Source organism: Bacillus sp. JJ1773, assembly GCF_036962035.1.
GTDB lineage: Bacteria > Bacillota > Bacilli > Bacillales > Cytobacillaceae > Cytobacillus.
The window spans coordinates 86,444-134,359 of sequence record NZ_JBALNX010000033.1; the positions used below are offsets into that span (position 1 = coordinate 86,444).

At 39.8% G+C, this 47,916-nt stretch carries 43 protein-coding genes, 1 pseudogene and 2 riboswitches; of the genes and pseudogenes, 8 read left to right on the forward strand and 36 right to left on the reverse strand.

Annotated elements, in window-relative coordinates; genetic code table 11:
* Positions 1 to 145 precede the first annotated feature (145 nt).
* Complete coding sequence (hprK, locus tag V7127_RS09015) at positions 146 to 1,084, reverse strand: HPr(Ser) kinase/phosphatase (RefSeq protein WP_335485059.1); 939 nt, start codon at positions 1,082 to 1,084, stop codon at positions 146 to 148.
* A 315-nt stretch (positions 1,085 to 1,399) separates the two neighbouring features.
* Here hprK and V7127_RS09020 point away from each other — a divergent pair, with 315 nt between their 5' ends.
* Positions 1,400 to 1,657 (forward strand): hypothetical protein, encoded by a 258-nt coding sequence (locus V7127_RS09020; protein WP_335485062.1) that lies wholly within the window; start codon positions 1,400 to 1,402, stop codon positions 1,655 to 1,657.
* A 71-nt stretch (positions 1,658 to 1,728) separates the two neighbouring features.
* Here the strand turns inward: V7127_RS09020 and V7127_RS09025 are convergent, their stop codons facing one another.
* From V7127_RS09025 to V7127_RS09040, 4 genes are all read right to left on the reverse strand, one after another.
* The gene (locus V7127_RS09025) at positions 1,729 to 4,905 is read right to left on the reverse strand and encodes a DEAD/DEAH box helicase (protein ID WP_335485065.1); all 3,177 of its coding nucleotides are present in this window, start codon (positions 4,903 to 4,905) and stop codon (positions 1,729 to 1,731) included.
* A 179-nt stretch (positions 4,906 to 5,084) separates the two neighbouring features.
* Positions 5,085 to 5,930 carry a VOC family protein gene (locus V7127_RS09030; RefSeq protein ID WP_335485068.1) on the reverse strand — a complete coding sequence of 282 codons (846 nt, stop codon included), beginning with the start codon at positions 5,928 to 5,930 and terminating at the stop codon, positions 5,085 to 5,087.
* A gap of 225 nt (positions 5,931 to 6,155) precedes the next feature.
* Positions 6,156 to 8,453 (reverse strand): N,N-dimethylformamidase beta subunit family domain-containing protein, encoded by a 2,298-nt coding sequence (locus V7127_RS09035; protein ID WP_335485070.1) that lies wholly within the window; start codon positions 8,451 to 8,453, stop codon positions 6,156 to 6,158.
* Between the two features lie 27 nt (positions 8,454 to 8,480).
* A complete protein-coding gene (locus tag V7127_RS09040) occupies positions 8,481 to 8,834 on the reverse strand; it encodes a hypothetical protein (RefSeq protein WP_315666659.1) in 354 nt (117 codons plus the stop codon).
* A gap of 431 nt (positions 8,835 to 9,265) precedes the next feature.
* On the opposite strand from V7127_RS09040, the gene V7127_RS09045 reads away from it, so the two are divergent.
* Both V7127_RS09045 and V7127_RS09050 read left to right on the forward strand, forming a co-directional pair.
* Positions 9,266 to 12,154, forward strand: a complete 2,889-nt coding sequence (locus tag V7127_RS09045) for a transporter substrate-binding protein (protein WP_335485073.1) — start codon at positions 9,266 to 9,268, stop codon at positions 12,152 to 12,154.
* 231 nt (positions 12,155 to 12,385) lie between these two features.
* On the forward strand, positions 12,386 to 13,456 hold the full coding sequence (locus V7127_RS09050) for a sulfite oxidase (RefSeq protein WP_335485076.1): 1,071 nt from the start codon (positions 12,386 to 12,388) through the stop codon (positions 13,454 to 13,456).
* 88 nt (positions 13,457 to 13,544) lie between these two features.
* Here the strand turns inward: V7127_RS09050 and V7127_RS09055 are convergent, their stop codons facing one another.
* From V7127_RS09055 to V7127_RS09100, 10 genes are all read right to left on the reverse strand, one after another.
* On the reverse strand, positions 13,545 to 14,144 hold the full coding sequence (locus V7127_RS09055; RefSeq protein WP_335485079.1) for an SET domain-containing protein: 600 nt from the start codon (positions 14,142 to 14,144) through the stop codon (positions 13,545 to 13,547).
* A 183-nt stretch (positions 14,145 to 14,327) separates the two neighbouring features.
* Entirely contained in the window at positions 14,328 to 14,666 is a 339-nt protein-coding gene (locus V7127_RS09060) for a zinc ribbon domain-containing protein YjdM (protein ID WP_066296368.1), read from the reverse strand.
* Positions 14,667 to 15,018: 352 nt separating this feature from the next.
* Complete coding sequence (locus V7127_RS09065) at positions 15,019 to 16,215, reverse strand: phosphoglycerate dehydrogenase (protein ID WP_335485082.1); 1,197 nt, start codon at positions 16,213 to 16,215, stop codon at positions 15,019 to 15,021.
* Between the two features lie 116 nt (positions 16,216 to 16,331).
* Positions 16,332 to 16,412, reverse strand: a riboswitch (glycine riboswitch).
* 177 nt (positions 16,413 to 16,589) lie between these two features.
* Positions 16,590 to 16,669, reverse strand: a riboswitch (ZMP/ZTP riboswitch).
* A gap of 153 nt (positions 16,670 to 16,822) precedes the next feature.
* Positions 16,823 to 17,863: a GntG family PLP-dependent aldolase gene (locus V7127_RS09070; protein WP_335485085.1), complete on the reverse strand. Its 1,041-nt coding sequence runs from the start codon at positions 17,861 to 17,863 to the stop codon at positions 16,823 to 16,825.
* A gap of 94 nt (positions 17,864 to 17,957) precedes the next feature.
* The gene (prpB, locus tag V7127_RS09075; protein WP_335485087.1) at positions 17,958 to 18,863 is read right to left on the reverse strand and encodes a methylisocitrate lyase; all 906 of its coding nucleotides are present in this window, start codon (positions 18,861 to 18,863) and stop codon (positions 17,958 to 17,960) included.
* A 12-nt stretch (positions 18,864 to 18,875) separates the two neighbouring features.
* Positions 18,876 to 20,318, reverse strand: coding sequence for a bifunctional 2-methylcitrate dehydratase/aconitate hydratase (locus V7127_RS09080; protein WP_335485090.1), 1,443 nt, complete (start codon positions 20,316 to 20,318; stop codon positions 18,876 to 18,878).
* Between the two features lie 52 nt (positions 20,319 to 20,370).
* The gene (locus V7127_RS09085; RefSeq protein ID WP_335485093.1) at positions 20,371 to 21,882 is read right to left on the reverse strand and encodes a tripartite tricarboxylate transporter permease; all 1,512 of its coding nucleotides are present in this window, start codon (positions 21,880 to 21,882) and stop codon (positions 20,371 to 20,373) included.
* Between the two features lie 14 nt (positions 21,883 to 21,896).
* The gene (locus V7127_RS09090) at positions 21,897 to 22,388 is read right to left on the reverse strand and encodes a tripartite tricarboxylate transporter TctB family protein (protein WP_335485096.1); all 492 of its coding nucleotides are present in this window, start codon (positions 22,386 to 22,388) and stop codon (positions 21,897 to 21,899) included.
* Between the two features lie 19 nt (positions 22,389 to 22,407).
* On the reverse strand, positions 22,408 to 23,436 hold the full coding sequence (locus tag V7127_RS09095; protein ID WP_335485099.1) for a tripartite tricarboxylate transporter substrate binding protein: 1,029 nt from the start codon (positions 23,434 to 23,436) through the stop codon (positions 22,408 to 22,410).
* A gap of 141 nt (positions 23,437 to 23,577) precedes the next feature.
* Positions 23,578 to 24,504 (reverse strand): LysR family transcriptional regulator, encoded by a 927-nt coding sequence (locus tag V7127_RS09100; RefSeq protein ID WP_335485102.1) that lies wholly within the window; start codon positions 24,502 to 24,504, stop codon positions 23,578 to 23,580.
* Between the two features lie 119 nt (positions 24,505 to 24,623).
* Between V7127_RS09100 and V7127_RS09105 the strand changes: the two genes are divergently transcribed.
* Positions 24,624 to 25,817: a coenzyme F420-0:L-glutamate ligase gene (locus V7127_RS09105; RefSeq protein ID WP_335485188.1), complete on the forward strand. Its 1,194-nt coding sequence runs from the start codon at positions 24,624 to 24,626 to the stop codon at positions 25,815 to 25,817.
* An 89-nt stretch (positions 25,818 to 25,906) separates the two neighbouring features.
* On the opposite strand, the gene V7127_RS09110 is transcribed toward V7127_RS09105, so the two are convergent.
* Genes V7127_RS09110 through V7127_RS09130 form a run of 5 tightly spaced genes read right to left on the reverse strand, consistent with a single transcriptional unit; the run spans position 25,907 to position 28,597 of the window.
* On the reverse strand, positions 25,907 to 26,659 hold the full coding sequence (locus tag V7127_RS09110) for a 2-keto-4-pentenoate hydratase (protein WP_438823989.1): 753 nt from the start codon (positions 26,657 to 26,659) through the stop codon (positions 25,907 to 25,909).
* A gap of 48 nt (positions 26,660 to 26,707) precedes the next feature.
* The gene (locus tag V7127_RS09115; RefSeq protein WP_335485105.1) at positions 26,708 to 26,893 is read right to left on the reverse strand and encodes a 2-hydroxymuconate tautomerase; all 186 of its coding nucleotides are present in this window, start codon (positions 26,891 to 26,893) and stop codon (positions 26,708 to 26,710) included.
* A 32-nt stretch (positions 26,894 to 26,925) separates the two neighbouring features.
* Positions 26,926 to 27,093, reverse strand: coding sequence for a hypothetical protein (locus tag V7127_RS09120; RefSeq protein WP_335485108.1), 168 nt, complete (start codon positions 27,091 to 27,093; stop codon positions 26,926 to 26,928).
* Between the two features lie 52 nt (positions 27,094 to 27,145).
* A complete protein-coding gene (locus V7127_RS09125; RefSeq protein WP_335485111.1) occupies positions 27,146 to 27,925 on the reverse strand; it encodes a DODA-type extradiol aromatic ring-opening family dioxygenase in 780 nt (259 codons plus the stop codon).
* A 27-nt stretch (positions 27,926 to 27,952) separates the two neighbouring features.
* The gene (locus tag V7127_RS09130; protein WP_335485114.1) at positions 27,953 to 28,597 is read right to left on the reverse strand and encodes an alpha/beta hydrolase; all 645 of its coding nucleotides are present in this window, start codon (positions 28,595 to 28,597) and stop codon (positions 27,953 to 27,955) included.
* 279 nt (positions 28,598 to 28,876) lie between these two features.
* Between V7127_RS09130 and V7127_RS09135 the strand changes: the two genes are divergently transcribed.
* A complete protein-coding gene (locus tag V7127_RS09135) occupies positions 28,877 to 29,416 on the forward strand; it encodes a helix-turn-helix domain-containing protein (RefSeq protein ID WP_335347318.1) in 540 nt (179 codons plus the stop codon).
* A gap of 109 nt (positions 29,417 to 29,525) precedes the next feature.
* On the opposite strand, the gene V7127_RS09140 is transcribed toward V7127_RS09135, so the two are convergent.
* The 4 genes from V7127_RS09140 to V7127_RS09155 form a co-directional block, all read right to left on the reverse strand.
* Positions 29,526 to 29,906, reverse strand: coding sequence for a VOC family protein (locus V7127_RS09140; RefSeq protein ID WP_335485116.1), 381 nt, complete (start codon positions 29,904 to 29,906; stop codon positions 29,526 to 29,528).
* A gap of 56 nt (positions 29,907 to 29,962) precedes the next feature.
* Positions 29,963 to 30,859, reverse strand: a complete 897-nt coding sequence (locus tag V7127_RS09145) for a GNAT family N-acetyltransferase (RefSeq protein WP_335485119.1) — start codon at positions 30,857 to 30,859, stop codon at positions 29,963 to 29,965.
* 268 nt (positions 30,860 to 31,127) lie between these two features.
* Positions 31,128 to 31,790, reverse strand: coding sequence for a CoA transferase subunit B (locus V7127_RS09150; RefSeq protein ID WP_335485122.1), 663 nt, complete (start codon positions 31,788 to 31,790; stop codon positions 31,128 to 31,130).
* 21 nt (positions 31,791 to 31,811) lie between these two features.
* Positions 31,812 to 32,498, reverse strand: coding sequence for a CoA transferase subunit A (locus V7127_RS09155; RefSeq protein WP_335485124.1), 687 nt, complete (start codon positions 32,496 to 32,498; stop codon positions 31,812 to 31,814).
* Positions 32,499 to 32,754: 256 nt separating this feature from the next.
* On the opposite strand from V7127_RS09155, the gene V7127_RS09160 reads away from it, so the two are divergent.
* Positions 32,755 to 33,633, forward strand: a complete 879-nt coding sequence (locus V7127_RS09160) for a LysR family transcriptional regulator (RefSeq protein ID WP_335485126.1) — start codon at positions 32,755 to 32,757, stop codon at positions 33,631 to 33,633.
* A gap of 109 nt (positions 33,634 to 33,742) precedes the next feature.
* Here V7127_RS09160 and V7127_RS09165 read toward each other — a convergent pair whose 3' ends face one another.
* The 7 genes from V7127_RS09165 to V7127_RS09195 all read right to left on the reverse strand — a co-directional run bounded on the left by V7127_RS09165 (position 33,743) and on the right by V7127_RS09195 (position 40,480).
* Positions 33,743 to 34,738 carry an SPFH domain-containing protein gene (locus V7127_RS09165; protein ID WP_335485129.1) on the reverse strand — a complete coding sequence of 332 codons (996 nt, stop codon included), beginning with the start codon at positions 34,736 to 34,738 and terminating at the stop codon, positions 33,743 to 33,745.
* 188 nt (positions 34,739 to 34,926) lie between these two features.
* A complete protein-coding gene (locus tag V7127_RS09170; RefSeq protein ID WP_335353209.1) occupies positions 34,927 to 35,724 on the reverse strand; it encodes a TPM domain-containing protein in 798 nt (265 codons plus the stop codon).
* Positions 35,721 to 36,749 (reverse strand): TFIIB-type zinc ribbon-containing protein, encoded by a 1,029-nt coding sequence (locus V7127_RS09175; RefSeq protein WP_335347834.1) that lies wholly within the window; start codon positions 36,747 to 36,749, stop codon positions 35,721 to 35,723. The genes V7127_RS09170 and V7127_RS09175 overlap by 4 nt, the downstream gene beginning before the upstream one ends.
* Positions 36,750 to 37,131: 382 nt before the next feature.
* Positions 37,132 to 37,818 (reverse strand): PspA/IM30 family protein, encoded by a 687-nt coding sequence (locus V7127_RS09180; RefSeq protein ID WP_335485131.1) that lies wholly within the window; start codon positions 37,816 to 37,818, stop codon positions 37,132 to 37,134.
* Between the two features lie 380 nt (positions 37,819 to 38,198).
* A complete protein-coding gene (proC, locus tag V7127_RS09185) occupies positions 38,199 to 39,035 on the reverse strand; it encodes a pyrroline-5-carboxylate reductase (protein ID WP_335485134.1) in 837 nt (278 codons plus the stop codon).
* Between the two features lie 64 nt (positions 39,036 to 39,099).
* The gene (locus tag V7127_RS09190) at positions 39,100 to 40,041 is read right to left on the reverse strand and encodes a TRM11 family SAM-dependent methyltransferase (RefSeq protein ID WP_335485137.1); all 942 of its coding nucleotides are present in this window, start codon (positions 40,039 to 40,041) and stop codon (positions 39,100 to 39,102) included.
* 82 nt (positions 40,042 to 40,123) lie between these two features.
* Complete coding sequence (locus tag V7127_RS09195) at positions 40,124 to 40,480, reverse strand: nucleotide excision repair endonuclease (RefSeq protein WP_335485140.1); 357 nt, start codon at positions 40,478 to 40,480, stop codon at positions 40,124 to 40,126.
* A gap of 193 nt (positions 40,481 to 40,673) precedes the next feature.
* Here V7127_RS09195 and V7127_RS09200 point away from each other — a divergent pair, with 193 nt between their 5' ends.
* Positions 40,674 to 41,117: a GNAT family N-acetyltransferase gene (locus V7127_RS09200; RefSeq protein WP_335485142.1), complete on the forward strand. Its 444-nt coding sequence runs from the start codon at positions 40,674 to 40,676 to the stop codon at positions 41,115 to 41,117.
* An 83-nt stretch (positions 41,118 to 41,200) separates the two neighbouring features.
* Here the strand turns inward: V7127_RS09200 and V7127_RS09205 are convergent, their stop codons facing one another.
* Complete coding sequence (locus V7127_RS09205; RefSeq protein WP_335485145.1) at positions 41,201 to 42,160, reverse strand: endonuclease/exonuclease/phosphatase family protein; 960 nt, start codon at positions 42,158 to 42,160, stop codon at positions 41,201 to 41,203.
* Positions 42,161 to 42,318: 158 nt separating this feature from the next.
* Complete coding sequence (locus tag V7127_RS09210; protein ID WP_335485148.1) at positions 42,319 to 43,818, reverse strand: malate:quinone oxidoreductase; 1,500 nt, start codon at positions 43,816 to 43,818, stop codon at positions 42,319 to 42,321.
* A 527-nt stretch (positions 43,819 to 44,345) separates the two neighbouring features.
* On the opposite strand from V7127_RS09210, the gene V7127_RS09215 reads away from it, so the two are divergent.
* Positions 44,346 to 45,305, forward strand: coding sequence for a hypothetical protein (locus V7127_RS09215; RefSeq protein ID WP_335485150.1), 960 nt, complete (start codon positions 44,346 to 44,348; stop codon positions 45,303 to 45,305).
* Positions 45,306 to 45,598: 293 nt separating this feature from the next.
* Here V7127_RS09215 and V7127_RS09220 read toward each other — a convergent pair whose 3' ends face one another.
* The 3 genes and pseudogenes from V7127_RS09220 to V7127_RS09230 form a co-directional block, all read right to left on the reverse strand.
* Positions 45,599 to 46,114 carry a hypothetical protein gene (locus V7127_RS09220; RefSeq protein ID WP_335485153.1) on the reverse strand — a complete coding sequence of 172 codons (516 nt, stop codon included), beginning with the start codon at positions 46,112 to 46,114 and terminating at the stop codon, positions 45,599 to 45,601.
* Between the two features lie 25 nt (positions 46,115 to 46,139).
* Positions 46,140 to 46,625, reverse strand: a complete 486-nt coding sequence (locus tag V7127_RS09225; RefSeq protein ID WP_335485190.1) for a hypothetical protein — start codon at positions 46,623 to 46,625, stop codon at positions 46,140 to 46,142.
* Positions 46,626 to 46,979: 354 nt separating this feature from the next.
* Positions 46,980 to 47,916 (reverse strand): annotated as a pseudogene (locus V7127_RS09230) (hypothetical protein); the annotation flags it as partial.

The window sequence follows — 47,916 nt, forward strand, 5'->3', positions numbered from 1 at the left end:
GTGAGTGTTTTTATCGAAGAGATTTCGAAACGCGCGCCATGAGACTTCTATAGTGAACGCTTTGCACGGCCATTCATCTGAACATAATCCTAAAGACCCCCTACCCTATATCAAACAGGCAGAGGGTCTGCTATTCATTAAATACTTATTTCCAGCTTGACTCCGGCCCTTCTCCTTCAAGGCGCTTCATGAATTCTTCCGCTGCGCTGTAGCCTTGCTGCTTTAAGTACCAATTATTAGCGGCGGCTTCGATTAATCCAGCCACATCTCGGCCCGGTTGGAGCTGAATTTGTATATGAGGGATCTGAACACCCATGTATTCCGTAAACTTGGACTCAAGCTCAAGCTCGTTATTAAGATCATCCTTTTCCCACTTCGTTAATTCGATATCAAGAGCGATCCGGGTTTCCTCTTGGAAAGCCTTCCTTCCATACAGACGCACTACATTTAATAGTCCAATGCTGCGCAGAGCAAGGAATTCCTTATTCATTCCATTATGGGAGCCGAGAAGCGTTTGCGGGCTAAGTTTTTTCAGCACAACGATGTCATCGGCGATTAGTCGGTGTCCGCGTCCGATTAGCGTATGGGCGGTCTCGCTTTTTCCAACGCCTGATTTACCTCTCAGCAAAATGCCGATCCCCGAAACGTTCACACATACACCGTGAACAGCAGTCTCGGGTGCCAGGGTTTTAACCATAAAGGCATCAAGCTTTGCAATAAATTCGTAAGTGGATTCCTCTGTTTGCAGCAAAGGAATCTTCTCCTCGTTGCAAAATTGGGCCAAGTACTTCGGTTTTTCCTGATGGGAGGTCACGATAATACATGGGGGATTATATTTAACAATATTGCCAGCACGAAGCTTTCTCTGATCATCATCTAACGTCTTTAAATAATTTACTTCATGCTTCCCGAGAACCTGAACATTTTCCATCGGTAAAAATTCAAAGAAATCGATAAATTCTAAGCCAGGTCGAACTGTTTTCGGTTTTGTAATGATCCGGTCCAATTGACTCTCTCCAGCTAATATCTCTAATTTAAACTGCCGAACCAATTGTTCTATCGTAATGGAGTTTCCGCTCATCATACTCTCCCTCCCGTTTCTTAAATCTAATATTCTTTTAAAAATCATGTTTGTTGATTTTTGAAACTTGGTTCGGAAAAATTCTCTCCCTTTTTCCGACCATATGTACAAATTAATAAAAATTTAATAGCGCTTTCAAAAAAGGGTACTAAGCCCTATGTATGATGAAATTTCAATTGTAGGTCAATACCTATCCTGCATTTCCCTATAATACTAATTACAAATGAACGTTACAACACTATTATGCCAACTGTTATAAAATTGTTAAATATTCAGGCATTTACTTATTTACGTTTGAATAAGAAGGAAGTTTCAACTTTGATAAATACTCAGAAGGTAAATGAAGAAATCCATGAGGTTTCAGCTGTAACGGAGCAATTAAGTGCGGGATCAGAGGAAATGTTCGCATCCCTAGAGAGTATTGCCAATATTACAAAACAAACGGTTGAAGATACGATAGAAGTAGATCGTGCATCGAAAGAGGAAATAGAAAAAATAAATAATTTAGAGGAAACAACTCTTTTATTAAAGGGATTTGCGGAAAAGCTGGAAGAATCTATTTCTACATTTAAATAATTTCTTAAAGGAGAAGAGACAAAACGTATGTATTTGTCTCTCAATTTTTTTATAGCATTTCTATGTCGCCCTTAAACCCCCAATATCTCCCTAATATCTTCATCCGTAAGAGCAGACATCACACCCTCCTTGGATTCTATGACCTCTTCTATTAAATGGCGCTTTTTCTCCTGCAGTTCATTCACTTTTTCCTCGATGGTCCCGCGGGATATAAGCTTAATGACCTGCACCGTTTTCGTTTGCCCGATGCGATGAGCGCGGTCTGCAGCCTGCTCCTCGACAGCCGGATTCCACCAAAGATCATATAGAATAACCGTGTCAGCACCAGTCAGGTTGAGCCCTGTGCCGCCCGCTTTCAAGGAAATGAGGAAAAAGTGGCGCTCCCCTGCATTGAATTGATTGCATAAATCCACACGTTCTTCGGATGGAGTTTGACCATCCAAATAGAAGAAAGGCAGACCTTGTTTCACCAGTTCTCTGCCAATAAGCGAAAGCATTTTTGTAAATTGGGAGAAAATCAGCACCCTTCTTCCGGAAAGCCTTGCCTCTTCAATTAGCTGCATGAGCTGCAAAAATTTTGCTGAGCTTCCTTTATAGCCGTCTACGAACAAGGCTGGATGGCAGCAAATTTGTCTTAATCTTGTTAATCCTGCAAGAATCCGAATGCGATTTTTCCTGAGTGTGTTCTTGTCCAAATGTTTAAGCGTGTCATGACGAAGCTTCGCCAAATAGGCTGCATACAATTTCTTCTGATCCGGGAACAACTCTACTGATATCACCGCTTCATTTTTCTCAGGAAGCTCTGACAGAACATCCTCCTTCAGCCTGCGAAGCAAGAATGGACGAATTCTTCTGGATATCGTCTTTTTTGACAAGTGACTGTATTCCTGTAATCCCATAAATAATTCTGGAAAGACAACGTGAAAAATCGACCAAAGCTCCTCAATCGAATTTTCAATAGGCGTCCCGGTGAGGGCAAAACGGTGATTCGCCTGTATTCTTTTCACCGCTCTCGCTGTTTGCGTGATCGGATTTTTAAAGGCCTGTGCCTCATCGAAAAACACAGTATGGAAGGCCTGTTTCTCGTACCATTTGATATCTCGGCGCAGCAGGGGGTAAGAGGTAATAACGACATCCATTTCTATGCAAGCCCTTTGCAATTGCGTCCTCTCTGCTTTACTGCCATCCATCACCAAAGCTTCTATTTCCGGAGCAAACTTCATCAATTCGCTAAGCCAGTTATAGGTTAATGAGGATGGACATACGATCAGAACGGGCTTCCTCTTCTCACGGATATCCGAGAGCTCTGATAAAATAAACGCAATGCTCTGCAGTGTTTTCCCAAGTCCCATATCATCTGCAAGAATCCCTCCGAACCCATAGCCGGCAAGGGTTTTCATCCACTTAAAGCCTTGTTTTTGGTAATCCCGCAAAATAGGCTCTAACTTCTCTGGAACCTCGAAATGCTCAGGATTGCGAAGCTTTTCTAAAAACTGCTTAAACGATTCCTCCAATGTAAAGGCTTGGCTCCCCTCTGCCGAATCTAGCAGCCGAAGCCCCTGAACAATCGGGACATTCAACCCGCTTTCTAAATCTTCATCTTGGGCAGGAACAGCACGCAGGAAACGTTGTATTTCTTCAAACTCCCGTGTTTCCAATGAAAGCAACGATCCGTTTCGCAAACGATAATACCTTCTTTTTTCCTCCAAAGCTTGTAAAATATCCCGGATTTGCTGTTCAGGTATGCCGTCCATTTCAAATTTAAACTCCAGCCAATTGGTGCGTTCCTTCTTGACCCTCACCCTAATTTGCGGACGGGCGTTTTCTCTGAAAATCCGATTTCTTACCGCTGTTGTGGCATAAATCTGCATAAGCTTCTCCAGCTTTGGAACGGTGTAGCATAAAAACTCGAACTCTAGCTCTTCGTTTTGCAAAAAATAACCGCCATCTGTTTTACCAAAGGAGCTATCCTCCATCAGCTGAAGGATCGCCACTTCCTTTTCTTCGTCCCTTATGAGCATGATGCTCACAGGCGGTTCCCGTCCCTCTAGCGGGTTAATGACGATATTTTCATAATGAAACTCAAGCCCGGCAAGCAGACGATTTTTTACGCGATCCAAATAAAGCTTAGCGATTAATGGAGCCCTCACAAGCCGATTAGCAATGGCATCTGATATACGAACATTTCCGACTTTTTTCAAGCCCGGAATCACTTTTTCCAAAAAAAAATCAACCTGATTGCTCGAAATCGGAATTTCATTCGTTCCTGCCGTTTCGAGCATTTGTTTCAATTCCATTAGACGCCTGCAGTCTTCTTCTTTCAGCTGAATGATTCGCCCATCATATAAGACTGCCCTGTATAAATCCATCACCATCAAACGGTCCATTCCGCTTATACGCAACTGATATCCTTTTCTTTCACTTTCTTCAAAGTCAAACTGTAACGGAAGCCCCTCTTCTGACAACCATAGACCTTCAAACGTATTTCCGGCATACATTAGCTTAACGAGTGGAGCCTTAATAAGGAGAGGAAGAAGCCGTCCCCAAGAAGAAGACGGGATCATCACCATGTGGTCGCTTTTTGCACCGTCCGATTGATTTGACAGAGAGGCCTTTTCATCTTGCCTTACTTGAAGGAGCTCCTGAATCACATCATCTGTTTCCTTTTGAAAGCAATGAATCTGTGGATCATACGTAAATAGGGTTGAAAGCTCGCAGAAATGACCTGCCCCCATTCTATCCAGAAATCGCCGAATATCCTGGACATGAACAGGACCTACTTTTATTTCGACCCCCATCATCCATGAACCCTTGCCCGTATCCACCGGCTTACAGATGAGTTCAGCAGGAAGAACTTGTCTATTTTCAAAATGAAGCTGCTCGCCGCTTGACCGAACGGGCTGATCGTTGAAAAGCCGAAGCAGCCCCTCCGTCAGCAAATCATTCTGCATCGGCTCTGCCCCTTGACGCTGCCGATCGTACATAGCTAGCAAAACAGCCGCAATATGCTGGCAATCATTTTTAACAGAAGCAAGCTTTGGACAGCTACATGCGGTCTTTAGGCCGCCACTTTCATTCATTTCAATCGTCACATTGAAGTCTTCCGTACCTGTAACTGTAGCTTCACAGCAATTATGACTGTATTTATTTATCTTTACCTTTCCCGCACGATAAAAAGAGTCTCCTCTTTTGAAGGAGACAGCACCGCACATGTCTTTGATCATTTTTTTAGTTAAATGCAGTTCCACATGTACCGCTCCTTTCCGAGGATACGTTCTATATATTCCTTAATCATACTCTGCAAATAGGAGAAAAGGCAAAAATGGAGGGGATTTCTTCAAAAACGAAGAAACAATATTCCTTTCAAAAAAATGAAAAGCAAGCCTAAGATGGTTGTGTTCCCAATCTCTAGGCTTGCTTTATCTACTTAGACAACCAATCGTATCCGATTCCCAGCTGGGTCACTTGTCACATAATAATCCTCTTCCTCTTTAAACGATGCGCCTATCCCCTTCAACTGTGCAACCACGTTGTCTCTAGCTGTCTCATTCGGAAAAACAAGTGTGTACCATTTCAAACCTACACTATTTTCCGGAGGGGTTGGTGCCCCGACTCCCTGCCAAGTATTGATGGCAATATGATGATGGTAGCCTCCGGTTGATAGAAAGACAGCTTGCGGGTAGTAGCTAACAGTCTGGAAACCAAGGCCCTTCGTATAAAATTCCTCAGCCTGATGGAGATCGGCTACATGCAGGTGAATATGCCCCATAAGAGTATCAGCAGGCAAACCAGTCCACTCCGCATTACTTTCAGCCAAAATTCCTTCCCCATCCAGCTGTTCCGTTGCCATATCCACTAACCCATTCTTCCAATTCCATTCATCAGACGGGCGGTCCCGATATACTTCGATTCCATTTCCATCTGGATCATTGAGATACAAAGCTTCACTCACATAATGATCGGCTGCTCCAAATCGGTAGCCAGTCTGAAGCAAATGCCGTAAAAAGACGGATAAATCAGCCCTGGTTGGAAGCAGAATGGCATAATGATATAAACCTGACGTACGGCCTGTTTTCGGGACGACATCTGCAGGCTGCTCAAGCGTGACTAATGGAGTTTTCCCATCAGTTGTTAGGACAGCTTTATGACTAGTTTCTTCTAATATTTTGAAGCCCATTAAATTTTGATAAAAATGGATTGAGGCTTGTAAGTCTTTTACTTTTAAATTCACTTCTCCAACATAAATATTTGGTTTCTTATGGAAGCTGTTCATCCTCATTACCCCTTTATAAACGTTTTTTTTATTATATGCCTAATACATATAAACTAACGTATTGATAATTATTTTTAATTAGAGATATTTTAATTTAAAACATTAGTAAAGTAAAGGAGGATTCTATACAACAAAAAGGTAAGCTCCTCTAGTTTTTGACCGGAGCTTACCTGTATTTCCCTATTAAACTATTAATCAAACAATAACTCTTTCTTATTAAAACAATTATTTTACAGTTTCAGCCTTCTTGCTCAAATCCGGAAATGGAATCGGTTCATCTGATAAGAAACGTTTCAAAACATTCTCTGTTAGACGAGAAATATTATTATCGTAATTATTGTGTGATAGGCTTCCGCAATAAGCAATGGAGCTTGTTGAGAATACCGCACCACCATTTGGAGTCGGGTAGTAAACCATATCAGCTCTTACTCTTGGATTCTCTTCCCCGCCCAGGCCTGGAATATTAAAGTACAATTCTTCTGCTACCGGAACATAGACATTTGTGTGGCCTACAGATGAAGCCACAATGACGGCATGTGAAGGAGTTCCAAGCTCCTCATCATAAATATCTAATTCTAATCCAGCTGCTCCTCCACCTACTAGACCAAAGTCACCGATTTTTTCGTCTTTTCCAATTCCCTCAAAAATCCATTCTACTCCTGGTTCAAAGCTATCCTCTGATCTGAGATAATAAGAGGATACTTCAAAGCCCTCCGCCATATATCCTACGCCGCAAACCTTTTGAGGCGCCCTGCCGCGGTGCTTCCAAATACTGCCCTGTTCGCCCGTAATACTTAAATGAATTTCGCCCGGTTTAGATTTCCAGCCTTGGTTTCCATAATTCTTTCGAACTTCCATGAGGTTTGGATTTTTCGGATCAAAGGTAACAACCCAATAGAATCCATTTGAGCCCATATACATGAAACGGCCCCCATTAGCTTGGTAATCCTCTACAGCATCCAGCATTTGGCCCGAGTAGTACTCTGGGTGAGAGCCTGTAATGGCCACTTGATAATGGCTTAACAGCTCATATCCTTCAAAATGCAAGTCTTGATCCGTAATGACATCAAAGTCAAAGCCTTTTTCAGTCAGCCAGTCGATTAAGTGTAAATCCGCATTAAATTGCCATAGGGAAGGAGATAGATTATGACGGTATTTTGGTCTCATATTCAAAATTGGCCGCAAGCTTGATGAGAAGCAAACCCCAGAGCCATCATTATGATGATCATATGTGGATAGACCAAATTCCGCATGCTCCCCTAAATACATATCCTCCTGCTGTACGACTGGAGCCCTTCCAAACATAAGCTGGGCAAGCGGGATATCCTGGAAGCGGTTGTTGGCGTATGCTAAATAGCTGGCAGTAGGAATAATAAGAGCTGCTTTCGCAGTAGGCTTTCCCTTCTTCGGTCTAACAAAGAATACAATGTAATCCTCATCATCTCCTGCATACACATGGGCAGCATATACACCGCTTTTTAACGAGTCAGGTACTGTCCATTCAAAGTCAACATCCCATTTCGCATCAGTCATATCATCATCATGGAATTGAATAGCTCCATATTGTTCTGGAGCATGGGTAAAGTTTTGCTCCTCAGATGTCCAGTTATATCCAGTCATCGCGCGAGTAGGGTGATTAACTGCTTCACCATGGATTTGATTTGGCCCCTTATCATATATCTTTTCAAGCTCCTTGATGCCCTTCTTCGTAATCCCCTCTGCAAAGTCCCATGCAGCTACAACGCGATTTCCAGAAGGATTTTCAATCCATGCAGACATTTCTTCTTTCGTTAAAGCTGCATTCGCTATACGCGGACGGTCAATTTTTCCATTGAATCGCCAAATAACCTTTTGTTTACCGTCTGCCTTTTGGAAAATACTAGCGATAATGAATTCAGCATCATTGGAAGTATGGGGCTTCACTACAGTCTCTACTTCATTACTAGCATTCATATCATCAATGCCGAATGGAAGTGAAAATCTCCCATTTGTTTTCGTAATAACAGCTTCTTGGAAAACAGTTATTTTTCCCGTTTCTGCATCAAAGGATCCCCCAACAAAAAACCATGTGCCTTGTATAAGTGGCTTGTTTGTGCTAACCTTCTCAACTTTCCCGTTTTGATCACCAATCCATAAAGCCAGACAGCCTTTTTCGTCAATAAAAAGGCCATAGCCTGAATTTTGATCAGGGGACCATTTTGTTAGAATTCCTTGCACGCCTAAATCAGGTGTTGTTGGAAAAATCATTGCTTGCAACGAAAAACTGCTAACGCTTTCAAAATGAGACTGAGAATCGAATTTGATATAGGACCCCATATGTATGGCCTGCTTTCTGCCATCATACTCCTTATTCACATCTGCATCTACACTATAAATCTTTAGTCCTGGCCCTTCAGGGTTGGAATCTCCATGGACAAGATGGACAATTTCTGTTTTATATTTTTTTTGGTCACTGTTTACCATAAATTTAATATTTTGACCAGGCTGAACACTTAATCGATCTGTATAACCGTTAATTGCCAATAGAATCCTCTCCCTTTTTGGTAGTTATTAATCTACTAATCCATGTTTTTTGAGTCTTTTAAGGAATAATGCATGCTCCGCCTTCTCACGTGTGTCAAAGCATTGATCTTCAAAAACTTTATAAGGAACTCCGCGCTTCCCTGGATGCTCCCCTAAACACCATTCTTGATGTGGCTTTGTACAAACAATAAGATCTTTTCCTTCGATAATTTCGTGATTTCTTCTTAGGAAATTGAGAACCATGCTCAGATTATAGCTATGTCTGCCAACAGGCTGCTTTCTATGCTCTTCAATTAACTCCTCTGTAATAAGGGGCTTAATGTTATTCTCAAGGATGTATTTATCTGTACTTAAATAAGCTTTCTTTGCTTGTGCATTCAAAATAAACCCTCCTTAATTTTCAACATGTAATGTTTCTGACCTACCAAAGTAGCTGAATAAATTTTAGAATAGTCAGTCAATTAACTTTGGATTTTGGGTGACATTTGTAATAAACCCAAACAATCAGTCACTTCCTTTCTTTGTTTTGCACCCTTCACTATTTGTAATGCAACATCCATACCAAGTTTCATAGATAAAAGACTTAAAGGTTTTTTTAATGAAATGAAGAATATAATACATTGATGTTGTTAACCTTTTGATAGTCAACTTTTCTTCCTTTTATAAAAATTACATTTTTCATTAATAAAATTTTCTCACAAACAAAATGTTAAGCATTTGTACACTCAAATCTGTAAAGAGTATGTTCAACTGTCAAATTAGTGTACTGAACAAAAAATGAACAATTTTATAAAAGAAAGGAGCCAATATCAATGGAAAAACAGGAGTTGAAAGTGGGAATTCTCTTTTCATTAACAGGGACAACCAGTATTACCGAACGGGGACAGTATCAAGCATGCTTATTAGCGATTAAACATATTAATGAAAGCGGCGGTATTAATGGAAAAACACTTATCCCGATCGTTGAGGATGCAGCTTCCGATCCTGATATAACTCGCCAGAAGGCTGAAAAGCTTATCGTTACCGATCAAGTAACGGCCATTGTTGGCTGCTACACCGCTGCATGCAGGAAAAGTGTTATTCCCGTTTTGGAAATGCATAATAATTTATTATTCTATCCGACCATAAATGAAGGCGGAGAAATGCATCCCAACATCTTTTATTCCAATTCAACTCCTAATCAACAGCTGCTGGAATTCATCCCTTGGCTCATCCGCCATGTCGGAAAGACCTTTTACCTTCTAGGCTCAGACTATATTTATCCTAGGGAGATAAACCGATTCGTACGCCAGCTAGTTGAATATCACGGAGGATCTGTGTTTGGAGAACAATACGTTGCACTAGGAAACCAAGTTTTTGATAAGCATTTCAGTGAAATCCGACAGATGAATCCAGATATTATCTTTTCGACCTTGGTTGGCGACAGTACTATTAGCTATTACCAGCAGCATGAAAAACTCGAGTTTCAGCAGGCCATTGCTAGTAATGTGACAGCAGAAACCGAAATTAAAGCGATTGATCCTAAAGGAAAAACTGAACTTTATTCCAGTTTTTCATATTTCAGCACTATTGATCGTGCCGAAAATAGAAAATTCATAATGGAATTCCAGCGAATTTATGGGACTGATATTATTAGTTCTGTTATGGAAAGTGCCTATAATAGCATGATCCTGCTTTCAGAAGCACTCAAAAGAGTAGATACCTTCTCAGCTGATGCCATTCGACGGGCCTTGTCTGGTCTATCCATTGAAGCCCCACAAGGGAAAATTATGGTTGATCCGATCAATCAGCATGTATGGCTAAATTCTCGGATTGGAAAGGTTACTGAATCCGGTCAATTTCATATTTTATGGGAGTCAGATAATCCAATTAAACCGATTCCCTTAATGGAAGATGCCCTGCCATCACACCGTAAGGACATTATCCCTGTCAAAAAGAATGAACAATTCCAGACTAAAAATAATCAATGCGAGCCCCTTCTTTCTGAACTCAAAAAGAATCTTTCAAAGCTGCCCTTCCCGTTTGCCTATTTTAATGAAGAAGGTGTGCTGATAGAAATCATTAATGGTGGCTTTCCCGCAGCAACCTCCCCACTATTAAATTTGCGACCGGGAGATACGGTAAATAGCACTCTATTGAAAAACAGTGGAATTGCTGCTGCTTTCAGAGTGAAAACTTCCGCATATGAAGTTACAAATGAAAGGGATATGAAATCAAACAATACATATGTTGTTGCAGGGTTCACTATTATTGGATCATTTGATGAACTTAAAGGTGTATTGGGCGTTTATATGCCAAAGACTTCATCTGAATCAACTGAACAGCTGCTGGAAAGCATTAGGTGTATCATCCATCTAAGTTCTAAGCTAGTTGAAAGTCAAGAGAAACAGTATATTCTAAATAACGCCCTTGGTGAAATTACAGACCAGCAGCCGGGAGGCTTGTTTATCATAAAGGAAGGGCAAATTCATTTTCAAAACAATAAGGCAGCAGAACTATGGAGAAATAAACAAAGCCTAGTACAAACTGTTTTACAGGAGATTTCTTTGAATAGGGCGGATAGAGAAAAGGGCGAGGAGAGTATTTTAAGGCGTAAGGATAGCGAAGAAAGCTACGAGATTAAAGTACAAAAGAAAAATTCGTTGATTTTTATTCATTTTAAATCCCTTCCTCGCCATCCGTATCGGTTTTCCTTTAATGAAAGAAAGAACTTAACCACCTATGATCTAGTCGGCTCTAGTGATTTATTTTTAAAAACAATTGAATTGGCACGCTCTGCTTCGAAAATACAAGCCAATACTCTTTTACTAGGGGAAAGCGGGACTGGCAAAGAGATGTTTGCCCGTGCTATCCATAATGAAAGTGCACGGAGGAATAAGCCATTTGTAGCGATAAATTGCGGTGCAATTTCAAAAGAACTGATTAATTCTGAACTGTTTGGGTATGTAGAAGGGGCTTTTACAGGTGCCAAAAAGGGCGGCAGCCCAGGCAAATTTGAGGTTGCTAATGGCGGGACTCTTTTTCTTGATGAAATTGGTGAAATGCCTCTTGAGCTGCAAACAGCCTTATTAAGGGTTTTGCAAGAAAAAGAAGTCGTTCGCGTTGGCGGTCACAAGCCTATTCCATTAGACGTTCGAATAATTGCCGCAACGAATAAGGATCTTTTTCAGGAAATTGCCTTCAATGGCTCATTTCGTAGTGACCTGTATTACCGGCTAAATGTTTTTACTATCGAATTAATACCTCTTCGCAAAAGGCCTGAAGATATCGCCCATTTCAGTTATCATTATTTAGAAGATTTCAATGCCCTAACCGGTAATAAGAAGGAATTTTCAAATGAAGCCATGATGCTAATGAAAAAATACAATTGGCCCGGAAATATAAGAGAGCTTTGCAACGTTATTGAAAGGGCCTATTACTTAGCAGGGAACTCATCCATTATTGAACAAGAGCATCTTCCTCAAGAAATAGCTGAAAATGTCCAAGCATTTAAGCAGGAAGACACTTATACCCTCCATAATATAAAGAGCATTACGGATATAAAGGAAAAAAACTATGAACACGAACGCCAATTTTACATTCAAACATTAATGAAACACAAGGGAAATATCACAAGAACAGCCAAACACCTTAGCATCTCCCGTACAACCCTGTACCAGAGACTTAAAGAATTCCAAATTGAAATTAGAAAAGTTAAATAGATGTATAGAGAAGCATACATCCCTGATGTTGGAGGGTGTATGCTTCATATTTTTTATAAACCCGCGGATCCTTCTAATAAATCAAAGTTTATTTCAAAGATAGATGTTATATCCATTACAGCCTGTTTGAAAAATAAGCATAAATTGAGTTTTCTATTCACGTTAACTATGCCTACTTAGGATGAATTCAACATAATCATTATTAATCACCATTCTTACCAGGAGGGAATTATGCAAAATCAGCCATATCCTGTTGTAAAGCCCTTTTTAAAAACACATAGCTTAGTTCCTGAAAATCAGGAATCACCGATTCATTTCATTAAAAATGACATCGTGCCAGCCAAATTTTTTTATAGACGGAACCACTTTTCTTATCCGACATTATCTTATTCAAGCTATTGGCTCCCTATTAATGGACTCGTATCAACTCCCTCACTGCTTTCTATGCAAAACATTCTGCAGCTTCCAGCAAAAACAGTAAAGATTGCACTCGAATGTGCAGGAGACAAGCGAAGCCTTTTCGAACCTAAAGTATTTGGGGAACAATGGGAAAAGGGAGGAATAAGCCAAGGTTATTGGAAGGGGGTTCCTTTGCGTGTCTTGCTTGAACAGACTGGCATTAGAGAAGGGGCTAAGGAAGTAGTCATAGAAGGCTATGATTATGGAAAAAGAACCGATTCCGATCAGATTCATACGTATACACGAAGCCTGCCTCTCGAAAAAGCACTGCACCCTGATACTTTAATTGCCTATGAATATAATCATCAGCCCATTCCGTTTAAGCATGGTTACCCATTGCGATTAATTGTGCCTCAATGGTATGGCATGGCTTCTGTCAAATGGATAAAGCAAATATCGATTATTGATTCTCATTTTTCCGGTCCTTTCCAATCGATAGACTATGTGTTTTATCCTCATAAGGAAAATGACAAGGATGCTTTTCCGGTCACAACGCTTCATGTCAATTCAACGATTCAGCAGCCTTTGGATATGAAAATTTTAAATACAGGTAAGCATTTAATAAAAGGAATAGCTTGGACGGGTGAAGGCACTGTTTCAAAAGTTGAGATTAGTTTGGATAATGGGCAAACGTGGACAAATGCGAAAATGGAAAATCGGGATCCTGTTGGTTATGGCTGGGTGGCGTGGTCATACCAGTGGAAGGCAGCTGCGAAAGGTGAATACGTGATTATGTCAAAAGCAACCGATTCTTACCACCGAGTTCAGCCATCGATACCTTTCTGGAATAGAAAAGGCTATGGGTACAATGCGGTTGATAAAGTTAAGGTTAAGGTAGAATAACAGCTTTTTTTTGCTATTAAAAATATACATGCTGAAAGAGCAAGGAATTTACCTCCTGCTCTTTTTAGCTTTCATCATTAATAATCCATTACCTATGTTTATTTCGGTCATAATAGATGCATTGGATTGAATCCAATAGAATTTGCTCTGAGGATGCAATTTTTACTTTTTCCATAAATTGTGGTTGAATGAGATGAATGAGTGGCTGTTTAACCTCATAGAGATTTCGTAAAGCTTCCATTACTTTTTGATCCCATTCCTCTGAGTAATAAAGAAGATCATCAGGGTAAACTTCTTTTCTTTCTGTTCCATCCTCTGGTATACATTCAAAGGGTTCATCTATATTTAAAGTTCCATAATCATCTGTTAATTGCTCCCCAGGATAAATGTCCCGGACTGCCACTTCAAATTCATAAGCTGTTCCTAAACAATTAGCATGAAAACTATGGTTCACATATCTGCCTAAATCCCAACAAAGAATATATTTTCCTTCTTGATTACGATAGGAGTATTTCTTTAGGAGCTCCCTTCTGTATTGATCTAGATTTTCAACATCGTTTGGCTCCAGTATTTGATCCAGCCCATCCAAAGCCCACGTAATTGTACCCTTTGGAATGAATTCAGTTGCAAATACCCCAAAACCTATCTGATCATTAATAAAGCGTAATTCCGTATGTGGGTGAATCATATCGAGTATTCCCCTTTGCATAGTTGGTTTTATCCATAATCTATGCACAGGAATCCAGCTTGTTGCAAAAGAAAAAGCTGTTTCTGCCTCATTTTAAGCAGAACAGCTTTTATCTTTCTTCAACGATTCAGCAGCCCTTATATAAGAACATCTTACACATACGATGTTAGTAACCTGTCTTTCTTATACCTTTTTAACAAATTCAGATTTTAATTTCATGGCTCCAAATCCTTCAATTTTGCAATCAATATCATGGTCGCCATCCACAAGACGGATTCCTTTAACCTTCGTTCCAACCTTGATAACAGATGAACTTCCTTTCACCTTAAGGTCTTTAATGACTGTAACCGTATCCCCATCGTTTAGGATATTTCCATTTGCATCTTTATAAACCTTTACGTCATCATTTTGTGCCTCCGATTCCAGATTCCATTCATGGGCACATTCCGGACAAATAAACAGATTTCCATCTTCATATGTATATTCTGAATTACATTTTGGACAATTAGGCAATTTCGACACTGGCTATTTCCCCCTTCATTATTAGTCTAAATACTCTCTTGGTTTCATCGCCTACAAGTATATTGGATAATCAGTAAAGTTTCCACTAAACTTCATAAATGCTGGTCTTAGTATGTTATTATCACCGACCTTAAATACCATGAACCCTTCATGACTACCGTTTTCCATCTTAAACTACTAAAACAAGCCTCATGAACCCTTCATGGCTTCCGTCATCTTAACCTGCTAAAACAAGCCTCATGAACCCTTCATGGATTTCCGTTTTCCATCTTAACCTGCTAAAACGAGCTTCATGAACTCTTTCTGGCAAAAAAAGACCAGCCCCCACCTTAAGAGGGCTAGTCTTTGTCAATTAAATCATCCGAACGGTCACAATTCCATCGATTTGGCTAATGATCTCTTCCAAACTCAACATAATTTCATTATCTACATTATTATCAATATCAATAATGGTATAAGCATAATCGCCACGGCTTCTATTCACCATGTCGGCGATGTTTAAATGATAGTTGGATATAGCAGATGTAATCTTTCCGACCATGTTTGGAATGTTTTGATGAAAAGCTGTCACACGCTGCTTTCCTGTATAAGGAAGAGCAGCATTTGGGAAATTCACTGAGTTTCTAACATTCCCTGTCTCTAGAAACTCCTTTAGCTGGCGGGATGCCATAATCGCGCAATTCTCCTCGGATTCAACTGTAGAAGCACCAAGATGAGGGGTTGGAATCACGTTTTTCATTTTCATTACATTTTCATTTGGGAAATCTGTCATATACTTTCCTACTTTTCCGCTTTCAAGGGCAGCTGCCATATCCTTTTCATTCACTAATTCACCTCGAGAAAAGTTCAAAATATAAACATCGTCCTTCATTAAGCTAAAGGTCGCTTCGTTGAACATTTCTCTTGTATCTTCCGTTAATGGAACATGGACGGTAATATAATCGGATTCAGCAAAAAGCTGTTCAATGGTCATCGCCCGCTGTACTTTGCGGGATAACTTCCAGGCAATATCAACAGAGATAAATGGGTCAAACCCAATGACATCCATGTCTAACTCAATCGCATCATTCGCCACAAGTGCGCCGATCGCTCCCAACCCAATGACGCCTAGAGTTTTCCCCTTAATTTCCTTCCCAACAAATTGCTTCTTGCCCGCTTCCACAAGCTTTGGAATTTGTTCTCCTTCGCCTGCTAACGTCTTAACCCAGCTCACACCGGCAAAAAGATTACGAGATGCAGCCATTAATGAAGTCAGCACCAATTCTTTCACCGCGTTGGCATTAGCACCTGGGGTATTAAATACAACAATCCCTTGCTCCGTGCACTTATCGACTGGAATGTTATTCACGCCCGCTCCTGCTCGCGCAATAGCCTTTAATTGTTTGCCGAATTCCATTGAATGCATATTAAAGCTGCGAACAACAATTGCATCAGGGTTCTCACTATCATTGTCAATTGTATAATGATTATTAAAAACTTTTAGTCCGCTTTCTGCGATGTTATTTAATGTTTTGATTGTCTTTGCTTTATTTACCACTGTTGTGCTCATCTTCACTTCTCCTCTTTATCGTATATTTATAACCTTGGAATCTAATAAAATAAAAAAGAGACTGGTGTTCTCCAATCTCTTCAGACATCAAAAAATAACAAATACCACAATACATTCGTTATTCTTCTGTCCTTTTGCCTGAGATTTTGAACCCTTCGGCGCTGCAGTCAACCTGCAGTCTCTCCAGAAGCTGCTCCTGCTATAGTGTGACCCATAACAATCATAGCTTTCTTCCTATTCACTTTTTAAAAATCTTCAAATATTGGGAAAAATCTGTATCTCTACAATAATAGAAATTAAAAGCTTTATCAACCATTAATTTTCTGAGCCATCCCTCCTGTATATACACAAAGAGGTAAGGGAAAAAACTCCCTTACCTCTGCCCAGGCGAACGGCTAATCGATACTATGTGCTCCCCCACGGTTATCCGTTTTCGCCAGTTACACATAGCCTTTGAAATTGATACTATCTTATCAGATTCTTCTGAAACATTCAACTACTAATTATGTGGGTCAGAGGGACAGGTTCATGGTCCCGCCTTCGTTATTGATTGGAAGTAGTTTGTCCTCGCGTTCCTTAATTGGCACGGTTCCTGTCCCATTGTCCCTTACAATTCATTACAGTACCCATTAAAAATCTCTGCCGCTTTTTCTATATCATCTTTACTTATACCGCGGTATGTTGTCATTCTAACATATTTGTCTGACATGCTTTTAACCTTTAACCCACGCTCCATAAGATCCGATTCAAATTTTCCTGCTGAATATCCACTAGGCGAAACATCAACGACTACAATATTCGTTTGAACCATTCCGAGGTTTAATTTAATATTTTTATTCTCCGCAATTTTGCTTGCGAGTAAATAGGCATGTTCATGATCCTCTTTTAACCTTTGGGATTCCTCCGTTATCCCAAGAATTCCTGCGGCTGCAACAATACCAGATTGTCGCATGCCTCCTCCAAGCAGCTTTCTCGTTGTTCTTGCCTGCTGTATAAATTCTTTACTTCCACAAAGCAGGGAACCGATCGGCGCGCTTAATCCTTTGGAAACACAAAACATAATGGAATCAACCGGGGCTACTAGCTCTTTAACTGATAGATTATAATAGGCAGCTGCATTAAATATTCTCGCTCCATCTAAATGAACAGGAATCTTGCATTCTTTTGCCAGTTTACAGATCACTTCTGTCTCCTGAGCAGACATACACGTACCGCCTTTGAAATTGTTTGAATTCTCCAAGCATAAAAGCTTTGTCTCTCCTTGTAAAAAAATAGATTTGAGGTTTTCTATTTTTGGAATCCCAAACTCATCTGTTTCATAAGAGACTGGTTGTAAACCAAAGTAGTTCTTCATGAAAGGTGATCTTTCACTTTTGTATATATGGCTGTTCTCCTCTATTGCTACAATATCCCCTCTGATACAGTGAGTCATCATAGCGATTATGTTTCCGATTGAGCCACTGTTACAAAACATGGCGTCTTCTTTCCCTGTTATGTTTGCTGCTAAGTCTTCAAGGGTATTGACGGTCGGGTCTTCTCCTTTTCCGTCTTGATTGCTTCTTCCGTCATCGCCTACTATCGCTTCATACATTGCCCTTCTCATTGCCCCGGTAGGCTTTGTTAACGTATCACTCCGTAAATCAATCAATATGACTTACCCACTTTCAAAGGGACAAGAGGTCAGGTTTATTGTCCCGCCTTCGTTTGAATTGGGGCACAGCTCCCGTCCAAATGTCCCTCATTCATGTTTCCGTTAATACAGTTTTTGCAATTTTTGAGTCTAGTTTTTCGAATTCATAGTAACTGATTGTTTCATAAAGTTCTTTTCTTGTTTGCATTTTATTTAGGTAATTCTTTTGTGTACCATTGTTGCGAATTTCAGTAAAAACATCTTCTATTGCTTTTGCAGCAGTTCGAAGTGATGTGACTGGGTAAATAACCATGCTGTAACCAAATGATTCAAATTCGTTAGCATGAAAATAAGGCGTTTTTCCGAATTCTGTCATGTTGGCTAACAGCGGCGCCTTTATTCCATTCTTCACCTGCAGAAACTCCTCTTCATTCGTGAGTGCTTCTGGAAAAATAGCATCCGCTCCAGCTTCTACATACTTATTTGCCCGTTCAATTGCCTGATCGATTCCTTCAACAGCGACTGCGTCCGTTCTTGCAACAACAAGTAATGAAGGAGCTACTTCTTTAATAACCTTGATCTTTTGCATCATGTCTTCAACACTAATTAACTTTTTTCCATTAAGATGACCGCATTTCTTTGGCAGGTCCTGATCTTCTATTTGGACGGCAGCCACCTTTACGTCCACCATTTCTCTTGCTGTTCTTGCTGTATTGAGAATCCCGCCAAAACCTGTGTCGATATCTACGAGTACCGGTAAATTTGCAGCACGAATGAGGTCCTTAGCACGTGCAGCCATTTCTTCTGAAGTAACAATACCTAAATCTGGAAGCCCGCGACTAGCTGTATAGGCAGCACCTGATAAATACAGTGCCTCGAATCCAGCTTTTTTTGCAACAAGAGCGGTCATTCCATCATGCACGCCTGGTATCTGTAAAATAGTAGAATGTAACATTTTTTCACGAAACAGTTTGGCCAACTCTTCTTGACTTAGTTCTTTATCAACAATCCAAGGCATATGGATTCCCCCCTAGATTACTAGTTTCGCCATGAAATCATTGACGTTTGTTTTACATAATTCATTGTGGTCTGTACATAATTGAAAGATTTCACCTACTTGGTTTTGAGGGAAGCGCGTTTCTAAATTACTGCTGAATTTTTTAAATAATAATGGTATTCCCTCATCTCTGCGGAAGCGGTGCCCAATTGGATATTCCCTGATAATCTTTTCAGTTGACGTACCATCCTTGAAAAATATTTGAATCGCATTGGCGATTGATCGCTTATTTGGATCTAGATAATCCTCACTGTACAGTTTACTTTCAATAACCTCCATTTTTTCACGGAGGCGATCAATTCTCGGATCCTGTGAAGCTTCCTCTTCATAGTGATCTGAATTTATTGTTCCAAATAGGAGTCCAATTGCCGCTATATATTGCAGACAATGATCTCTGTCTGCAGGATTATGAAGCGGACCTGTTTTATCAATAATTCTTATCGCTGACTCATGTGACGTTATAACGATTTTATCAATTTCATCTAAACGATTCACGATTTGCGGGTGTAGTTCAACCGCGCATTCCGCAGCTGTTTGACCATGAAATTCTGCAGGAAACGAAATCTTAAATAAGATGTTTTCAATCACATAAGTGTCTAACGGTCTACTTAACGTAAGTTCCTTTCCAGCAAAAAGGACATCTTGAAATCCCCAATTCGGAGCCGTTAATGCTGTTCGATAGCCCATTTCACCTTTCATAGCCATCATCGCCAGCCGAACACCGCGGCTTGTTGCATCTCCTGCTGCCCAAGACTTCCGTGAGCCTGTATTCGGAAAATGACGGTATGTTCTCAAGCTAGAATTATCAATCCATGCATTCGATAAGGCATTGATTATTTGTTCTTTTGTTCCCCCAAGCATAGCTGTTACCACAGCGGTTGTTGCAATCTTAACAAATAGAACATGATCTAGACCTTGACGATTCAAGCTATTTGTTAAGGCTAGTACTCCTTGAATTTCATGCGCTTTGACAATTGCTTCAAGTACACTGTCCATTGTGAGTGGGTCACTTCCTTCAGAAATCCGTTTCCGGCTTACATAATCAGCAACAGCAAGTATGCCACCTAAGTTATCGGAAGGATGTCCCCATTCGGCTGCTAGCCATGTATCATTATAATCAAGCCAACGAATTGCACAGCCAATATTAAAAGCTGCTTGTACCGGATCTAATTCAAATTGTGTCCCTGGTACTCTGCTTCCATTTGGTACGACCGTTCCAGGGACAATTGGGCCAAGATGTTTTGTGCATTCCGGGTATCTCATTGCCAAAAATCCGCAGCCTAACGTATCCATGAGTACATATCTTGCTGTTTCAAATGCAGCCTCACTTGTTATTTGTTTATTTAAGACATATTCTGCAATGGTTTCTAATACTTCATCTACTTGAAGAGCTTTTGTTGATTCTAACTTTTGCATGAAACTAATCACCCTTTCTTCCTTATCAATACTAGTTAGGTGTTATATAGAGTTATAGCTGTTGGTCCATTGAATCATCAGCTCTTTTTTTCTTTTTCCTATTCCTAAAGATCGGTACAATAAAGGAAAGGAATGCAATGACTAGTAATGTGCAAGCAATTGGCCTTTCTGCAAAAATCAGTAAGCTCCCGTTTGATATAGTCAAAGATTGACGTAAAGACTGTTCCATCATTCCGCCTAATATAAAGGCTAATAGCATAGGGGCTGCTGGAAATTTCAAGCTTGCCATAAAGAACCCGATAATTCCAAATAACACCAACAAATATAAATCAAATGTACTATAGCTTATTCCAAAAACACCGATTAAACAAAATACGATGACGAGTGAAATCAGTAGCGGGCGTGGTATTTTTAATATTTTCGATATATATGGTATTAATGGAAGGTTCAATATTAGCAGAATAATATTCCCGATATACATACTCGCAATCACTCCCCAAAACACATCGGGGTGATCATTCATTAGTAATGGGCCCGGTTGGACCCCTAACACAATTAATGCCCCTAACATAACCGCTGTTGTTCCTGAACCTGGGATTCCTAAGCTTAATAAAGGAACAAAGGCACCACTAGAAGCTCCATTATTTGCAGCCTCTGGTCCGGCTAAACCGGCAATCGAACCTTTTCCAAACTCCTCTGGTTTTTTCGATAACTTCTTCTCCGAAATGTATGCTAAAAAGGAAGCAATAGTTCCGCCTGCACCAGGAAGAACGCCAATCAAAAAGCCTAAAACGGATTGCCTACCCATTGGTCCAGCCATTTCCTTGTAATCTTGTTTTGTTAAATGTAAGCTTCCTAGTTTATTGCTGAAGATACTTTTTTCTTTCCGTTCCAATATTAATGAGCTAACCTCTGCTAATGCAAACAAACCAAGGGCTATAACTAGAAAGTCAATTCCTTCTAATAAATTTGTAATGCCAAAGGTATATCTCACAGTGCCTGTTTGTCCATCTATTCCTATCGTGGAAATCATAAACCCAATTGTGGCTGATATTAAAGCTTTTACTGTTGAACCTTCTGAGAAACTTGATACAGTCATTAAACCCATTAACATCAGTGCAAAATATTCAGCAGGACCAAATGATATGGCAAGATTTGCAAGAACCGGTGCAAAAAGTGTTAAAAGAACAACACTTACTGTACCTCCTACAAAGGAAGCGATTGCGGCAATGGCCAATGCCTTACCCGCTTTCCCCTGTTTTGCCATTGGATATCCATCGAAGGTAGTTGGAACAGACATTGATTCTCCAGGTGCATTCAGTAAGATAGAAGAAGCTGCACCACCGTAAGCAGCGCCATAATAAACTCCTGCCATTAACAATAAGGCCATTGCAGGATCCATTCCATACGTAATCGGGATCATAACAGCAATGGCTGTTATTGGACCTAACCCAGGAATCATCCCAATAAGTGTTCCGATTACTGCACCAATAAATACAAATAAGAGGCCATTCAGGCTTAACGCTACTTTAAAGCCAGTTATGATTCCTTCAAAAATATCCAATGTAACCCTCCTCCCTAAAAAGGTAAAATGCCTTTTGGTAAACTAATTTGTAAGAATGAATTAAATAAAAGATAGATAAAAAGAGGGATTGATAGAGATACAATGACATTTGAAAGCCACTTTTTATATCCAAGAAATCGAGAATTAAGGAAAAGAAATAAGGAAGTTGTAATGATAAACCCTAGTATTTCAAGAAAGAAAATATAGAGCAGTACAAAACCAAGAACAGTTAAAATAACCTTCCCTTCCCCTTTTGGAATTTTTCTGCCTTCGTCTTTTTGTTCATCTTTATTGAAATAAAGTAAGATTGATAAAAACAAAAGAATAAATCCAAGTGTAATCGGAACTGCATCGGAGTCTACCGGAACATAAGGAAAAGCTGGTAAACGAAAGCTTAACACTAAATAGCCAATGGATATCAATGCTAAAAAAACGGATAGTTTTTTATTTAATGTATTTAACACGCTTGCACCACCTTTTGGAAAGGAGCCAATGAATTGATCCATTGGCTCCCTATTGCATTCCTTATTTTCCTATGCCTAATTCATCTAATAGCTCTTTCATGGCTACTTTTTCTTTTGTCAAAAATTCAACATATTCTTTGTTGTTCATATACATTTCAGACCATCCATATTGCTCGCGTATTTTCGCCCAGCCTGCAGAATCACTTAACTCCTTAAATTTCTTCTCATAATAGTCTAGTGCCGCTTGATCCATCTCCGGCGGCCCAAAGAAACCTCTCCAGTTAATGAACGTAGCATCAATTCCTTGCTCTTTTACTGTTGGGAAGTCTTTTAATACTTCACCAGATAGACGTTCTTCTGAGGTCACACCTAATACCTTAATTTTCCCTGCCTTTACTTGCTCTACCGTTTCAGCTACACCTGTTGAAAAAACTTGTACACTGCCATTTAACAATTGAGTAAGTGCACCACCATCTTGATCTGATACATATTTTATTTTCTTAATGTCTACTCCAGCAGCCTTTGCTACTTTAATGAATTGAATGTGGTCCATGCTTCCTGGAGAAGATGCTCCAACAATCGAAATGCTAGATGGATCCTTTTTCATGTCCTCAAATAATTCATTTAAATTATTCCATTTTGCATCTGCCTTAACGGCAATCGCTGCATAATCTGCAATCAGGTTAGAAATTGGTGTGAAATCCTCGAAATCAAACTCAGATTGTCCGTTAAGCGGAACTAAAAGCATAGGCGGCGAAGTAACGAACAAGTTATATGGGCTATCCTTTTTGCTATGAATGTACGCCCAAGCAATTGCTCCTCCACCTCCAGGTTTGTTTACTACTCCTAAGCTTTGCTCGATAATCTTCTCTTCTTCAAAGACTTTTGCTGCCATACGCGCAGTTGTATCCCAACCGCCTCCAGGACCAGCAGGTGCAACGATTTCAATTGCCTTTTCTGGTTCCCACGTTTTCTCTGGCTTTTCTTCATTCGGTTTTTCTTCCTCTGGCTTTTTTGTAGCAGAATCACTTGAACATGCAGCTACAAATAGTAGTAGAAGTATGGACATAATTGAAAGAATCTTTCTCATGAATCCCCCTCCAAATTTTTTATTCCTTAATGAGAAAATCAAACCTTACTCCTAATCATATGTAGCCATTTTCAAAATAATTAAATAGATTTTGTAATATTTAGTTTATTTTGTTTGCGAGCAACCAAAAAAATACACCTCTTATTTTTTAGAGGTGTTTAAAGAATATGGTATTTTCTTTCCGTCTTTTTTATTTTCAATAATATCCACAAATTTAGTAGAAGCTGGCGATAGCGGAACACTTTTTAGAAAACAGACACCTATATCGCGTTTTGGTATTTCCTCTATAAGCTGGATTTCATACAATAATCCTTTATTTAAATAACTTAGTGAAAATTCCTTCGTGACACAGGCAATCCCTAAATTTATTTTTGCAAATTCCAAAAGCAGATCATGTGAGCCTAATTCGAATTCAGGGGATATTTGTATTCCTTTGGATAGTAAATAATCCTCAACATAGTTTCTGGAATTTGAATTATCTAGAAAAATTAAAGGCAGCTTGACTAATTTCTGGATACTAACGGCTTCAGATAATAGGCCCTTATATTTTTCTCCGCATACAAAGATATCGTGGACTTCAAGGCATGGCCTTAACTCTAACGCAGGGTCATCAATCGGGAAATTACAAACAGCCACATCGACCTCTCCCGATTTCAGCAAAGAGCAAATTTCTAATGTCGTCCCATTCACAATCTTAAATTTAATATTAGGATAATTATTGTGAAAAGCCTCTAAATATGGAAGTAAGAAATATCTGGAGATCGTGTCCCCAACACCAATCTTTAATTCTCCCGTAGTTAAATTCTTAAATTCTAGTATTTTTTCCTCTCCTACATCTATTAAATTAATGGCTGAATGAATATATTCAAATAATAGTTTGCCCTCATCAGTGAAGGTAACCCCTTTAGGAGTCCGATTGAAAAGGCGTGTATCCAATTCTTTTTCTAATTGCATGATGCTTTGACTAACGGCAGGCTGTGTCATGTAAAGCTCTTTCGCCGCCTTAGAAAAACTTTTGCAATTTCCAACTTTACAAAAAACCTTATATAAATCTAATTTACTTACCACATAACCACTCCTTATATCCACTATTAGATATATTAATTTTACTTATACCATTAAAGAGGTGTATAGTACAAGTGGATATTATGGAAATTAAGCCTAACAGTCATAAGGGAGCGATTATATTGGAAAGAGTAGTTGGAACTGTTGTTAGAGGCCTTCGTTGCCCCATCATCAATCAAGGGGACAATATTGAAGAAATTGTTGTAGATAGTGTGCTAAAGGCTGCAGAAGTTGAAGGCTTTAGCATTCAAGATAAAGATATTGTAACAGTAACAGAATCCATTGTTGCCCGTGCACAAGGAAACTATGCGACAGTCGATCATATTGCTCAAGATGTTCGTTCAAAATTTGGTGATGAAACAATTGGGGTCATTTTCCCTATCTTAAGCCGCAATCGCTTTGCGATCTGTCTTCGCGGTATTGCAAAGGGGGCAGCAAAGAAAATTGTATTAATGCTCAGCTATCCGTCTGATGAAGTAGGAAATCATCTAGTAGATATCGATTTACTTGATGAAAAGGGTGTGAATCCTTGGACAGATGTCTTAACTGAGAACCAATTCCGTGACCTTTTTGGCTATAACAAACATACTTTTACCGGTGTTGATTATATTGATTACTATAAATCATTAGTAGAAGAATACGGTGTTGAATGTGAAGTCATCTTCTCTAATAACCCAAAAACCATTTTAGAATATACAAAGAATGTTCTTACTTGTGATATCCATACAAGATTTAGAACAAAGAGAATCTTAAAAGCCAATGGCGGCGAAAAAATTTATAGTCTTGATAATATCTTATCAACTTCTATTGATGGAAGCGGCTGTAATGAAGATTACGGTCTCCTTGGATCTAATAAAGCAACAGAAGACAGCGTGAAGCTATTCCCGCGCAATTGCCAGCCGATCGTTGATCATATTCAGCAAATGCTTAAAGAAAAGACTGGAAAAGTCGTTGAAGTGATGGTATACGGAGACGGCGCCTTTAAGGATCCTGTCGGAAAAATTTGGGAGCTTGCGGATCCAGTTGTATCACCTGCTTACACATCCGGTCTTGATGGAACTCCTAATGAAATAAAGCTGAAATATCTTGCTGATAACAACTTTGCTGATTTAAAAGGGGAAGAGCTGAAAAAGGCGATCTCCGAATTTATTACTAATAAAGAATCTGACCTTGTAGGATCAATGGAATCACAAGGAACGACTCCTAGAAAATTAACTGACCTGATTGGCTCTCTATCCGATTTAACTTCAGGAAGCGGAGATAAAGGAACACCGATTATCTTTATCCAGGGATATTTTGATAACTATTCTAAATAAGACTAATTAAAATAAAACTAGATGCCAAGCAGTTTACGGCATCTAGTTTTTTCCATTAATTTTGGCTAAAGCCTGGCCTTTAATCATGATTAACGAATATAAAGTGATATTTCACCCATTCCCTCAAATTTTGAAGTCACATGATCGCCTTTCGTTAACAAGATCGCCTCTGTGATTCCTCCAGTGAAGATGATAGAGCCTTTCGGGATTTTGCCCTTTCCTTGGCAAAATAGCATATTGGCTAATATCGCAACAGAGTTGGCGGGATTGCCTAAAACGTCCGCACTTGTCCCGCTAGCTTTTATCTCCCCATTTATAGATAGTGTTACCCCAATCTTTTCAAGATCGAATTGTTTAGGATTGAAAACTTTATTTCCCATAACAACCCTAGAGGCAGATGTATTATCTGCAACTACATCAGGCAGCTTAAACTTAAAATTTTCATACCGGCTATCAATGATCTCAAAAGCAGGCTGAATTCCCTTCGTTTTGGCCATCACTTCCGCCCCTGTAACCCCCGGCCCTTCAATATCTTCACCAAGTATAAAAGCAATTTCCGCCTCCACTTTCGGATGAATGAATTCCTCTATAAAGATTTCCCCCTTTTCATGTACCCTCATATAGTCAAACACAGCCCCATAGATCGGCTGGTCTATATTCATTTGCTTCATCTTTGCTTCACTGGTTATACCCATTTTATAAGCAAAAAAGGTACTTCCCTGATTCTTCTTTATTTGAATTAGCTCGTCTTGAACAAGATAGCCCATAGATAAATTAAATTCAGGGAGTTGAGAGGTAATACAGGGAATTGCATAATTGCCTTCTTCAGCTTTTACTAGCATTTCAGCCAGCTGTTTGTAATTAATCAAAAGAATCCTCCTATCCCAATTCTACATCTCGCTTTTTAATTGATCTCCGACTGCATAATAATTTTTAGGAACTTCGTTTACGTAAACACGAATGGTTGATAAAGGGGCACCAAGTGATTCATGAACCGTATGGGCTACATCGCGAATGCATTGTTCAACTGCTTCTGGTTCTCTTCCCTCGAGCAGGGTAATTTGAATAATCGGCATCTGGCTTCCTCCTTCTATTAAAAAAGACGGTATTACCTCCATTTGAAGTAACGCCGTCCATTATTAAGCGGCTTTGCTATTTTGACTATTATTTTCTGACCTATTAACATCAATTGATCAAGTGCAAACATTTTACTGCCGTTGATTGCAAGGAACACAGCCATCGCTAAGAAAGCTAAATCTAATTCATAACCTGCCATTTGGCCATCAATTTATCTATCGCATCATGCTGACTTTTTTCGTAAATATATCTCAGCCAAATTGCCAAACACTATGACTAAGATTTCCATATCGGTAGCTGCGGTGTAATAGTTTTGCTGTTTGCTGATCATCTGCCGCACCCATTGCGTAGAAGATCGGCACAAAATGCTCGTTGCCATATGGCGGAACTGCTAAACTAGCGGCAGGTGCTAATGACTGATACTTGTAAAGTGATGCTAGGTCCCAATTTTTCAAATGACTTGCCAGCCACTCGTCAAAATTTAATGCCCAATCATCTACTTCTCCATTATCTGCCCAATTCAGCGCTCTTAGATTATGAACCGTTCCCCCACTGCCGATGATTAAAACATCCTTCTTCCTTAACTCCGCTAAGGATTTCCCAATCTTATACTGCTCCTCTGGTGAAAGCCGCGGATTAACGGACATCGAGATGACAGGAATGTCGGCATTTGGGTACAGTAACCTCAGAACTACCCATGCTCCGTGATCTAAACCGCGCTTGGCATCAACTTCATAAGAGATCCCCTGTTTCTCAAATAACTCTTGAATTTCCTTCGCAATCTCCTGATCTCCCTTTGCCGGATATTGAATGCGAAACAATTCTTCAGAAAATCCGCCAAAATCATAGATTGTGCTATATTGATCGACATTGCTCACATTTTGAGCACTTGACTCCCAATGAGCTGAAAATAAAATAATCGCCTTTGGTCTTGGCCATGTGCTGCCTAATTCATTTAAAAACTGCGTATATTCATTTGTCTCAATGGCTATTAATGGCGCTCCATGAGCAATAAAATATGATGGAAGCATAATATCATCTCCTTTGTGAGTAATCTGTTATTTCTTTAATGAATCCTGCAGCCACTTCATGTAATCCTGAAAGTTTTGCAAAGATACGGTATGTCCTTCTTGATACGTTTTAAACGTGACACTTGCACCTAATGCTTGAAAATACTCTTTATTTGCGACTCCCCACTCATATGGCAGTACTTGATCCATTTCTCCATGAGAAATAAAAAGGGACATATTATGCACTGGTTTTACGTCATATTCCTCTTTGATGAATCCGGGAATATATCCGCTTAAGGCAATAATCCCCTTAATTCTCTCCCCTAATGTCAAACCGAGTGTCATCGAAAGGATTGCTCCCTGGCTAAAGCCCATTAAGTAAAGCTGGCTTGAATCTAAAGGATACTGATCAGACGCATACTCAATAAAACTTGTCAGGTTAGTAATCGCTTGATCAAATACCTCTCTATGCGGTCTTCCATAGCCTTGAATCGTAAAGAAAGCAAATCCAGGCGGATGCTCCAAATGACCCCGAATACTAAAAATAAAAAACTCCTCTTCTAACCCATTTACCAATGACAGCATGTTTTGCTCGTTGCTTCCGATTCCATGCATCACAAAAAGGGCAGGATAAGTTTTATTAGGAGCAACCTCTTTCGGTCGACGAAGCTCATAAACCATCGGTGAATTCATTTTTCATCATCCATTCTATTTATTTTTATTTGCTAGTAGCTTTCCTCTATTGATCAGACCTAATCAACAATTTGTTTTAAATCGCTATTGTTTCTAAATAGATAAATTAGATTCATATAAGAATACTAAAAGTTAAAAAAATAATAATAAGCAAACTTTTGTATTCCCATATGAATATTAATTGTCTATAAGATAACAATACCTATAGTAGATTGTCAATATTTTTTTTGCTAAGATAGAATTATGTTTTTTATTAGGAAACATTAGAGGGTGGTTCATTTGGAAATTGGATCAAAGATACGTGCCATACGTAATAGAAAAAAAATTACCATAGCTCAAATGTGTGAGGGCACTGGACTATCTAAAGGATTTATTAGCAACGTGGAAAATAATAATACATCTCCATCCATAAGCACTTTGCAAACTATTGCAGGCTTTCTTGGGGTACCTTTACCTTACTTATTACTAGAAAAACAGCAGCATATGAGAGTAGTAAGGAAAAATGAAAGAATGTACTCTACTTATAACAATCTGAAAATAGAGCATGTGACATCCAAAGGCGGTCTAAGAATGATGCTGGTGGAATTTCCCCCTGGAGCTTCGATGGGGGAAGCAAATGCCCATGAAGGGGAGGAAAGTCATTTAGTACTGGAGGGTAAGGTTCTTGCCGAGCAGGGCGAGGACTCCATCATCGCAGAAGAGGGAGACTCCTTCAGTTGGAATGCCAGCTGCCCACATTTTGTGAAAAATATTGGAGATGGAAAAGCAGTTGTACTAATATCGATCTATTCAGATTCTGAGCTCAATGATTTTTTCTAGTTACTGCGGCCAGTTTCTATTCTTAATAAAAAAAGTGACCATATATGAAAGAACTGCACCCCCAATTTTAGACACGATATCTAAAATTGGAGGTGCAGTTCAATAGCGGTCACTTTTTTTCCATGATGGCAAAGTAATTTTTCTCATCATCAGTAAAGTTAAATACTCTGCCTGAAGGCATGTTTACAATTTCTCCTACCGTGACATGTTTATCAGAAAGATCTTTATACAATTGATCCAGGTTTTCCGTGAAGAACATTAACGATGGAGTGCCAAGATTTAATTCCGGCTGCATTTTGGCTATTAACTCCTTATTGTGAAGAACAATACTTGTTTCCGCTCCCTGTGACGGAGCAATTTCAATCCATCTCAATCCCTGGCCATTATCTTGATCAGAAACTACGATAAATCCGACCTTTTCTGTCCAAAATTTCACTGATTCCTCTTGATTATTAACGTATAACATAATTTGACCGACTTGTGTAACCATCTACATATCATCCCTTCAGTTTATAATGGAACTTGGTCCCAATTGTATTATGTTATTTATAACAAATTATACTTATAACATGCAACCGCATGAACCTGTTCAAATCCCTCTTGAACATATAAAGCTTTTGCCCGTTCATTTTCAGCATTGACGCATAGGACCGTCCTATTATAGGATTTCTTTTTAGCAAAATCCAGCGCCGCTCTTAAAAGACTTCTGCCAAGTCCTTGTCCTTGATAATCTGGCAGGATGGCAAGTGGTCCAATATTCATAATCGGAGAATCTTCATACTCATCCTTAGATCCCCTGGCAACACCTATAGGTTTTTCCCCATGATACAATATTTTCATTCCATCTTCTAAGTAATCACTGGCTGAAATCATTTTTGTAACCATTTCTGGTGTGACGGGCGTTTCACTCCCCTGAAGTTTAGCAAACCCCGCATTTCGGACTTCACACCACACTTCTTCATCAATGCCCGGTCTAAACGATTTTATTTCATAATTGATTGGCAAAGCGAAAGGGGGAATCTCTAAATCTCCTCTGACAAGCAAGTAAGAATATCTTTCTACTGTAAAATCTAATCCAGCTATAGACTTCATTAATGGCTCATTTTCCAAAGGGATAAATACAAAGACTTGATCTAATCCTTCTGTATGTTTTTTAATCGCCTGCATGAGCAAACTGTAACATTCACTATCCGCTATTTCCGAATGGAAAATTCTAAATCGAGCCTTCCTTCCTCTTCTATAATAATCATCTATAATAAGAGAAGCAGCCGCTACTATCTCACCTGTTTGATCTGAAATGATGTAAGTAGGATTTTCATCATTTACTTCAAAACTTGCTAAATCTTCATCATATAGATATGAATCATCAATCTCCATTTTATGTTTCTTACAATAAGAAATGAAATCTCCCATTCTCCCGCTATTTAAGTATTCTAATTTCATTGTTCTCCCCCTTATCTCAAAAACCTTTCTCTAACAAGTATAATTAATTTATCTAAAAATTAGAATGAGGGAAAAAAGATATGGCAGCTTTAAACGAGGATCTCAATGTTGATTTCATTCCTTATCTTGCAAGTGATAGGGGGTAATTCCGTTATTTTGCTTCCTACAGGTTGCGCGAAGCTCTATTTATGGAAAAAAACAAGACATTCCCGGCAGCTCAAAAACTGAAAGGTGAAAGGGTTTTTCCCTTTCACCTTTTTACAAATCATTAAAATGCATCAAGCTTCACATCATCAGCTATTTCAAGCTTTGGCTCTGTTACGGCGATAATATCATCAATCGTATAGCCCTTTGCTACTTCTACTAATTTCAAGCCATTTTCAGTTACATCAATCACAGCACGATCCGTAATAATACGGTTTACAACGCCCATACCTGTTAACGGTAAGGAACACTCATTTAAAATCTTTGGTTGCCCATCTTTATTCACATGATCCATAATGACGATAATTTTTTTGGCACCATGCACGAGATCCATTGCGCCGCCCATCCCTTTAATCATTTTCCCAGGGATCATCCAGTTGGCAAGGTCACCCTTCACAGAAACCTCCATTCCGCCAAGAATGGCAATATCAATGTGGCCTCCGCGAATCATCGCAAATGATTCTGCGCTAGTGAAGTATGAAGCTCCTTTAATGGCCGTAACGGTTTCTTTTCCGGCATTGATTAAATCAGGATCAACCTGATCTTTCGTTGGATAAGGCCCAATGCCTAGCAGCCCATTTTCCGATTGTAAAACGACCTGCTTCCCTTCTGGGATATAATTGGCAACCATTGTTGGAATTCCAATTCCTAAATTCACGTAGAAACCGCTTTCAATTTCTTTTTCAGCACGTCTCGCAATTTTTTCCCTCGTTGATGTTTTGGACATAATCTTCACTCCTTTCTTCTATTATTGAACTGTTAGTCTCTCAATCTTTTTCTCTTGATTCCCAACAATTAATGTTTGAACATAAATACTAGGTGTGTGAATTTGATCGGGATCCAGTTCCCCAACTTCAACTAATTTCTCCACTTCAGCGATTGTTACTTTTCCAGCAGCAGCAATCATCGGATTGAAATTTCTTGCCGTTTTGTTATACACGAGATTGCCCATTTTATCCCCGATGGAAGCCCGAACTAAGGAAAAGTCTGCTGTCATCCCTCTTTCAAGCAGGTAAGCTTTCCCGTCAAATTCGCGGACCTCTTTTCCTTCTGCAATCGGTGTTCCTACCCCGGCCGGAGTATAGAAAGCTGGTATTCCTGCTCCGCCTGCTCGAATCCGTTCAGCCAGTGTTCCTTGTGGGACAAGCTCTACCTCAATTTCACCGGAAAGCACCTGCCGTTCGAATTCCTTGTTCTCCCCGACGTATGAACCAACCATCTTTTTGATCTGTTTATTTTTCAAAAGTAAACCAAGACCCCAATCATCAACGCCGCAGTTATTGGAGATAACTGTAAGATCCTTTACTCCTGTTTGCACTAATGCCAGAATTAAATTCTCTGGAATCCCTACTAATCCAAAGCCCCCAACCATTATGGTTGCACCATCTTTAATGTCCTTTACAGCTTCAGTAAATGATGTAAGAATGGTTTTCATTGCTTCACATCCCCTTTAAGTTTTTCAATAATGGCTATTGCTCCTTGACCGGGCTAATCCGAGACGAACCTTACCTATCTTCGCTAGGTTTCTAGCCGCGCCAGCACCAATGCCAAAAGGCAATTAACTCACTGTTAACTATTTTGAAAATTCACAAATTACCTATATAATTAATACTTTACAGCCATCATTTCTATAAGTAAAATGAATAAATCGAATATAAATTATGAACAATCGGAATAAATAGGAGGCAACTATGGAACTGCAAGACTTAAAGTCTTTTATTGAAGTAGCTGTGCATAAAAGCTTTACGAAAGCGGCTGCCCATTCTTACTTAACACAGCCTTCCTTAAGTAAAGCAGTCAAAAAATTAGAGGAAGAGCTGCAAGTTACACTATTTGATCGTTCAACTAGACATTTACACCTCACCGATGCAGGAAAAATTGTTTTTCAACACGGTCAAAAGGTTCTCGCTACCTTAAACGAATTAAATGTCCATTTAGATGAACTACGGGAGATTACTTCAGGTGAAATTAAAATCGGCATTCCTCCGCTAATTGGGACCTTATTTTTCCCCAAAATCGCCAGCGATTTTAACAAGCAATATCCAAAGGTCTCGCTTGAATTAATCGAACACGGCGCCAAGCTTATTGGATCATTAATTGAAAATGGAGAAATAGATCTTGGAATTGTTGTATTGCCAGCCAATGAGGAAAAATTTAACATTTACCCCTTCATACAAGATGAATTTGTCTTGTATATCCAGGAGGATCATAAGCTTGCGAGCAGAAAATCAGTAGCCTTACATGAATTAAAGGATGAAAGGTTTATCATTTTTTCAGAAGACTTTACCTTACATGACTATGTAAAAGATGCATGCAAAAAAGCAGGGTTTACCCCCGCTATTTCCTACCAAAGCTCACAATGGGATCTCATTATCGAACTTGTCTCATCGAATCTTGGGATTACACTCTTGCCTAAATCGATATTTAACAAACAATCTAATCAGAATGTCAAAATTATCCCTCTCGAAAACTCCACCCTTTTGTGGAAGCTTGGAATTATTACAAAAAAAGGAGCCTACCATTCATTTGCATTGAAAGAGTTTCTAAAAATGATAGTCAAAGAAAAGTAAATGACCTCTTAATTGCCCAATTCTAACCTAGTAAAAAAAGGAAGGGACAGGGAGGATCCCTTCCCAAAGTGGCTGTTAAAATGTCTGATGCTAAGACGCTCCGGCTACGTTAAACAAGTTTATGCCCACAGTTCGAGCAGAAATTGCCTTCACCTGTTTTTGTCCCACAATTAGGGCAGAAATTAGGTCTTTTTTGCTCGCCAGCATTCGGTTGTGAAGGTGATTGTGCATTTTGAGAGGTGGCAGGCTGACCTTGACTCTGCTGATTCATTTGATTCAGCATTTTGCCCGCGATATTCATCCCCATCATCATCCCAGCCACATCGGATGCGGCTCCCCCTCCGCTCATTTTTCCTGAAGCCATGCCATCCGTAATGGAAATCTGCTGGTACCGATCAACATTACCGACCATTCCATGTGAAGCATTCTTCGTAATCATATCTTGAATCTCTTTTGGATAGCTGAAGCTCATGACATTAAATCCTGTGATCGTGATGCCGCTTTTGATCATCTGCATATCTAAATCTTCCTGAATCCCTTTAGAAATTTCAAAGGAGTTAGATTGGAGATTGTACATATCCTTCCCTTCCCTTGAAATCCATTTCATCAGGAGCTGATCAAGGATCGAAGTAATCCGTATTTTGACATCCTCTACGACATATTGCTCGCGAACTCCAGCTATTTGGTCAATTAAGGCTACATAATCATTTACTTTAAAATGAAATGTACCGTTCGCACGAATCGGCATGCCGCCCGGTAGTCCTAGCGTTGGGATATTAATCGCATTTTTCGTTCCCCACTTTTCAATAAACTCCTTCGTGTTCACAAACAGCACTTCGACACGCATGCCACTATTAAACCCAAACCTGAACCCCTTTAATGTCGATAAAAAGGGAATAATTTGCGATTCGATATCATACTCCCCTTCATCACGAAATACCCCTTCGATTTTCCCATTATTAAAGAAGATCGCATCCTGACCAGGGCGAATAATCAATTTGCTCCCCTTTTTAATCTCCCGATTGCTCCATTTATAAAAAATCATATCATCTCTAAATTCTTGCCATTCCACTACATTTGCAAATTGGTTTCTAAAAAAAGACATCGATTATTTGCTCCCTTCTATCAAATACGCCTTGGCGTATTTGCGCTCAGATTTTATCGAGCTGGCTCGATAAAATCTGAGCATCCGCCGGAGGCTTTAACTTTATTCAGCCGGATTTACCCTTCTAAATGAATAGTTAAAGTTACTTGCATTCATCCTTCCAAGTATAGAAAACCTACTGAATAAAGTTAAAACTTGCCTCTGCTTCCGCTATGCGAGTGACCTCCTCTGCTGATTCCGCCACCGCCTCCACCGCCGCTTGAATTGGAGGATGGCTTCTTATGCTTCGTCACGGTTTTTCTCACAAAATGATCGTATTGGTTAAGCACTCCAGATTGGGCACTATCCATATAGGTCCTGGCATTTACTGTGACCCTGCCGCCAGAGCGATAGCCCATAATCGTCACAATGATGCCGGCTGTCAATAAGGCTGCCGCTAATTGAAACCACCATTTAAAAAGCAGGTTTTCCGGATTCACACCTGGCTCATATCCCATGTAATGATGGGCCGTGTAAATAAACGCAGAAAAGGCTTGATAATATTGACCTTCCGATAATTCTGGGGTAATTTTATTTCGAATCATATCAAGCCGCCCGCTATCCAAATACTGCTCCGCCTTTTTAAATCCAGCTAAATACACATCTCTTTCTTGCATATCAATCGTTAATATCGCCGTATTTCCATGCGGCTGGTCATAGCCTGGAGCCTGCTCATCATAGAAATCCTCTACATAGGGAACGATGTCCTTCCCTTCCGTACCATTTGCCGTAATGACCAGAAACGCCGTATTTCTTTCCTCTCCCAGCTCCCTAGCTAAAGATTCTAATTCAGCCACTTCGTCATCCGTTAGCAGCTGAGCATAATCATAAATATACTTCGTCTGATTAAGCGAATCTGCTTTGGCCGGTAGCCCCCACGGCAACAGTAGCAGGAATACGGCGAAAAGGAAAAAGAGGCATCGTTTGTTTACATAACTTCCGCTCACCAAAAGCCACCTCCCATCAAATAGGAGGTACATTTAAGGGCGATAAAGGTTCCGGCTGCAATCCCGCTAAACCACATAGCCACTTTGCCCGAACTAATTGGCGGTTTGCCAACCACTTTCCCTGTTTGCCCATTCATCGCAAAAACATGCTCGGCTTGATTGAAATCATAGCTGACCATCCACACAGGCAGTAAAACATAATAGCTGCTTACATTTCTCGTATCAATTTGCTTATTCTTATAATTGACTGATTGATAGCCCAAAAATGTTGAACGAATATAGGACTCAATATAGTCGTTTATTTTATCTTTCGCCCTTGGAAACAGTTCGTCATCCGTATAGTTATATTTTTCCGCAATAAATCCAGCCAAATAAGGTGTTTTAAAATCCTTTAGTTGATCATACGGGTATGGCTCCAATTTATCCATTAAGTCATCATGCATTTTTTCCGATGCATCCACTGGAATTTTGACGTAATCAAGGTTTATATCACGGAAAACGTCATAATAATTCGTTTCCGTATAAATATACTCCCCTTTTGTATAGGTTCTGACCTTCGTGCAAGTGGCATTAACCTGCACCTTGCTATTCAGATCGAATAACCAAAAAGGCACATACATGCCTGTTATACTCTTAATTCGGTCTGCAATCATGAAACCCTTCGGCGTAAGAAGCCCTTTTCTGCACCATTTTTTAAAAGCCTCCGTTGCCTCTTCCTTACTAATTGTAAAAGGAATCACCTTGGTAGGGGCAAGATGACCTGACAGCCGATTCGCAATGACCACACCAGCCCCGCAAAAACTGCAGCTTGTAGCAGCGGTCTCAGCTGTTGTAATTAAAACAGCCCCACAATTATCACATTGATATTCATTGGTCTCATCCTCTGAAAACGTGGCTCTCCTCAACTCTTCTGGATAATTTTCGATACTCTCTTGTCTTCCGCAGCTCTGACAGGATAACTCGCCTGAGTCAGCATCAAAGCTCATATCACTCCCACAGCTCGGGCATTTATAGTGAAAAATCACGCTCTCCTCACCTCTTTTATACTCAGGTTCCTTGTCCTACTCCTATATACTCAAAAAGGAAAAAGGAGGAACTTATGGACAAGGAAGATGTTTTCATTTACTGCGAAAATTAAAATTGTGCTCTTTTGGGTCATGCAGATGCGAGTCTTTTCCCGCGAAAGGCATAAAGATGCTCTTACGGGTAATGAACTTGCGGCTCTTTTACCGCGAAAGGCATAAAGGGGCTCTTCCGGGTAATGAACATGTGGTTCTTTTACCGCGAAAGGCTAAAAGATGCTCTTACGGGCAATGAACTTGCGACGCTTTTACCGCGAAAGGCAAAAAAGGGGCTCTTCCGGGCAATGAGAACAAATTTTTTAGACAGGTTTCCCGCCCCACAACCTTATTTCTTCATCCTCTCTTTTAATGCTGCAAGCTCACGATCAATGTCACTGTCACTGTCACGGCCCTTTTCATCATATTTAGCTGCTAGGTCAGCAATATCGTCCTTCGGGCCCGCATTTAGTTCAGCCATGGCATTCGCTTCATCTAGTGCGCGATTGACCTTTTCCTCCATTCGCTCAAATGCCGAGATCGACTGTCCTGATTGGTCAGCTGATGCTCCAAGCTTATTCATTCGTTCCTGGGTCTTTGCCACTGACCATTTCGCCTTCAGCATATTCCTTCGAGATTCCAGCTCTCCAATATCCGCGACAAGCTTATCATGCATTTGCTTCATTTGCTGAGAGTTCTCTGAAGCCAACTGATATGCGGTTTGCAACTCAGATAATCTCGCTGTCAATTCCGCCTTCTTCTCTAGAAACCTTCTCGCATCCCCCTCATTCCCTGCTTCTAGTGCTTTTATCGCATAGCGTTCCATCTTCTCCAAATCCTCTTGGCCCTCATGTAATACCCTTTTTGACCGATACTCCTCAGCCATCACCGAGGCCGTTTCCGATTTCACCTTCCCTAAATCCTTATTAAGATTTCTTAAATATTGATCAATCATTTTCTCCGGATTCTCTGCTTTATCCAGCAATGCATGAATATTGCTTGCCATAATATCCTTAAACCTTGTGATCATACTCATCTTGTTTCGCTCCTCCCTTAATAGCCATTTGTGGAAACCAATACTACATTATACTGTGCACTTTTCAATAAAGTTTCACTTTTTGCCGTGGTATTTATGGGACAGGTTAATCGTCCCTTTTGTCCCGCTGTTCTTACACTAGACACACCTTATGATATTGATTCTTGGTTATGAGTCTTTTCTTATGGAGGTAGCTATTAACGGAACTGGTGGCCATTAGCACTTGGAAGTAGGGAGAGTTTTAGTATATAGCGGAAGGAGAGTCCGTTAAATTTTTGAGTGGACTGTGGCCCCGTTATTGGCCACTCATACGCTCAAAGCCATAATAATCCTCTGAGCGCATGCTATGTTTACTGCTAATTAAAGTGTTAATACGACAATTATTTTTTCATTAATTCTTCATCTCTTTTTATCGTTGCATCCACACCCTTGATCACCGTTGAGATGAAAGCTTGATCCTCTAACGCCACTAATCCGGCTACCGTTGTCCCGCCGGGAGAGCAGACTCGATTAATGTGCACCCATGGATCCTCATCACTTTCAAGAATCATCTTTGCGCTTCCTAAAACAGCCTGTGCGGCAATTTTATTGGCTAAATCTTTCGGCAATCCATTTTTCACAGCACCACGGGCCAAAGAATCAATAAATAAATACGCATAAGCAGGTGAGCTTCCAGCAATGGCCGTAAAGGTACTAAAGTGATGTTCAGGTAATTCAATTGCCATGCCAATTGCATTAAACATGTCTAGAACAAAGTCCACTTGTTCCTGACTAGCAGCTTTATTTCCGCAAACAGCTGCAGCCCCTTCACCAATCATGGCATTTACGTTCGGCATGACTCTAATAATTGCGAGTTCACTTCCTGCCTCTGTAAGCTTATGGATCTTTTCAATCGAAGTACCTGCTGCAATGGAAACAATCAGTGGATTCTTTGCTTTAATACATTCTTTCAATGGCGTTAAAACGGCCTCAAATTGATTCGGTTTGACCGCTAAAACCAATATATCCGCACATTCTACTAATTCTTCACAAGATTCACATGTGTTCGTTTCAGTTTCTCTAACAAACTGATTCATCTTTTCAATATCTACATCGAATACAAAAATATCATTCGCTTTTGTATGTTCTTTATTAATCATCCCTTTAATGATGGCACTTGCCATATTCCCTGTTCCAACAAATCCCACTTTCATCATCATAATCTCCTTAGTGTTCATTTTTAAGAATCGCTAAAGCAATTATTTTTTCCTATTATAGGTAAGACAAGGAAATCACATTAATTTACTTACATACAATCACTTCGCGGGTAAATGATCCTTTCTTAACGACAGCCCGGTCAATCATAACAAACCCTGTGTTGACAAGAATTCCATCGATCGGTTCAACGGTTACAACTACGACCTTTCTAGCAAATCTACGAGCACTTTGAAGCATTTCAGTCTTCTCTTCTTGAGTGATGACTGAACACAAATTATACGGTAAATCAATAATCGCTACGTCATATTGATTCGTGATGTCACGGATATCGGCTAATTTCACTTCTCCAGAAAGTCCAAAATGGGCAATATTCTCCCTGGCTCCGCCAAGAACAAGTGGATTCCTGTCACTCCCCACTATATCAATCCCCATTGATAGAGCCTCCACTAGTACGGTCCCAATTCCGCAGCAAGGGTCAATGGCCTTGATTCCATTTGGATCAGGAATGGCAATATTGACAATGGCTCTTGCTACACGTGTATTAAGCGCCGTGGAGTAACTATGCGGCTTCTGTTGATGCCGAAACCAAACAGGCTCACCTTCAACATAATCTCCGAATACCCATCTGCCGTTTACCACTATGACGCCAAACAATCGCTTTGGGTGATGGAGATCAGCCACTCCATTTATATGTAGTCCAATTTTCTTCTCAATAGTACGCCGATTTTCAAACCCTACCTTTTCTATCTTTGAAGTAGAGCCATTTTTTACATATAAGACTTTAAACGTTTCACCCGTTACTTGTAAGGCTGAAACTTGTTCGAGAAGATGATCAAGGCTGTCCGCCTCCAACATAATAGAAATTCTTTCCTTTATAAATGGACTTCGGCTAGGATTCATCTTTATATGGCTTTCCACAATGCCGATTTGCGGCTCACTTCCAAGTAATGTGCGCATTTCTAAATCACATAATGAACGTTCCTCTTCATAGCAGGAATACGTATAAATATATTTACTAACCACCATTCTCATCCTTTTAAAATGATAAAAAAGGGGCAATAGGTATGATCTAATTTGACTATACCTACTGCCTCTCTCTTAATAAGCTTTATCTAAAAAACACCTTGTCTATATTGTACTTCGACTTAAGTTCATTAATGATATAAGTTTCGTAAATTTCTCTATGTACAGGATCTTCTATCACACAAACTTCGATTTTTGTAACTTCATCTCTATGCATTTTGATTGGGGATACAGTATCCTCAAAATGCTTTTTAATTCTTGGTCTCAACTTCCTTGCTTTTCCAACGAATAATAGCTCTTGTTTATTATTATAAAACATAAAAATACCACCCTTATCTCTAGGGATAAGATGAAAGTCAGTAAACCCATAAATATGGCTGAGCTCAGGATTTTTTTGTTTCGCAATGGTTACAGTTGGTTTTGGAATCGTTATGTTTATCACTTTGGTTTAGTTCCTCCTTCAGTATCTCTTTTTACTTTTACATATCTCTCTGCAATAGTCAATTTACCCCGATTTTCATAAAAGATAGTACACGATGGAAAAACAGGAATAAAGGAAATGATCCGTTTATACCGAATAAATAGAAAGCGTTATTTTATCATGGAATTTTGATAATGAAATGGAGGGTTGACATATGTTGCATTTAGAAACGATTACAAAAGGCAATTGGCGTAAGGCCATTTCGCTGCGTGTCCGGGAAGATCAAATAAAGTTTGTGGCATCTAATGCGGTATCATTGGCCCAGTTGAATTTCCTTGAAAACTTCCACGCAAAAGGAATTTTTTACGGCGAGGAAATGATTGGATTTACACTCTACGGAATTGACGAAGACGACCATGAGTACTGGATTTATCGCATAATGATTGATCAAAATCATCAAGGGAAAGGGTATGGAAAGAAAGCGATTCAACTTGTAATAGACGATATTAGGAATATGAAAGAGGATCGCCATCAAACCATCACCCTGTCTTATGAACCAACTAATGAACATGCAAAGCGTGTTTACGAAAAAGTAGGTTTCCAAGAAATAGACGGGCTAATGATCGGAGATGAACAAGTTTCCCGCTTTACGTTTTAATAGCAAAAAGCTGCGGATCCAATTATCCGACAGCTTTTCATTTTTCCAAATTTAAACTAGGAAAAGTTCCAAAAAACTAATGATTACGGTAAAAATAAAATTCCAACCATTCCAGCATGATCAGAAGGCCAGAGGGCGGTTGGGGTTCTATCGCTTTGGTCTTCCCCTACTAATTCTGCACGAATTGGCATCCAGCCGTTATTAAATAAAATAAAGTCTATTCTTCTATTAAGTAAGGATAGACCATTTAACAGATCCGCGTCTTGACAACAAGTAAATCCGGCCCCTTGACCTGCTTCTTCCCAGACATCTTCAAATCCTTCTGATCTAAAATTTCCGTAAGTTGGTGTACCAGTGCCATCAGCATCCGAATTCAAATCTCCAAGGACAATCACCGGAAGATTGGTTTTTGCGGGCCCATTCAGTATTTCGTTCCCTTGCGCAATTTGGCCACCTTCAGAAAGAGGTTCCAAATGGGTGTTGATTACCCGGAAAACACGTCCATCTGCTTTAACATCAATGTATGACCATCCTCTAACAATCAGAAAGAGTTGTCCCCCAATGGTAACTTCCAGATTTTCTTGGAATTCCTCTGATATGGATTGAATAACGTGCAACCCGGTTTGCTTTCGGACTAAAATGGTGTTTCTGTCCAACAAAGATACTGAATTCCCTTCACTAGAAAGCAGTGATGCTGCAGCGTTATCATTAGTGGCCGCGACTTCATAATGTAATCCTATTTTTCTTAGTTCTTTTAACAGCAATTTAATAAAATTATATTTTACGATAGGTAAACTCGGTACAGGCATTACTTGCAGCAGCCATAGTTCCGCTTCTTGCAATCCAATGATATCAGGCTTATTCAATGCAATTTGACGGGCAATTTCTTTCACACGTTCAGGAAAATTAGTCGCTAGAAATTGACGAAATACCTCGGTTACACGTTGTGGAAGTTCATTAAACTCCGCAGTATAAATAGGTCCCAAGTCTGCACCTACATAAAGATTCCACGTCATAAATGTAATGCGGCCCTTCATTCCCATTTTATAAACTCCTTTTTGATCAAAGTAGTATATGTATATGGAATGAGAAACGGCATATAACCTAAGGGTGATGAATAGCGCGAAAACGATGAGTATAAAAAAGAACCTTCAATCTGTAGATAGATCAAAGGTTCTATATGTTTATTCCGTCCAAAAAATTAACTATGAACTAGTTCTTTTTCGACTAAACCAAGCGTTTCTGCTGTTGAAGTATGAATTTCGTGCAGAAGCTCCGGATTATCCATAAGTGACATGCTATAAGAAGGAATCATTTCTTTAATTTTCGGTTCCCACTCTTTCACATGTTGCGGGAAGCATTTATTTATGACCTCAAGCATAACGTGAACAGCAGTAGAAGCACCTGGAGAAGCTCCTAGTAATGCAGCAATCGAGCCATCAGCGGCATTAATCACTTCCGTACCAAATTGAAGCGTTCCTTTGCCAGCTTCCGTATCTTTAATCACTTGCACACGTTGACCCGCTACTACTAATTCCCAATCCTCAGATTTAGCGATCGGAATAAACTCTCGTAATTCTTCCATACGCTGTTCTTTTGATAACATCACTTGCTGGATCAAGTATTTAGTCAATGACATTTCTTTTGCGCCTGCCGCCAACATCGTTAAAACATTATTTGGTTTTACTGATGTGATTAAGTCCATATTTGATCCCGTTTTTAAGAACTTCGGTGAGAAGCCGGCAAATGGTCCAAATAGCAACGATTTCTTATTGTCAATATATCTTGTATCAAGATGCGGAACAGACATCGGTGGAGCGCCAACTTTAGCTTTCCCGTACACTTTTGCATGATGTTGTTCGACAACTTTTGGATTGTTACATGCCAGAAAAATTCCGCTTACAGGGAATCCGCCAATATGTTTGCTTTCGGGAATGCCCGTTTTCTGCAGTAAATGCAGACTGCCGCCGCCGCCTCCGATAAAGACAAATTTTGCTGTATGGCGTTCGATGTTACCGGTTTCCATATTCCAAATTTTCAATTCCCATAGACCATCACTAGTCCGTTTAATATCTTCAACTTGATGTTTGTATTTAACTTCAATATCTTGATTTTTTAAATGGTCAAACAACATACGTGTTAAAGCACCAAAGTTAACGTCTGTTCCAGAGTCAATCTTTGTTGCTGCAATAGGTTCATTCGATGTACGGCCTTCCATAATAAGCGGAATCCATTCCATTAGTTTTGCTGGGTCTTTAGAAAATTCCATCCCTTTGAACAATGGATTATTTGAAAGCGCTTCAAAACGTTTCTTCAAAAAAGTTACATTTTCTTCCCCTTGTACCATACTCATATGGGGCAATGACATGATAAAGTCATGCGGATTATTGATTAGCTTTCTGTTTACAAGATAAGACCAAAACTGCATAGAAAGCTGAAACTGTTCATTAATTTTGATAGCCTTGCTAATATCGATAGATCCGTCTGGTTTTTCGCTTGTATAGTTAAGCTCGCACAATGCTGCATGCCCTGTTCCCGCATTATTCCATTCGTTAGAGCTTTCCTCTCCTGCATTTTCGAGCTTTTCAAACACTGAAATTTCCCATTCCGGTACTAATTCTTTCAGAAGTGTCCCTAAAGTCGCACTCATGATTCCGGCACCAATTAAGATGACGTCAGTTTTAGTTTCGCTGTTGCTCATTTTAACCATCCCTTATTCCCAAAATTTGCAGAAAGGATGCAGGCTCTCCTTCTTAAGCGCCATACCAAGCGAAGGCGCGACCTAGTCCACACCGATTCTGTATCAATAATAAACTTATCGCAGTGTATCACATTTATTTATAGTATATCACATTCACTTATAAGTATAACACATTAATTTATAGATTAATATAATTACTATTATATGATAATTTTAAACTATTTAAAAGGTGAGAAAAAGTGAGAAGCTCACCAAAAAGAACCAGGTACACTCAAAAACCGAATCCTTAACCTAGCTTCTTGAAAGGAGAAAGGTTTTGGTTAGCCGTTACTTTGTTACTGTTCTACGAAACTTATTATAGAAAGTTTTTCATTTACTATTGTTAATAGAGAATTTAAAAATGCATAATTTCGAAATTGTGTTATTTAATCAAGAAGATTGTCCATTACGGAAAAGCTCTCATACGAATAAATTAAAGTAGGTAGAAGTTATTTTTCTACTTAAAACTTTTTAGAAGGAGGGTTTTTTTGGGTATTCGCAGAGATTTCCTCTATATTGGTGATGTAAGTGACAACACCGTGAAACGTTTCAACGCAGTTACCGGGGAATTCCATGGCAATTTTGTAACATCAGGAAGCGGTGGCTTAAACGGCCCAAATGGTCTTATTTTTAACCATTTAGGCAATCTCCTTGTCTCCAATCCAAAAGCAGATCAACCCGAGGAGAGCGGAAACGTGTTGAAGTATAATGGAAAGACTGGTGCTTTTCTTAGTGAACTCGTCACTTCTGTCCAAGAAGGCGCCTCGTTTACACCGCGAGGCATCATTCTCACGAACAACAATATCCTGTTTGTGGCAGACTTATTGGGCCCTAGCTCTGATGAAGGGTTTCAGCCAGGAGAAGTAAGATCCTATAATGGCACTACAGGGGAATTTCTAGGCAGTCTCGACCACTCTGGATTCAATGGACCATTTTTTCCACGCAGTCTAGTTATCGGACCAGACGGCTTGCTGTATGTATCCGTCCGTAACATTCCTGATCCGCTTAATGGCTGGGTGCTGCGCTTCGATCCGGAGACATTGGAGTTAGTTGATGTATTCATTACGAGCAATAACGTCAACAACCTCCAACGTCCTGAAGGCTTGGTGTTTGGTTCGGACGGTAACCTCTACATCACCAGCTTCCGGGCAGATGAAAATGACACCGACAAAATCCTAGTCTTTGAAGGTAAAACTGGCGCGTTTATCAAAAAGATTGACCTTGATGTAGTTGGAGAGCCCCGTGCCTTCGCGCAGGCCATTCTGTTCGGGCCGGGAGGAAAACTGTTTGTCCCCATTTCAGGAGACGGACCAGATACAGGTTCTGTACGGCGCTACGATGTTGAAAGCGGATCGTTTGATGTATTTGTTTCTTCAGGAAAATTAAATTTTCCATTCTATCTGACTTTTGGCAAAACCGATCCTGCCACGCTGAATTACGAGGAGTAAAATACTAGAAAAATACGAACCGGACCAAGGGCTTCCTATTTTAAAAAGTCAAAGGTAAGGTTCTATTGAAGAATAGAAAAAGGCTGCATCCTTGAGGTGCAGCCCGACTTATTTATGTTCAATGACGTACAAAACCTTTTTTTATTCATTTTCCCACCTCAGCTTATTAAAGTTACGATAGCACGCTGAAGAAGCTATCCTATTGCAAAAAGACATGACCTCTTGTCCCAGGTTCCCCATGTAGACTAGATTTATAAACAAGGGCTAACTTAACGTCCCCATTATGCTGATGGTTATTGGGAAGGAGGAAGCGTAATGGACTGCATATGGCTAGCTTGCAATGATTGAAAGGCTTCCTTCCCAAAAAACTGATTCATTTTATTCTCTATTTCTGTTAGCATCGCGTCATTTTCAAGTAGGGTGTCGCGGATGCCGTCTACAATCTTCATCGCGCTTGCCCCGCTGATTTGTTTACCGACTCGTTCCAGAAGAACCTTTGTATCAACAGAAAATCTCCGTGCAAAGCTATGGCACCTGACCATATTATTCCGAAGAAACTCGGAATATTCAGGTGTAAAAGCACGGCGAATACAGCCCCTCATCCCTGCATAACCGTAGGAAACCTCAGATGCGGCACGATAAAGCAAAATCATTCCATCTGCACGGCTTGATTCAGGATTCAGCCTTAGTTCCGTCATTAACGAAACTAAGCGTTTTACCACTATTGTCCCTCGTTCCGTTGCTTCCCACCAACCTAATAAAAGCCGTTGTTCCTCTTCACTCATCTGAACAGAAGCTTGATGCGGCATTCCTTTTCACCTCCTAAGTAGTCTACTAAAGACGCGGAATGGCCTGAACGTTTTGGACGCGTTTCAGAATCACATTCCATTCCTTCCCCAAAAGAGCCTTGCCGAACCTGTTAGCTTCATTAGTATGGTGTGCTATTTGCTGGTTTAAAAACCGACTTTGCTCGATTAATTCATAGTTTTCAGGGGTCGCTTTTTTTGCTACTAGCTCAAAATTAGGGCTTAATTGTTTTTCACTAATGCGCAATGTATCTAGATCCAAAACAAGCATTTCTTTTCCAAGCGAAATCGTTTCTCCATTGCGGAACCGCCTAATCGTTCCTCTGACTGCATCAAAACCGTAGCCGATGTCAGCTACAGTCGCATGGTACGGATTCAGCCCTGGTGCATTCCGTAACGAAGGAATTATGCGGAAACCCGTCGTAATGGAGCAAACGACTTCCTTAGCAGCCATCCCTTTCTCTAAAGAAGCATCAATAGCATCAAGGTAACCATTCCACTGACCTATATCCATCAATAAATACCCCCCTTTTCCTCCAAACTTCCCCATACTCATTAAATACGCCTTCAAGGTAGGATATTCAGTCCTATAATGTCCATATGAATAAAACTTGGTTTTCTCACAGGTATTTATTCCACCAAAGCATAGATAACTAGAAAAAAGAGAGGCCTCTATAGCCTCTCGTTCGTTACTAATAAAAGTAGATTGAAGGAGGGGGAATGCCCCCTCAATCTCTCTTTCCTTATCTAATTTATATGTTTCCGTTAAAGCTTGTACACTATCAAAAAAGGGAAATCTCTCAAAACAATCGTCAGAGACGCTTCATAGTGTGCATTCTTGACATGTATCACCGGAAGCGGCACAGCATTATTTGAAAAAATTCATAAAGCTAGAGTATGCAGTCACTAAATCTTTATAGTATCCAACCAATTTATCCATAATAGAGAATTTATTGAAGCTGTTAGTTTCTGTTGCATCTGTTTGATCATTTTCTTGACTTACTTCATCATGTTCAACATCTGTTGCTACTTGTTCTTCTTGAACAGGTGCTGGATCTACTACTTGATCTTCTTCTGTATTTTCTACTAAGTCTTGGTTATCTACAACTTCATCATTTTCCACATCTGTTGCTTCTTGTTCATCTTGAACAGGTGCTGGATCTACTACTTGATCTTCTTCCGTATTTTCTACTAAGTCTTGGTTATCTACAACTTCATCTGTTCCTAAATCAACCGGGCCATCTGTTGCATCATCCTCAGAAGGAATCGTTTCATCTGAGACAGGGGTTTCCTCAGTTGTTTCTAAAGCTGTATCTGTAGCTTCTTCTGACTCAGTCGTATTTTCAATGCCCGTATCCACTGGTACATCCGATAACGGGTCTGCCTCAATTTCTTGTGATTCCTCTTCAGCTATTATTTCAGAATCTGTTTGATTAAATTGCTTCTCAATGAGTTTTTGATAATATTCAATAAGACTTTGATAGTTACTACTGATGGATTGGTATGTTCCGACTACCCATTGTTCAAATAATCCATCATTTTCATTTGATACATTTTCGTCAGTTTTAGTATTTTCAGTTTCTGTGGCTTCTTCGTCTTTCGCTTCGTCAGTAGGTTCTGCTGCTTCCTCGCCTTGGGCTTCTTCTGCTGCATCATCTGCTTTTTCTTCTGACTCTGTATTTTCTGTGCCTTCTTCAGCTTGTGCATCATCAGCAGGTTCTGCTACTTCTTCGCCTTGGGCTTCTTCTGCTGCATCATCTGTTTTTTCTTCTGACTCTGCATTTTCTGTGCCTTCTTCAGCTTGT

Coding starts and splice junctions, on each gene's coding strand:
- V7127_RS09030 (WP_335485068.1), bottom strand. CDS start 5,930: ATGAACAGCTTCCATAAGAAACCAAATATTTATGTTGGAGAAGTGAAT.
- V7127_RS09200 (WP_335485142.1), top strand. CDS start 40,674: ATGTTGCATTTAGAAACGATTACAAAAGGCAATTGGCGTAAGGCCATT.
- V7127_RS09205 (WP_335485145.1), bottom strand. CDS start 42,160: ATGGGAATGAAGGGCCGCATTACATTTATGACGTGGAATCTTTATGTA.
- V7127_RS09165 (WP_335485129.1), bottom strand. CDS start 34,738: ATGTCTTTTTTTAGAAACCAATTTGCAAATGTAGTGGAATGGCAAGAA.
- prpB (WP_335485087.1), bottom strand. CDS start 18,863: ATGCCTTGGATTGTTGATAAAGAACTAAGTCAAGAAGAGTTGGCCAAA.
- V7127_RS09155 (WP_335485124.1), bottom strand. CDS start 32,498: ATGAAAACCATTCTTACATCATTTACTGAAGCTGTAAAGGACATTAAA.
- V7127_RS09050 (WP_335485076.1), top strand. CDS start 12,386: ATGCAAAATCAGCCATATCCTGTTGTAAAGCCCTTTTTAAAAACACAT.
- V7127_RS09140 (WP_335485116.1), bottom strand. CDS start 29,906: ATGGTTACACAAGTCGGTCAAATTATGTTATACGTTAATAATCAAGAG.
- V7127_RS09225 (WP_335485190.1), bottom strand. CDS start 46,625: ATGGATATAGGTCAGTGGAATGGTTACCTTGATGCTATTGATGCTTCT.
- V7127_RS09145 (WP_335485119.1), bottom strand. CDS start 30,859: ATGAAATTAGAATACTTAAATAGCGGGAGAATGGGAGATTTCATTTCT.
- V7127_RS09190 (WP_335485137.1), bottom strand. CDS start 40,041: ATGGTGGTTAGTAAATATATTTATACGTATTCCTGCTATGAAGAGGAA.
- V7127_RS09125 (WP_335485111.1), bottom strand. CDS start 27,925: ATGCTTCCATCATATTTTATTGCTCATGGAGCGCCATTAATAGCCATT.
- V7127_RS09110 (WP_438823989.1), bottom strand. CDS start 26,659: ATGCTAGTAAAAGCTGAAGAAGGCAATTATGCAATTCCCTGTATTACC.
- V7127_RS09130 (WP_335485114.1), bottom strand. CDS start 28,597: ATGAATTCACCGATGGTTTATGAGCTTCGTCGACCGAAAGAGGTTGCT.
- V7127_RS09095 (WP_335485099.1), bottom strand. CDS start 23,436: ATGAGAAAGATTCTTTCAATTATGTCCATACTTCTACTACTATTTGTA.
- hprK (WP_335485059.1), bottom strand. CDS start 1,084: ATGATGAGCGGAAACTCCATTACGATAGAACAATTGGTTCGGCAGTTT.
- V7127_RS09090 (WP_335485096.1), bottom strand. CDS start 22,388: ATGGATCAATTCATTGGCTCCTTTCCAAAAGGTGGTGCAAGCGTGTTA.
- V7127_RS09180 (WP_335485131.1), bottom strand. CDS start 37,818: ATGAGTATGATCACAAGGTTTAAGGATATTATGGCAAGCAATATTCAT.
- V7127_RS09045 (WP_335485073.1), top strand. CDS start 9,266: ATGGAAAAACAGGAGTTGAAAGTGGGAATTCTCTTTTCATTAACAGGG.
- V7127_RS09065 (WP_335485082.1), bottom strand. CDS start 16,215: ATGAGCACAACAGTGGTAAATAAAGCAAAGACAATCAAAACATTAAAT.
- V7127_RS09150 (WP_335485122.1), bottom strand. CDS start 31,790: ATGTCCAAAACATCAACGAGGGAAAAAATTGCGAGACGTGCTGAAAAA.
- V7127_RS09210 (WP_335485148.1), bottom strand. CDS start 43,818: ATGAGCAACAGCGAAACTAAAACTGACGTCATCTTAATTGGTGCCGGA.
- V7127_RS09160 (WP_335485126.1), top strand. CDS start 32,755: ATGGAACTGCAAGACTTAAAGTCTTTTATTGAAGTAGCTGTGCATAAA.
- V7127_RS09220 (WP_335485153.1), bottom strand. CDS start 46,114: ATGCCGCATCAAGCTTCTGTTCAGATGAGTGAAGAGGAACAACGGCTT.
- V7127_RS09120 (WP_335485108.1), bottom strand. CDS start 27,093: ATGGCAGGTTATGAATTAGATTTAGCTTTCTTAGCGATGGCTGTGTTC.
- V7127_RS09080 (WP_335485090.1), bottom strand. CDS start 20,318: ATGCAAAAGTTAGAATCAACAAAAGCTCTTCAAGTAGATGAAGTATTA.
- proC (WP_335485134.1), bottom strand. CDS start 39,035: ATGAACACTAAGGAGATTATGATGATGAAAGTGGGATTTGTTGGAACA.
- V7127_RS09115 (WP_335485105.1), bottom strand. CDS start 26,893: ATGCCGATTATTCAAATTACCCTGCTCGAGGGAAGAGAACCAGAAGCA.
- V7127_RS09055 (WP_335485079.1), bottom strand. CDS start 14,144: ATGATTCACCCACATACGGAATTACGCTTTATTAATGATCAGATAGGT.